Origin of the sequence: Pauljensenia sp. 20925_1_27, assembly GCF_041432835.1 — a bacterium.
GTDB lineage: Bacteria > Actinomycetota > Actinomycetes > Actinomycetales > Actinomycetaceae > Pauljensenia.
On sequence record NZ_JAPWAH010000001.1, the window covers coordinates 56,697 to 114,367 of the forward strand.

43 protein-coding genes and 3 tRNA genes (2 of these 46 cut by a window edge) are annotated in these 57,671 nt (G+C 65.6%); 21 read left to right on the top strand and 25 right to left on the bottom strand.

The annotated features are described in order from the left end of the window. The 5 genes from O3684_RS00295 to glf form a co-directional block, all read right to left on the bottom strand. Positions 1-446 carry the 5' portion of an HAD-IIB family hydrolase gene (locus O3684_RS00295; protein ID WP_500064259.1) on the bottom strand. It extends 301 nt beyond the left edge of the window, so the window shows 446 of its 747 coding nt (coding positions 1-446); it begins with the start codon at positions 444-446; its stop codon lies beyond the left edge, outside the window. Between the two features lie 9 nt (positions 447-455). Continuing rightward, positions 456-617, bottom strand: coding sequence for a methionine/alanine import family NSS transporter small subunit (locus tag O3684_RS00300; protein ID WP_016461098.1), 162 nt, complete (start codon positions 615-617; stop codon positions 456-458). Beyond that, complete coding sequence (locus O3684_RS00305; RefSeq protein ID WP_500064260.1) at positions 614-2,200, bottom strand: sodium-dependent transporter; 1,587 nt, start codon at positions 2,198-2,200, stop codon at positions 614-616. Before O3684_RS00305 ends, O3684_RS00300 begins: the two co-directional genes overlap by 4 nt. A 183-nt stretch (positions 2,201-2,383) precedes the next feature. Next, positions 2,384-3,322, bottom strand: a complete 939-nt coding sequence (locus O3684_RS00310) for an AEC family transporter (protein WP_500064262.1) — start codon at positions 3,320-3,322, stop codon at positions 2,384-2,386. Between the two features lie 16 nt (positions 3,323-3,338). After that, positions 3,339-4,481, bottom strand: a complete 1,143-nt coding sequence (gene glf / locus O3684_RS00315; RefSeq protein ID WP_500064263.1) for a UDP-galactopyranose mutase — start codon at positions 4,479-4,481, stop codon at positions 3,339-3,341. Positions 4,482-4,642: 161 nt separating this feature from the next. Here glf and O3684_RS00320 point away from each other — a divergent pair, with 161 nt between their 5' ends. The 3 genes from O3684_RS00320 to O3684_RS00330 are packed head-to-tail and all read left to right on the top strand — an operon-like array spanning position 4,643 to position 7,231. Next, complete coding sequence (locus O3684_RS00320; RefSeq protein ID WP_500064265.1) at positions 4,643-5,353, top strand: LytR/AlgR family response regulator transcription factor; 711 nt, start codon at positions 4,643-4,645, stop codon at positions 5,351-5,353. Between the two features lies 1 nt (position 5,354). Further along, the gene (locus O3684_RS00325; RefSeq protein ID WP_500064267.1) at positions 5,355-6,713 is read left to right on the top strand and encodes a GHKL domain-containing protein; all 1,359 of its coding nucleotides are present in this window, start codon (positions 5,355-5,357) and stop codon (positions 6,711-6,713) included. Next, positions 6,710-7,231: a GNAT family N-acetyltransferase gene (locus O3684_RS00330; RefSeq protein ID WP_500064269.1), complete on the top strand. Its 522-nt coding sequence runs from the start codon at positions 6,710-6,712 to the stop codon at positions 7,229-7,231. Before O3684_RS00325 ends, O3684_RS00330 begins: the two co-directional genes overlap by 4 nt. A 9-nt stretch (positions 7,232-7,240) precedes the next feature. On the opposite strand, the gene O3684_RS00335 is transcribed toward O3684_RS00330, so the two are convergent. Genes O3684_RS00335 through O3684_RS00345 form a run of 3 tightly spaced genes read right to left on the bottom strand, consistent with a single transcriptional unit; the run spans position 7,241 to position 11,398 of the window. Beyond that, positions 7,241-8,251: a glycosyltransferase family 2 protein gene (locus O3684_RS00335; RefSeq protein ID WP_500064271.1), complete on the bottom strand. Its 1,011-nt coding sequence runs from the start codon at positions 8,249-8,251 to the stop codon at positions 7,241-7,243. A 31-nt stretch (positions 8,252-8,282) separates the two neighbouring features. Then, positions 8,283-8,894 (bottom strand): hypothetical protein, encoded by a 612-nt coding sequence (locus tag O3684_RS00340; RefSeq protein ID WP_500064272.1) that lies wholly within the window; start codon positions 8,892-8,894, stop codon positions 8,283-8,285. A 44-nt stretch (positions 8,895-8,938) separates the two neighbouring features. Beyond that, positions 8,939-11,398, bottom strand: a complete 2,460-nt coding sequence (locus O3684_RS00345; RefSeq protein WP_500064273.1) for a glycoside hydrolase family 3 C-terminal domain-containing protein — start codon at positions 11,396-11,398, stop codon at positions 8,939-8,941. Positions 11,399-11,529: 131 nt separating this feature from the next. On the opposite strand from O3684_RS00345, the gene O3684_RS00350 reads away from it, so the two are divergent. From O3684_RS00350 to O3684_RS00365, 4 genes are all read left to right on the top strand, one after another. Further along, positions 11,530-12,429 (top strand): HAD hydrolase family protein, encoded by a 900-nt coding sequence (locus O3684_RS00350; RefSeq protein WP_500064275.1) that lies wholly within the window; start codon positions 11,530-11,532, stop codon positions 12,427-12,429. Next, the gene (locus O3684_RS00355; RefSeq protein ID WP_500064276.1) at positions 12,426-13,688 is read left to right on the top strand and encodes an MFS transporter; all 1,263 of its coding nucleotides are present in this window, start codon (positions 12,426-12,428) and stop codon (positions 13,686-13,688) included. The genes O3684_RS00350 and O3684_RS00355 overlap by 4 nt, the downstream gene beginning before the upstream one ends. Positions 13,689-13,794: 106 nt before the next feature. Further along, positions 13,795-14,025, top strand: a complete 231-nt coding sequence (locus O3684_RS00360) for a PTS sugar transporter subunit IIB (RefSeq protein ID WP_034467839.1) — start codon at positions 13,795-13,797, stop codon at positions 14,023-14,025. Continuing rightward, on the top strand, positions 14,022-14,495 hold the full coding sequence (locus tag O3684_RS00365) for a PTS sugar transporter subunit IIA (protein WP_500064278.1): 474 nt from the start codon (positions 14,022-14,024) through the stop codon (positions 14,493-14,495). The genes O3684_RS00360 and O3684_RS00365 overlap by 4 nt, the downstream gene beginning before the upstream one ends. A gap of 73 nt (positions 14,496-14,568) precedes the next feature. Here the strand turns inward: O3684_RS00365 and malQ are convergent, their stop codons facing one another. The 3 genes from malQ to ettA form a co-directional block, all read right to left on the bottom strand. Beyond that, positions 14,569-16,719 carry a 4-alpha-glucanotransferase gene (gene malQ / locus O3684_RS00370; RefSeq protein ID WP_500064280.1) on the bottom strand — a complete coding sequence of 717 codons (2,151 nt, stop codon included), beginning with the start codon at positions 16,717-16,719 and terminating at the stop codon, positions 14,569-14,571. Between the two features lie 40 nt (positions 16,720-16,759). After that, entirely contained in the window at positions 16,760-17,044 is a 285-nt protein-coding gene (locus O3684_RS00375; protein WP_500064281.1) for a PTS sugar transporter subunit IIB, read from the bottom strand. Positions 17,045-17,311: 267 nt separating this feature from the next. Then, positions 17,312-18,994: an energy-dependent translational throttle protein EttA gene (ettA, locus tag O3684_RS00380; protein WP_500064283.1), complete on the bottom strand. Its 1,683-nt coding sequence runs from the start codon at positions 18,992-18,994 to the stop codon at positions 17,312-17,314. 319 nt (positions 18,995-19,313) lie between these two features. On the opposite strand from ettA, the gene O3684_RS00385 reads away from it, so the two are divergent. From O3684_RS00385 to O3684_RS00405, 5 genes are read left to right on the top strand one after another with little or no spacing between them, the layout of a single operon-like run. Continuing rightward, complete coding sequence (locus tag O3684_RS00385) at positions 19,314-20,198, top strand: biotin--[acetyl-CoA-carboxylase] ligase (RefSeq protein WP_500064284.1); 885 nt, start codon at positions 19,314-19,316, stop codon at positions 20,196-20,198. Continuing rightward, positions 20,185-21,978: an acetyl/propionyl/methylcrotonyl-CoA carboxylase subunit alpha gene (locus O3684_RS00390; RefSeq protein WP_500064285.1), complete on the top strand. Its 1,794-nt coding sequence runs from the start codon at positions 20,185-20,187 to the stop codon at positions 21,976-21,978. The genes O3684_RS00385 and O3684_RS00390 overlap by 14 nt, the downstream gene beginning before the upstream one ends. Next, entirely contained in the window at positions 21,975-23,531 is a 1,557-nt protein-coding gene (locus tag O3684_RS00395) for an acyl-CoA carboxylase subunit beta (protein WP_500064287.1), read from the top strand. The genes O3684_RS00390 and O3684_RS00395 overlap by 4 nt, the downstream gene beginning before the upstream one ends. Positions 23,532-23,575: 44 nt before the next feature. Then, positions 23,576-32,803, top strand: coding sequence for a fatty acid synthase subunit beta domain-containing protein (locus O3684_RS00400; RefSeq protein ID WP_500064289.1), 9,228 nt, complete (start codon positions 23,576-23,578; stop codon positions 32,801-32,803). A gap of 3 nt (positions 32,804-32,806) precedes the next feature. Next, a complete protein-coding gene (locus tag O3684_RS00405) occupies positions 32,807-33,271 on the top strand; it encodes a holo-ACP synthase (protein WP_500064290.1) in 465 nt (154 codons plus the stop codon). Here O3684_RS00405 and O3684_RS00410 read toward each other — a convergent pair. Together O3684_RS00410 and orn are read right to left on the bottom strand one after the other, a co-directional pair. Further along, complete coding sequence (locus O3684_RS00410; RefSeq protein WP_500064292.1) at positions 33,268-34,050, bottom strand: single-stranded DNA-binding protein; 783 nt, start codon at positions 34,048-34,050, stop codon at positions 33,268-33,270. The genes O3684_RS00405 and O3684_RS00410 overlap by 4 nt on opposite strands. A gap of 244 nt (positions 34,051-34,294) precedes the next feature. Further along, complete coding sequence (gene orn / locus O3684_RS00415) at positions 34,295-34,942, bottom strand: oligoribonuclease (protein WP_500064559.1); 648 nt, start codon at positions 34,940-34,942, stop codon at positions 34,295-34,297. An 85-nt stretch (positions 34,943-35,027) separates the two neighbouring features. On the opposite strand from orn, the gene ilvA reads away from it, so the two are divergent. After that, complete coding sequence (gene ilvA / locus O3684_RS00420) at positions 35,028-36,314, top strand: threonine ammonia-lyase IlvA (RefSeq protein WP_048674552.1); 1,287 nt, start codon at positions 35,028-35,030, stop codon at positions 36,312-36,314. A gap of 175 nt (positions 36,315-36,489) precedes the next feature. On the opposite strand, the gene O3684_RS00425 is transcribed toward ilvA, so the two are convergent. The 8 genes from O3684_RS00425 to rpmF form a co-directional block, all read right to left on the bottom strand. Then, entirely contained in the window at positions 36,490-36,921 is a 432-nt protein-coding gene (locus tag O3684_RS00425; protein WP_500064293.1) for a winged helix-turn-helix domain-containing protein, read from the bottom strand. A gap of 297 nt (positions 36,922-37,218) precedes the next feature. Then, a complete protein-coding gene (gene metE / locus O3684_RS00430; RefSeq protein ID WP_500064295.1) occupies positions 37,219-39,540 on the bottom strand; it encodes a 5-methyltetrahydropteroyltriglutamate--homocysteine S-methyltransferase in 2,322 nt (773 codons plus the stop codon). An 80-nt stretch (positions 39,541-39,620) separates the two neighbouring features. Then, positions 39,621-40,604 (bottom strand): methylenetetrahydrofolate reductase, encoded by a 984-nt coding sequence (locus tag O3684_RS00435; RefSeq protein WP_500064296.1) that lies wholly within the window; start codon positions 40,602-40,604, stop codon positions 39,621-39,623. Between the two features lie 729 nt (positions 40,605-41,333). Then, the gene (locus O3684_RS00440; RefSeq protein WP_500064298.1) at positions 41,334-41,639 is read right to left on the bottom strand and encodes a hypothetical protein; all 306 of its coding nucleotides are present in this window, start codon (positions 41,637-41,639) and stop codon (positions 41,334-41,336) included. A 59-nt stretch (positions 41,640-41,698) separates the two neighbouring features. After that, on the bottom strand, positions 41,699-42,934 hold the full coding sequence (locus tag O3684_RS00445; RefSeq protein WP_500064299.1) for an IS256 family transposase: 1,236 nt from the start codon (positions 42,932-42,934) through the stop codon (positions 41,699-41,701). A 522-nt stretch (positions 42,935-43,456) separates the two neighbouring features. Continuing rightward, a tRNA-Arg gene (locus O3684_RS00450) sits at positions 43,457-43,532 on the bottom strand. Between the two features lie 35 nt (positions 43,533-43,567). Further along, positions 43,568-44,839, bottom strand: a complete 1,272-nt coding sequence (locus O3684_RS00455) for a cation:proton antiporter (RefSeq protein WP_500064301.1) — start codon at positions 44,837-44,839, stop codon at positions 43,568-43,570. Positions 44,840-44,971: 132 nt separating this feature from the next. Further along, complete coding sequence (rpmF, locus tag O3684_RS00460) at positions 44,972-45,142, bottom strand: 50S ribosomal protein L32 (RefSeq protein WP_003792889.1); 171 nt, start codon at positions 45,140-45,142, stop codon at positions 44,972-44,974. Positions 45,143-45,317: 175 nt separating this feature from the next. Between rpmF and O3684_RS00465 the strand changes: the two genes are divergently transcribed. The 4 genes from O3684_RS00465 to O3684_RS00480 all read left to right on the top strand — a co-directional run bounded on the left by O3684_RS00465 (position 45,318) and on the right by O3684_RS00480 (position 48,260). Next, a complete protein-coding gene (locus O3684_RS00465; RefSeq protein ID WP_500064302.1) occupies positions 45,318-45,974 on the top strand; it encodes a YigZ family protein in 657 nt (218 codons plus the stop codon). Positions 45,975-46,012: 38 nt separating this feature from the next. Next, a complete protein-coding gene (gene cysK / locus O3684_RS00470; protein ID WP_500062134.1) occupies positions 46,013-46,945 on the top strand; it encodes a cysteine synthase A in 933 nt (310 codons plus the stop codon). A 93-nt stretch (positions 46,946-47,038) separates the two neighbouring features. Further along, on the top strand, positions 47,039-47,683 hold the full coding sequence (gene cysE, locus O3684_RS00475; protein WP_500062135.1) for a serine O-acetyltransferase: 645 nt from the start codon (positions 47,039-47,041) through the stop codon (positions 47,681-47,683). A gap of 85 nt (positions 47,684-47,768) precedes the next feature. Continuing rightward, the gene (locus O3684_RS00480) at positions 47,769-48,260 is read left to right on the top strand and encodes a GNAT family N-acetyltransferase (protein WP_500062136.1); all 492 of its coding nucleotides are present in this window, start codon (positions 47,769-47,771) and stop codon (positions 48,258-48,260) included. 58 nt (positions 48,261-48,318) lie between these two features. Here the strand turns inward: O3684_RS00480 and O3684_RS00485 are convergent, their stop codons facing one another. Both O3684_RS00485 and O3684_RS00490 read right to left on the bottom strand, forming a co-directional pair. Continuing rightward, complete coding sequence (locus O3684_RS00485; protein ID WP_500064304.1) at positions 48,319-49,356, bottom strand: Fpg/Nei family DNA glycosylase; 1,038 nt, start codon at positions 49,354-49,356, stop codon at positions 48,319-48,321. Positions 49,357-49,362: 6 nt separating this feature from the next. Further along, complete coding sequence (locus tag O3684_RS00490; RefSeq protein WP_500064306.1) at positions 49,363-52,293, bottom strand: leucine--tRNA ligase; 2,931 nt, start codon at positions 52,291-52,293, stop codon at positions 49,363-49,365. Between the two features lie 124 nt (positions 52,294-52,417). On the opposite strand from O3684_RS00490, the gene O3684_RS00495 reads away from it, so the two are divergent. Beyond that, positions 52,418-52,864, top strand: coding sequence for an HIT family protein (locus tag O3684_RS00495; protein WP_500064307.1), 447 nt, complete (start codon positions 52,418-52,420; stop codon positions 52,862-52,864). A 151-nt stretch (positions 52,865-53,015) separates the two neighbouring features. On the opposite strand, the gene O3684_RS00500 is transcribed toward O3684_RS00495, so the two are convergent. Further along, positions 53,016-53,684 carry a metal-dependent transcriptional regulator gene (locus tag O3684_RS00500; RefSeq protein WP_500064308.1) on the bottom strand — a complete coding sequence of 223 codons (669 nt, stop codon included), beginning with the start codon at positions 53,682-53,684 and terminating at the stop codon, positions 53,016-53,018. Between the two features lie 181 nt (positions 53,685-53,865). Between O3684_RS00500 and O3684_RS00505 the strand changes: the two genes are divergently transcribed. The 3 genes from O3684_RS00505 to O3684_RS00515 all read left to right on the top strand — a co-directional run bounded on the left by O3684_RS00505 (position 53,866) and on the right by O3684_RS00515 (position 56,174). Continuing rightward, a tRNA-Lys gene (locus O3684_RS00505) sits at positions 53,866-53,938 on the top strand. A 34-nt stretch (positions 53,939-53,972) separates the two neighbouring features. Beyond that, positions 53,973-54,045: transfer RNA gene (locus O3684_RS00510), tRNA-Lys, on the top strand. Between the two features lie 431 nt (positions 54,046-54,476). Then, positions 54,477-56,174 (top strand): cell wall protein, encoded by a 1,698-nt coding sequence (locus O3684_RS00515; protein ID WP_500064310.1) that lies wholly within the window; start codon positions 54,477-54,479, stop codon positions 56,172-56,174. Between the two features lie 778 nt (positions 56,175-56,952). On the opposite strand, the gene O3684_RS00520 is transcribed toward O3684_RS00515, so the two are convergent. Further along, on the bottom strand, positions 56,953-57,671 hold the 3' portion of the coding sequence (locus tag O3684_RS00520) for a hypothetical protein (RefSeq protein WP_500064312.1). Its footprint extends 133 nt past the window's final position; 719 of the gene's 852 nt are visible here — the last part of the coding sequence; the start codon falls outside the window, past its right edge; the stop codon is at positions 56,953-56,955.

Consider the following 57,671-nt stretch of genomic DNA (forward strand, 5'->3'; position numbering starts at 1 on the left):
TCCGGGTCCCAGGCGCGCTTCGCATCGAGCGGAGCTTCCTGGCCGAGCGCCGAGAAGGTGATCTGTGAGCCGCGGTCTTCGATGATGTTGCCCCACGGGTTGGACTCCCACAGGCCGAGCTCACGCGCGTGACGCTCGAGCGAGGCAATCGCGCGGGCTGCCACCTCGGGATCCAGGTCGTGAGCATAGCGCTCAACCCAGGCACCATCCTCGTAGCGGTAGTAGCGCGTGCCGCACGTGGGCATCAGGTGCAGGCGCGAGAGCTCCTCATCGGTGGCGTACAGGTTATCCAGCACCTGGGTGCGGAACTGACCCATCTGGCCACCGGAGATGATGCACACCTCCACGTGATCCAGCAGGGCACGCAGGGCCACGTCCATGCGGGCGGGCAACGGCGACTTCGAGGGCGCCAGGGTGTCATCGAGATCAAAGGCAACGAGCTTCACGATGCCACCCTACTGCTTCGCGGCTTCAGCGGCTTCGATAGCGCGCTGCGCGGCCTCGGTCTCCTCGTCCGACGGGACCGAGAGAACCTGCAGCATGACGACGGACGCGACGAGGCCACCCCAGACGAGCAGGATCGTCAGGATCATGAGGGCGATAGCGGGAGCGGTCACTTGGCGCCTCCTTCGATCGAAGCGGTTTCGTCAGTGTCATCAGCGAGGATCTGAGCGACCGTCGCGTGAGTGTCCACCGGGCGATGCTTCCACGGGATGAACGTGAGGATCAGGGCGGCGACCACTGCGACCGCGACGGAACCCCAGCCGAAGATCAGCACGTAGCTCGTCGGGTACTTGCCGTATCCGTGCGTCAGCAGGTCAACGATGGACATCGCCATCATGATGAACAGAACGAGCGGAATGATGATGCCGACGAGGGGCTCCCACACCTTGGGGACCTTCACGCTGGACACCGAGTTGAGGTGGGCGCGCAGCACCCCGAGGCGGGGGCCGGCGACCGCGCACAGGACGGCGAACATGATCGCCGAGGACACAACACCGATCGAGTTGATGAAGTTGTCGACGATGTCGAGGTTATTCAGGCCCGAGCGGGTGCCAAAGAGCGCCAGGGAAATGACGGTCGCGGGAACGCCGAGAACCAGCGCCGAGCGGGCGGGCGACCAGCCGAACTTGTCCTGCAGGCCACCGGAGACGACCTGGAGGAGAGAAAGCAGCGAGGTCACGCCGGCCAGAACCAACGACGAGAAGAAGAGGACGCCGAAAATCGGGCCGCCGGGCATCATCGAGATGATCTTCGGGAAGGTCACGAAGGAGAGGATCGGGCCGGTCAGGCCCTCGACCTCGGAGACGCTCACGCCGCCCTGGTGCGCCATGAAGCCAACGGCGCTGAAGACGCCAATGCCCGCGAGGATCTCGAAGGACGAGTTCGCGAAGCCGGCCACGAGCGCGGTGCCGGTCAGGTTCGACTTGCGCTTCAGGTAGGAGGCGTAGGTCAGCATGATGCCGAAGCCCACGGACAGCGAGTAGAAGATCTGCGCGAAGGCGGCCAGCCAGACCTTGGGATCAGCGAGCGCGGCCCAGTTCGGGGTGAAGAAGGCGTTGAGGCCCTCGACGGCGCCGGGCAGGAAGAGCGCACGAACGACGAGCGCGAGGAAGAGGATGACAAGGAGCGGGAGGAAGACCTTGTTGGCCGCCTCGACGCCCTTGGACAGGCCGCGTCCGATCACGAAGAGGACGAGAACCCAGACGAGCGCGAGGGGAATCATCACCGACCAGGCGGGCGCCCAGGAGAACGTGTCACCCGGGACAACCTGCAGGAACGTATCAGTGAAGAACGTCGTCGGGTCGTCGCCCCAGGCCGCGTTCACCGAGTAGATCGTGTACTGCACGCCCCAGGCGAGGACCGCGCCATAGTAGACCATGATGACGAAGCACACGAAGGTCTGGAACCAGCCGATGAACTCGCCGCCGCCGATAATCTTGCGCAGCGCCCACGGCGGTGAACCGCGGAACTTGTGGCCGACCGCGTAGTCGAGCCAGAGCATGGGGATGCCGACGAAAATCAGCGCGACGAGGTACGGGACCAGGAAGGCGCCGCCGCCGTTGGAGTAGGAGACGCCGGGGAAACGCCAGATGTTGCCCAGGCCGATGGCCGAGCCGATGGCTGCCAGGAGGAAGCCTGTCTGGCCGCTCCACGAGTCGCGCGCGCGAGGCGCGAATTTGGATGCGGAGGATGACATGAAGTGAATTCCTTGCATTCGTGTATATACGGGATAATTCCCAGCCAGACTAGGTCTGATATCCGCGGAAGTCAGCCAGAGTCCACGATACAGAACGTGTTTTTGCACTCTTTTTTACGTATTCTTGGCACACAGCAGCCACGGACAGGCCATATTCAAAGCGCCTCATAAGAGACGAACGCGTTAATCCACGAGACCCAAGGCGTGGAAAAGCGCTGCAATACCAACGACGACGGGCAGCGACGCGAAGGTCGTCACGAGGACCGTTCCCTGCGCGATCCGCTCCCCCGCCTTCGCACGAGTAGCCGCGATGTAGGCGTTCTGGGCGGAGGGAAGCGCCGCCATGATGGTCACGGACATGAGGGCGGGGCCGGTCAGCCCGAGCAGGATTCCGACGCCGCAGGCGATCGCAGGCTGAAGGGCGAGCTTGCCAACGATGGCGCAAACGGTCGCCGCAATACCGGAATCCCCGGACGCAGAACGTCGATCCACAAGGGAGGCCCCGAAGGACAGGAGAATCATCGGGGGCGCGGCGGCCCCCAGCATGGACGTGGAGACGTCGAGGAGGGTCGGCATCGGCCACCCCACAGCGGAAAACAGGAAACCGCACACCGCCGCAATGACCATGGGATTGCGCGCGACGACCCGTGCGATACCGACAATCGATGGGCGCTGCCCTGACCCCACCAGGTCGGCCAGGACGAAGAACATCGGGGTAAAGAAACCCAGCTGGAACACCAGGATGGGAACGACCGCCGACGCGTCGTTCAGGACGTAGACGGCGATCGGGATGCCGATATACGCGCCGTTGTTCAGGGACGAGGCCATGGCCCCCAAGGCGATTTCGCCGCGCGTCAGGCGCAGGAAAAGCCCCGCGACCAGCGCGAAGATGAGCGCGGTCCCGACGCCCGACGCGGCGGCCACTGCGAGCGGGGCACCGAAGACTCCCGACGTTCCAGTGGAGACAATGGCGTGGAAGAGCATCGCGGGGCTCGCCACCCAATACGTTGCCGACGCGAGTGTCCCTGCAGCCTCCGGGCCGAGCGCACCCCCACGGCGAGCAACCCAGCCGACGCCGATGATGAGAGCGATCGACAGGACCGACCAGACGATCGATACCACGGGAGTAGGAAATCCGTCAGCGCCAGGAGGCCACGGCCTCGTCGACCTTGGTCAAGGCCGAGGCGATCGCCATGTGCATGTCCAGGTACTGGTAGGAACCCAGGCGACCACCGAAGAGGACACCCTGCTCCCCCGCTGCCATCTTGCGATATGCCGCGAGCGTCGAGCGGTCAGACGGCGAGGCGATCGGATAGTAGGGTTCGTCGCCGGGGCGCGCGAATCGCGAGTACTCGCGCTGGATGATCGTGTTGGTCGCACCGCTACGATCCCGCTCGGGGTGCAGGTGGGCGAACTCGTGGATGCGCGTGAAGGGCACGTCGCGATCCGAGTAGTTCATGACCGAGCAGCCCTGGTAGTCGGGCACGTCGACAACCTCGGTCTCGAAATCGAGGGTGCGCCAACCAAGCTCACCCGCGTCGTAATCGAAGTAGCGGTCAATCGCGCCCGTGTAGACGACCGGCACCTGCCCAACCGTCGCTGCCTTCGAGAACTGCGAGGACTCATCGAAGAAGTCCACGCCCGTGTGCACGGTGATACGCGGATGGTCGACCATGTTCGCGATCCATGCGCCGTAGCCGTTCAGGGGCAGGCCCTCGTAGCGGTCCTGGAAGTAGCGGTTCTCGTAGGTGAAGCGCACGGGCAGACGCGTGATGATGGACGCGGCCAGCTCACGCGGGTCGGTCTGCCACTGCTTGGCCGTGTAGCCCGCGATGAAGGCGTCGTAGAGGGGGCGGCCAATCAGGCTGATGGCCTTTTCTTCGAGGTTGCCGGGTTCTCCCGTGATCTCGGCGGCCTGCTGCTCGATAAGCGCACGGGCCTCAGTCGGCGAATAGGCGGCCCCGAAGAACTGGTTGATCGTGCCCAGGTTGATGGGCAGGGGGTAAACGACGCCTCGGTAGTTGGCGTAGACGCGGTGACGGTAGTCGTTGAAGGCGGTGAAACGATTGACGTACGACCAGACGCGCTCGTTCGATGTGTGGAACAGGTGCGTGCCGTAGCGGTGCACCTCAACGCCGGTGGCCTCGTCGATCGACGAGTAGGCGTTTCCACCGATGTGATCGCGACGCTCGATGATGGTCACGTTCATACCGAATCGCTCCGCAGCCTCGCGGGCGAACGTCAGGCCAAAGAAGCCCGATCCAACAACGAGCAGATCCACTCCACTCCCCTTTCACGGTAGTCAGGATAATGGTAGCGGTCACCACTGCCGGGCGCGCCGTCATGTGATCGACGAGGCCGGGGCGTGGACGCGCCCAAACAGCGCCGTCACGCTCACTTATCCTTGTCTCTATTAGCTGATCGATAAGGGAGGGTCGGACCATGGTGCGCATCGCCGTCGTCGAGGACGAGGCACTCTCGCGCCAACTTCTCGCCGACTACCTTGCCCGCTACAGCGAGGAAAACGGCGTCACTTTTGACATCACCTACTTCGAGGACGGCGGAGCCATCATCGGCGACTACAGGCCCGTCTACGACATCATCCTCATGGACATTCAGATGACGCACGTGGATGGTATGACCGCTGCCCGGGCAATTCGCGAGGTCGACCAGGAGGTCGTCCTCGTCTTCATCACATCCGCTGCGCAGTTCGCGATTCATGGCTACCAGGTGGGGGCACTGTCCTACCTCATGAAGCCCCTGCCCTGGTTCGCCTTCTCACAGGAGCTGTCACGGTGCCTTGAGGCCGTCGCCAAGCGGCGCGGAGCCTCGATCCTCCTCCAATCGGGAACGTCAACGCACCGCATCGACGTCGCAGACATCGTCTACGTCGAATCGGTCAAGCACCGCCTCGATGTCCACACGATCTCGGGCACCTACTCCATCTCCTCCTCGCTCAAAGCGATGGAGGAGCAGCTCGACGGACATGATTTTTTCCGGTCGAACTCCTGCTACCTCGTGAACCTCGCCCACGTGCGCGGCGTGGCCGACCAGGAGTGTCTCATGACCGGCGGGGAGCATCTGCGCATCTCACGGCCCCGCAAGAAGGCCTTCATGAGCGCGCTGGCAAGTTTCGCGGGCGGGATCCGCTAACGTGTTTGAGTCCCTGCCCGACATCCCGCGTCTCTTCACTGCCCTCGCGGAGTGGGGGGCTGCCCTCGTGTACGTTGTCGTCGTTGCGCGATCGGCGTCCTCCAACGCGCTGAACCCACACACTGCCGTGCCCCGCTGGCGTCTCGCCGCCGCCGCATGTGGAGGCCTCGCGGTGCTCGTCGGCGCCCAGGAACTGCTCGGCCACGCTCCCCTGTCCCTGTGGGTGCCGGGCATGATGACGGCGTACGCACTCATGTGGGGTGTCATCCGCGTGGGAACCGCGCTGGACTGGCGCTGGGTGACACACATGAGTGCACGCGCCTTCATCGTCGCAGAACTCGCCGCCTCCCTCGCTTGGCAGGTCGTCGTCTACTCCCATGCCGACAAACCCTTCTGGCACCCGGTCTCAGTCGCCAAATACGCGGCGATTTCGGCGACGTGCCTGGCCGTCGTGTACGTCTGTGAACGTCGCGTTGTGCGCCAGGGGGCACTTCCCGTCTTACGCCTGCCTGACCTGGCCTCGGCAGTAATCATCGGCATCACCATCTTTGCCCTGTCCAACCTCAGCTTCGTCTCGACGGCGACGCCCTTCTCTGGGCGCGCAGGCTGGGAGGTCTTCTACATCCGCACGCTCGTGGACCTAGCGGGCTACGCGATCCTTTTCGCCCAGTTCGAGCGCATCCAGCAGAGTGCGACCGAGCGCGAGCTGGCGTCCATCCAGGCCTCCCTGGATGCCCAGCACCATCAGTACCTGGCCGCCAAAGAGGACATGGAACAGGTGGCCCGCGCCCACCACGACCTCAAGCACCAGGTCGAGGCAATTCGCGCGGAGCTGGACCCGGGACGCGCCGCCGCATCGTTTGCCGAGCTCGAGTCTTCGATCGAGCAGATCGGTCAGCAGTACCACAGTGGCAACGCTGTTCTCGACGTTATCCTCACCACGAAGGGGCGCGCGTGCGCAGCCGCCGACATCAATTTCACGGCGGTTGCTGACGGCGCGCTCCTGGGCACCATGTCGTCGATGGATATCGCCACGCTCTTCGGCAATGCGCTTGATAACGCAATCGAGGCCTCGCGCCGCGTCGACGCCCCGGCCAAGCGCCTCATTAAACTGGCACTGTTTCGTCAGGGACAGATGGTCGTCATCCGGGTCGACAATTGGTTCGACGGTCGCCTCAACACGGACGCAGGCGGACGCCTGACGACGATCAAGCCCGACACCGTCCGACACGGGTGGGGCGTCAAATCCATCCAGTGGACGGCCCGCAAATACGGCGGGCAAGCGGTCACGGACGTGGCCGACCACTGGTTCACGTTGACGGTCCTGCTTCCGTCAACACACCCCCAGGAGGACGAATGACGATCATAGACACCCCCCGCCTGCACTTACGTCCCTGGAGCGGCGCTGACGCTCCCGCGCTCTTTGAGCTCGCCCGTCACCCCCGCATCGGGATGCTGTGCGGATGGAAGCCTTTCGAGCGCATCGACGACGCCCGCCAGGCACTGTCCACCGTCCTGGCGGCACCCGACAGCTACGCGGTGACGCTCACGTCGACCGGTGAGATCGTGGGCTCGATCGCGCTGCGCATTGACGCAGACTCACCCGGGGCGACCGTCGCTGACATCGGATACTGGGTCGGCGCGCCCTACTGGGGCAACGGATACGCGACGGAGGCGGGGCACGCCATCATCGAGCGCGCGCGTGAGCTGGGAGTCGAGACGATCATCTTGAAATACTTCGACGGAAACGACGCCTCACGAAGGGTCTCAGAAAAACTCGGCTTTGCATGGCGCAAGCGCGAGGAAGACGTAGAATACCCGCTCATCGGCAAGCGCCTGACCGTCCATTGGACGGAGCTGGTGCTCGCCGGGCGCTGATGGCGTCCCTTAGTTGAAGCCGAGGACAGCCGCCGCGACCTTGTAGCCGCCGCGAACGACCTTCGGGGAGGCGTGGCGCACGAGGCCAGCGAGCAGGTCCTGACGCAGGCGATCCGTGGCCTCGGGGTTGATCTGGTCCATGGTCTCCCAGATCTGCTCCTTCAAGGCCAGGTGCTCGGGCGTGCCCGACAGCTGGGCCATGACCGAGCAGACGACGGCGTTGATACGCAGGTAGTGGACCATGTAGCGCCAGAGTTTGTCCTCAACCTCGGCGCGCGGAGGCAGCGCACGGGTCATCGCCTCGTTCACCCGCGCGAGCTGATCCAGGCGCGTGATCATGACCTTCTCGTTGACGGACTGGTCGTCGCGGCCGATGAAGTAGTGGTACAGGTCCACGTCCAGGTAGCGGATCGTGGAAATGAAGGGCAGCGGCACGAACGAGTAGAGGTAGTCCACGTAGAACGTGTGCTCGGGCATCACCAGGCCGGAGGCCCGCACGACCTCGGTGCGCATCGTCAGGGCGTGCATCATGAGGTACTGGTCGTAGCGGCATCGGCGCAGGTCGGCCCAACCGAAGGTACGTCCGCGAGGCAGAACGTTACGGTAGCGGATGACGGCCTTGACCGACTTTCCCTGCTTGTCGTAGACGTAGTTGGTGACGAGCAGGTCCAGGTCGCGCCCGGCCTCGCGTTCCTCACGCAACAAGTCGAGGACAGCGTTCGTGGCGCGCCGGTCCAGCCAGTCGTCGGAGTCGACGACGCGCACGTGCGTGCCGGTGGCGGCGGCGAGGCCGGCATTGACGGCGCCGCCGTGGCCCTTGTTCTCTTGATGAATGACCTTCACGGAGGGGTAGCGGGCGGCCCACTCGTCGGCAATTTCCGCGGTGGCGTCCTTCGAACCGTCATTGACGATGATCGCCTCGAGTTCGTCGCCGTAGCCGACGAGCGTCGTGAGCGCCCGATCAAGGTAATCTTCGGAATTGTAGGCGGGCACGATCACCGTTAGCAGCGGCGCGCTCATGGCGTCTCCTCTCGTGAAGTCTGCCAGTAGTCTACTGTGCGTCGCTGGCCTGCGCGTCCTCCTCCGAGGGTTCCTGTTTAAAAATCACCTTAAAGATGGGGAAGAACACCCAGAAGGAGATCGCCGCGTTGATGATCATCGTGATGACATCGGCGAAGGTCTCACCGCCCGCTCCCATCGCCGAAATCGCCCACGCGTAGATCGGGTCTTTGTAGAGAACTTGAAGGGCGGCGGCTGCGATCGTGATAACGACGTAGGCGACTGCGTACCAGAAGGCAGCCTTGCCCACGGACGAGTTGGATTTGAAGGTGACGTTGCGCTGCGCAAAGAAGTTGATGACCTGCGCGATCAGCAGGGTGATCTCCACGGCGAGGAAATACGCGAGGCCGCCGCCGCCCCCGACCGACATTGATCCTGCCGGGTAGTCGAAGAGGAAGACCGTGTGTCCGTGCGAGACGCCGACGGGCAGGAATTGGAACGCCGTGTCGACGAGATTCGTGTGTGCAAACAACGCCTTAAAGGCAGGCATGAGGATCAGCTGGAGGACCGTAATGCCGTTGGACAGGACGAAGAAGACGATGAACTGGGCAACCGTCGTGTGTTTGGTTTCGAAGTTCTTCCACCACCGGGAAAGAGCCTGCATGAGTGTTCCTTTACGTCAGTTGGGGTAACGAGGCCGGGGCCGCATCATCGGGTCTGGTCAAGTTCGCGCTGGGTCGCCTTGTTGGCGCGCGCGTTAGACATGAAGCCGAGGGCGGCGCGGGTGAGGCCTCGCAGCGGTCGTCCGTTCACGGCAAGAAGGATCGCGTCCACCATGTCGGGGCTTGCCGCGCCGTTCGTCATCTTGGCGAAGGCTCGGAAAGGCATATTGAGGATAAATAGGATGTTGAGATCCGGGGCCCCCTTCGCGTCGGCCTTGGCTTTCATGGCGTGGAGCCCCCGTCCGGCGACGCGGGCGAGCCAGGTCTTGGCGCGTGTCAGTTCGGACAGCGGGTCGGCTGCGCCCAGGTCGTCCGCGGGGTGAGCGGTAGGAATGGTGCGGCCCAGTAGGACGGCGAATTCTCCGTTGGTGACGCCCGCGACGTCGGCGTTCAGGTAGTGACCGAGTGCCGGATCGATTGACGAGGGGGTGGTTCCTTCCACCTCGAGGGTGGCGCTCAGCGGCGTGTCCTCCACGTTGTGCCCCACGTAGATCGTCCAGGTTCCGGCCTCGGTCTCCCATGCACCGCGCGAGGTCTCCCAGTGGCGGAAGGTGTAGCGATCGAAGGGGATGGTAACGCGCACCGACCCGCCGGCGGGAACCTCCACCTTGGCGAATCCTTTGAGCTCGCGAGCTGGGCCGAATACGCCGCCGGGGGCACTCACGTAGAGCTGGACGACGTCAGCGCCGTCTCGCTTGGACGTATTGGTGACCGTGAGGGTCGCACCGTCCTGGTTCACCTGGAGGTCGGAGTACTCGAAGCGCGAGTATGACAGTCCGTAGCCGAAGGGGAAGGCAACGTCGATGCCTGCGCTCGTGAAGTATCGGTAGCCGACGAAGGGGCCCTCGCGGTAGTAGGATAGCGGTCCGGTCGCCGGGTACCAGGCGGCGGTCGGATGGTCCTCGTGGGAACTCGCGTAGGTCTCAGCGAGTCGTCCCGAGGGGTTCACGGCGCCGGTGAGGACGTCCAGCATCGCTGCCGCCCCACCCTGACCACCCAGGTATCCGTTGACCAGCGCAGGCACCGATTCCGCCCAGGGCATCTCGACGCTGGCACCACCGGTCAGGACGACGACGGTGCGCGGATTGGCTGCGACGACGGCCTCAATGAGACGATCCTGTCCCTCGGGCAGGCGCATGTGGGGGCGGTCCAGCCCCTCAGACTCGGCGAGTTCGTCAAGCCCGACGTAGACGAGCGCGACGTCAGCGCTCGCGGCGAGGGCCACGGCCTCGGCGATGAGGGCATCACTCGTGCCGCCATGACGGTCATAACCGCGGGCGTATCCTGTCAGAACGAGGCCGCGGGCATCCTCTCCCCCGGTCTCAAGCAGCTCGCGCGGAGCCTCGACGCGTGTGGGGTTGACCTGGGAGGAACCCGATCCCTGGAAGCGCGGTGTGTCGGCGAGGTCGCCGATGAGGGCGACGCTCGTACCAGCGTGCAGAGGCAAAAGATCGTCGTCGTTACGCAGGAGCGTGATCGCCTCGGAGGCAATACGCGTAGCCAGCTGGTGATGCTCGTCGAGGTCGTAGGGCCTGGGCGCAGGCAAGCCGGCGCTCGCGCTCGCAACGTTGAGGACTTCCTGGGCGCGCGCGTAGACGTCAGCCGCGTCCAATTCCCCGGCCTTGACGGCCGCGACGATCTGACGCGCACCAGCAAGGCCGGGAGCGGGCATCTCGAGGCTACCACCGGCGCGCACCGCTGCGACGGCGCTGTTCGAACCACCCCAATCGGAGACGACCATGCCGTCAAAACCCCACTCGGTGCGCAGGATGTCGGTGAGCAGGTGCTTGTTCTCGTGGGCATAGGTACCGTTGAGGAGGTTGTAGGAGCTCATGATCACCCGTGGCTTCGCACTTCGGCACACGATCTCAAAGCCGGTCAGGTAGATCTCACGCATTGTGCGCTCGTCCACGATGGAATCCGACGCCATGCGACGCAGCTCCTGGGAGTTCACGGCGAAGTGCTTGGGGCAGGCGGCGGTTCCCGTGGATTGAATTCCCTGGACAAGGCCCGCTGCCATACGGCCCGCAAGGATCGGGTCCTCGGAAAAGTACTCGAAGTTACGTCCGCACAGGGGCGAACGCTTGATGTTGAGGCCCGGGCCGAGCAGAACGTCGACGCCGAGGCCTCGGGCCTCCGCACCCAGAGCCTCGCCCATCTCACGCGCCAGGTCGGGATTCCAGGTCGCCGCAACAGCGGACGCCGTCGGGAAGCAGGTCGCCTTCTCGGCCTGGGCGATGCCCAGGTGGTCGGCGTCGCCAAGCTGGCGGCGCACGCCGTGCGGGCCATCGCTCATGACAAAGGAAGGGACATTCGCAGCGGGGATCGCGCGCGAGTCCCAGGCACTCGATCCCGACAGGAGCGCCGCGGCTTGCAGAAGAGTGAGATCGTTGGCGTCCGTCAGTGCTGCGTGTTCCATCGTCGTGAACTGCCTTTCGTGCTCCATCGCGGGGATCGTCGATGGTTCCAGTGTGGCCCACGGGCGCTCCTTTCAATCGACCGTGCGCATGATTTGTCGTTTGCGCGGCGTATTTTGCACGTGCGAGGGCCTTTTCGCCCTGGGATAAGATGGATCCCATGACTGACACCGAGGTCCCCACACGCGTCGAGAACGAGTCCGCATCTCCCCATGCCGTCTTTGTCGACATCGACGGGACGCTGTGCGATTCTCGCCAGCGGATCCCCCAATCCGCGCTTGAGGGCCTGGCGCAGGTCAGGGAGGAAGGACACCGGCTCTTTGCATGCACGGGCCGCTCCGCGCCCGAGGTGTACCCGCGCTTTTGGGATGTCGGCTTCGAGGGTCTCGTCGGTGGCGCGGGAGGATACGCCGCCATCGGGAACCAGGTGCTCCTGGACCAGCGCATGCCCCGCGAGCACGTCGATGTCTTGACCGCCCTGTGGGAAGAACTCGACGCCTTCTATATCTGGCAGGGCCCCGACCAGATGGGGCCCAGCGAGGGATACCTCGACTTCTTCGTTCCCCGGGCGGGCAAACACCCTGAGGACTGGATCGAATACGCCCAGTCCATCACCCCCTTTATCGTGGACATCGACGGCGGTTCCTTTACCAAGGTCACAGCATATGTCCCGCCCGAGAAAGCATCGATGGAACGGGTGACAGCAGCCCTACCGGACGGCTATCGCGCGATCATCGGCTCCGTTGGTGCCGCAGGCTACGTCCCCTTCGAGGTCGTTCCGGCGCATCTGTCGAAAGCAGTCGGCATCCGCGCGATCTGCGAGCACGTGGGAATTCCGCTGACCCACACCGTCGCGCTTGGCGACTCCAACAACGACGTCGAGGCCGTAGCAACAGCAGCGGTCGGCATCAGCATCGGGGACGACTGCGAGACCCTCGTAGACGTCGCGGATATCGTCGCACCCTCCGTATCCGAAGACGGCCTGGCATGGGCTCTGCGCGCCGCCGGCCTGACGACAGTCGAGCGCACTGGGGGCCAAGGCCTCGGTGATGCACGGTGAACGGGTCACTGCAGCGCTGGCTGCACCATCCCCTCACACGTAACTCCGCCTTCATGCACCTGTGGGCGGGTCAAACCGCCGCAGAGATCGGCTTCCAGGTGGGAGCCCTGGCGACCTCGGCGATCGCGATCAGCCTCCTGCACGCCAGCGAAACCCAGATCGGACTGCTTTCCGCCCTGCAGACCCTCGCATTTTTGCTTGTCGGCTTGCCCGCCGGCGCCTGGGTGGACCGGTGGCGCAAGCGCCGCGTCATGATCGCCGCGAACCTCACGCGCATCACGGCCCTGACGTCTATCCCCCTGGCCTACATCCTCTCGTCACTGACCCTCGTACACCTCATGGTCGTCGCAACCATCCTCGGCCTATCCACCGTCTTCTTCGACGTGGCCTACCAGTCCTACGTTCCCATGATCGCCTCGAAGCGCTACATCGGCGCGGCCAACGGGCGCCTCGAGGCCTCGTACCAGGTCGGCCTTGCCGGGGGTCCGGGGCTGGGCGGCTGGCTCCTCGGCATCGTGGCTGCTCCCTTGGTCTACCTGCTGACCGCCGCCACCTACGTTGCGTCCACGTGGGCGATCTGGCGCATTCGCACGCCCGAGCCCACTCCTGTGCGCAGCGATGCCACCCTCGGCGCCCAGATACGCGAGGGCCTCGCCTTCGTGCGCGGCCAACGCATTCTCTACCCGCTCTTTTCCTGCATTGCCGCCGCGGCCTTTGCAAACGCGGGCATCCGGGTGCTGCTGCCCCTCCTCGTGCTGCGCACCCTGAGCATGAGCGCCACGCAGCTCGGCTTGTTGCTCAGCGCCGGGGCGATCGGCGGCATCCTTGGCGCTCTCACGAGGCCGGCGTGGATCACGCGCCTGGGAATCGGGCGCACCCTCGTCATCACCAATATCATCGGCATTCTCGTGATTGTCGCCCAGCCGGCCTCCATTCACACCCCGGGCATGGCCGCGTGGATCATTGCCGTGAGCGGCGTCGCGTCCTCCTACTTCCTCACCGTCTACAACGTCACCCAGATGAGCTTGCGCCAGGAAATCTGCCCGCCCGACATGCTCGGTCGCATGAACGCAATCTTCCGCTTCGCGGTCTGGGGAGTCATGCCCCTCGGATCCTTCGTCGCGGGCATCATCGCGTCATGGGTGGGCGTCGAAGCAACCATGTACATCTTCACAGCAGCGTCGATCGCGGCGGGCATCGCCATGGGCTTCACACCTGCAGCACGCATTCGAGGAACGAGCGCCGCCGACGTCTCATAATGTGACGTGCTCGGTAGGCACAAGAGTGTCTATTCACGCGCCGTCGCGATACCATAAGTGTGAGGCAAACCGCAACGGTTTCGGTGACTGAGCCAAGGAGGACACCATGGACACCGCAACGACCCTCGTCGAGGCCCTGGGCGGCTGGGACAACATCTCCAATCTCGAGGCGTGCATTACGCGCATCCGCTTGGACGCTGCCAACACGGACCTCATCGACGAGGCCAAGCTGCGCGAAGCCGGAGCCTTCGACGTCGTCATCGTTGGTGACGCCGTGCAGGTCGTCATGGGCCCCGACTCCGAGGACCTCGTCGAGCAGATGAACGCGAGCCGGTGAGCTTTCTCGTCCGTGCGCCTTTCGCTGCGCACGTCCTGCCCCTGTCCGAGGTACCGGATCCCGTCTTCGCCAGTGGCGTCGTCGGAGATGGCCGCGCGCTCCTACCGGAAGCCGATGTCACGTGCGTGACCGTTCACTCCCCCATCAACGGAGTGGTCACCAAGCTCAAATCGCACGCGGCAATTATCACCTCCACGCGCGGGCCCTCGATCCTGATTCATCTGGGCATCGACACCGTCGGCCTACGTGGCCGAGGCTTTGCTCCCCTCGTCGAGGAGGGCGACATCGTCGACGCGGGCGCTCCCCTCATCCACTGGGATCTCGGCCCCGTCCGCGCGGCAGGTCTGTCCCCCTTCGTACCGGTCATCGTCGTCAGCCCTTCCGGAGAGGCGGTTTCTCCCGAGTTCGATGAAGCTCTGCCAACGGTGGGGATTCTCAATCCGCTGTTTTCTCTTTCCGATGGTGACTGAACCCCGATCGTATGCATGAACCCCGCGGCCCTTTCGGGTCGCGGGGTTCACTTGTTCAGCGTATCGGAGTCCGTCAGCGGACGGTCCCGCGCAGCAGCGCGAACAGAGAGGTCAGGCGCTCATCCGTGGGCAGGTCCTCGATCGCGACTTCTTCCCCATCGGAATCGCACAGCGGCACGCACCAGTTCGGGTACTGGTCAGCACCCGTGCCCGGCATATTCTGCGGGCGCACATCCCCGACCGCGTCCACGAGGGAGGCGACGACCAGCTTCGACGGGGTCTTCGCAACGTAGCGGTACAGGCCCTCGACGGTCTCGCGCTCGCTGGGCTCCGCGCCGTCGATACAGCCGTACTCGTGGAGTCGCGCGCCCATCTGTTCGAGCTCAAGGCGATCGCCCGCACGCACCGTCTCGATGTCGTCCGTCAGCAGGCCAAGCTCGGAACGCAGCGTCGTCTGAATGCCGCGGATGTAGCCGAGCGTCGGCGGCAGGTCATGGATGTTGACTGCGGCCAGAGCGCGATCGCGGTAGTGCTCGGGACGCAGCGGCCAGCCGCCGCCCTCCTTTTCGAACCACACAACGGAGGTGCCGAGGACGCCACGCTCGCGCAGGTAATCGCGCACCCACGGCTCCACGACGCCGAGGTCCTCGCCGATGACGACGGCACCCGCGCGCTGGGCCTCCAGCAGGATGACGCCCATCATGGCCTCGTGATCGTAGTACACGTACGTACCTTCGGTGGCAGCGCACCCGTCCGGAATCCACCAGAGGCGGAACATACCCAGGATGTGATCGATGCGCACCGCACCGGCGTTAGCCAGCGCAGCGCGGACCATGTCACGCAGCGGCAGGTAGCCCGACTCCGCGAGGCTGCGCGGCGACCACGGCGGCTGCGACCAATTCTGTCCCTGCTGGGAGTAGACGTCCGGTGGAGCGCCCACGCTCATGCCGCTGGCAAAGAGCTCGGGACGGCTCCACTTTTCGGAACCGTAGGGATGCACGCCGACTGCCAGGTCGGCCATGACGCCAATCTCCATACCGACCTCACGCGCCACATGCTGGGCATGCTCAAGCTGTTCAGCGGCGACCCACTGGCACCACTGGTAGAAGTCGACGCGATCAGCGAGCTCGAGGCGCTCAAGCTCGACGCGAGGCGCAGAGGAACGAGCCAGATCCTCGGGCAGTTCGATCGTGCCCTCGCGCTCAACGAGGGCGCACCACAGCGCATAGTTGGACAGCTCCGAACCGCCACGCTCGATAAAGCGATCCAGCTGGCTCTGGCGGTGGTAGGAACGCGGAGCGGCGAAGATAACCTCAAGGGCCTCGCGCTTGGCCTCCCACGAGCGATCACGGTCGATCAGGTCCTCGCGGGTGGCAAACTGGCGGGTCTCGTCGCGCAGCTGCTCGATGGCTTCGCGCGAGGCCTGGGGCAGCGAGGCGTACTCCTCGATGCTCTCGGGGCGAATGTAGATCGGGTTGAGCCACCGACGCGACACCGGCAGGTAGGGGGAGGTCTCCAGCGGGGACACCGGCTGCGATGCATGGACCGGATTAACGAGCAGGAAATCGGCCCCCTTATCCGCGCACACGGCAGCCAGGTCAGCCAGATCGGCGGCATCACCGATGCCCCACGAGGAGGCTGAGCGCGTCGAGTACAGCTGAGCGTTGACACCCCAGACGCGGCGCGAGGACTCCAAGAGGGGCAGCGACAGCGTGTTCGGCACGATAATGAGGGTCGCGGATTCCACATGTCCGCCCTCGACAGTCGCCACGAGGCGATGCCAGCCGAGCGGCAGCCAATGCGGCACGTCGAAGGTCGCGCGACCGACGAGCTCGCCGTCGATCATGCGCGGCGGAACGTAGCGGTCCACCTGATCACACGCGCCCTTACGACCGTCCTCCAGCACCCACTGGACGTTCACCCACGAACCATCCGGCACATGCACCGGGAACATGTAGCCGCCACCCTGGCGGGCGACGATCGTCGGAGGAAGGGTACGACGCCATTCGCGTTCCTCGGTCAGGCGCTGAGCCTCGTGCACATCGCCCACGGTGGAAGATTCGTCGAGGGGCAGACCGAGGGCACCAAGAACCTTCAGAAGAGTGGACGCACTCACGCCCACCCAATCCCCGTACCAATTCCAGAATCCGGTGGCTATGCCATTAGCGTCAGCGATACGGCGCAGCTCATCAATGTTGTCAGATGCGGGTGCGTGAATATCCACGAAAAAGCCTTCTACGTTGCGGGCTGATAATACCTTTATATTAAGCGTGGACGCGCTGCGACAAAGACTCCGCAGGCGTGTCATGGGCCACGCTCTCAAGGATTGAGATCATCGCAGCAGCCACGTCGTCGGACTGGGCTCCGCACACGATCTGAACAACATTGCCGGAGCGCACGACGGCTAATACGCCATCCACGCGCAGCGCCGCCTCATCGACGTCCCGCTGAGATTTCACCTGAATACGGATACGCATCGTGCAGGGTTCGACCTCGACGATATTGAGGTGTCCACCCAGCGCGTCGATGAGCGTTTGTTCAATCGCCATCGGAGCCCCTTTCGCACCGTCGGAAGTTTGCGATTCGTGTCACATACTAAATGTGACCTGCGCAAAAGGCAAGTGGGATCCATAACATGAGCGATTCACGAACAAACAACCGCTGACAGGAGCGCCCCCCACAACGCAGGGCTACAATCCAACGCTCTGTCAAACTTCTCAGCCCCCAACACCCGCGACGTAGCACCGCGCACCGCACCCATCGCCAGACAGCGTGAGGGGGAGGACCACCAGGCCCTCCCCCTCATACGCCGCACATCAGTCGCGCGTCAGCTTGCGGTGCGTCACGCGATGCGGGTTCGCGGCGGCCTCGCCCAGGCGGGCCACCTTGTTCTTTGCGTACGCCTCGAAGTTGCCTTCGAACCAGTACCACTTGTCGGGCTCCTCCTCAGTCCCCTCCCACGCAAGAATGTGGGTGGCGACGCGGTCAAGGAACCAACGGTCGTGGGTGACGACGACGGCACAGCCGGGGAATGCCAGGAGGGCATTTTCCAGCGAGCCGAGAGTCTCGACGTCAAGGTCGTTGGTCGGCTCATCCAGCAGGAGGAGGTTTCCGCCCTGCTTAAGGGTGAGAGCCAGGTTCAGACGGTTACGCTCACCGCCGGACAGGACGCCGGCCGGCTTCTGCTGGTCCGGGCCCTTGAAGCCAAAGGCGGAGACATAGGCGCGCGAGGGCATTTCGACATTGCCAACCTGGATGAAGTCCAGGCCGTCCGAGACGACCTCCCACAGCGTCTTGTCCGGGTCGATACCGGCACGCGTCTGGTCGACATAGCTGATCTTGACGGTCTCGCCAATCGTCAGCTCGCCACCGTCGAGAGGCTCAAGGCCGACGATCGTCTTAAACAGGGTGGTCTTACCGACGCCGTTGGGGCCAATGACGCCGACGATGCCGTTGCGCGGCAGCGAGAAGGATAGACCGTTGATGAGCGAGCGATCACCAAAGCCCTTCTGAAGATCCTTCGCCTCGATGACGACGCTGCCCAGGCGCGGACCCGGCGGAATCTGGATTTCTTCGAAGTCGAGCTTGCGGGTGCGCTCAGCCTCAGCGGCCATCTCCTCGTAGCGAGCCAGGCGGGCCTTCGACTTGGCCTGACGACCCTTCGCGTTAGAGCGAACCCACTCGAGTTCTTCCTTCAGGCGCTTGGCCAGCTTGGCGTCCTTCTGCCCCTGAACCTCGAGGCGCTTTTCCTTCGTCTCCAGGTAGGTGGAGTAATTGCCCTCGTAGGGGTAGAGGTGACCGCGGTCGACCTCGGCAATCCAGCCGGCGACATGGTCGAGGAAGTAACGGTCGTGGGTGACAGCAATGACCGCGCCCGGGTAGGAAGCGAGGTGCTTCTCGAGCCAGAGCACGCTCTCGGCGTCGAGGTGGTTCGTGGGCTCGTCGAGCAGCAGCAGGTCGGGCGCTTCAATGAGGAGCTTGCACAGCGCCACACGGCGGCGCTCACCACCGGACAGAACGGACACGGGCTGGTCCGGCGGCGGGCAGCGCAGCGCGTCCATCGCCTGGTCAAGCTGGGAGTCGATATCCCAGGCGTTGGCGGCGTCGATCTCGGTCTGCAGCTTGCCCATTTCCTCCATGAGAGCGTCGAAGTCCGCGTCGGGATTCGCCATCTCTTCGGAGATCTCGTTGAAACGGGCAAGCTTGCCGAAGATGTCGGCGGCGCCCAGGCGGACATTCTCGATGACGGTCTTGGTCTCGTCGAGGACCGGCTCCTGCATCAGAATGCCGACCGTATAGCCGGGGGTCAGGCGAGCCTCGCCATTGCTGGGCTCATCCAGGCCAGCCATGATCTTCAGGATCGAAGACTTACCGGCACCATTGGGGCCGACCATACCGATCTTGGCGCCCGGGAAGAAGCTCATGGTGACATCGTCGAGGATGACCTTGTCACCGATGGCCTTGCGAGCCTTGATCATCTGATAAATAAACTCCGCCACGTTACTCCGTTCGGGTGGTTCGAGGCGCGCCCTCGCGCGCGTGTTCACCCCTATGGTACCGAGCCTGCACGTACCAGCGAGCCGCCCAACGGGACGCGAGGGGCGGTGATCCTTATCTCAGCGCACTATTTCGGGGATTTCCCGCCTTCCGCTTTCCGCAAGGGTTACGCGATGGTTACGGATCCGTAGTGATTTGTCGAAAACTATTCCAATTTTTTAAAAAACGCATGCGTAGGTTTGATTTTTAAGACAAACTTTTAAGTATCGGGGGACGAGTGCCTCCACTGTCAAACAGCATCAGCCGGAGGGAGGAAAGTCATTGGATACACCCGAACGCATCGCCGTCGACGGAACCAGTGCGCCGATCTATCACGTCCACTGCACCCCCTCGACAAACGACCTCGCGGCCAGTCTCCTCACCGATACCACGACACCCACCCCGCATCTCACAACAATCATCGCCGATTGCCAAAGCGCCGGGCGTGGCCGCCTCGGACGGACGTGGATAGCCCCCGAGGGGGAGGCCATCCTCGCGTCCACCGTCGTTTCCCTGCCTACCTCGATTCCCACCGATCAACTCGGATGGCTCGTGTACGCCTGCGGCCTGGCTGTTCGCGATGCGCTCGCGCGCCGACTCGAACCTCTCGGCCACAGTGTCTGCCTGAAATGGCCCAACGACGTCCTCGTCGACGGTGAGCGCAAGATCTGTGGAATCCTCGCCCAGCTCGCCCCGGCCTCGTCCCCGTTCACGACCGCGATCATCCTCGGCTACGGCATCAACGTTGCCCAACGCCCCGATAACCTCGCCACCGAGCAAGCCACCTCTCTGTACGCCGAAGGTGACGACGAGGCAGCCCAGGCAACTGACGCTGTCATACATGCCGTCCTTGCCGACGTGCTCTCCGGACTAGAGAAGCGGATCCGTGCACTTATTGCCCGCGGAAACGCCCACGACAGCGGACTCGCCAAGGAAGCCGCAAGCGCCCTACCGCTCCTCGGCCGCCGTATTGCGCTCGCGGAGCCGACGGACCCCAGCGGCCACGTGGCACTCGAAGGAGAGGCGGTGTCGCTATCGTCGACCGGTTCCCTCCTCGTGCGCACGGATGACGGTCACACTCACGACATCAACGCCGGCGACGTCCTGGCTACCGGAATACCTCTGACAATCGCTCACGACACCAAGGAGAAGCGTGCGAACAATTAATCGAATCCTCGTCGCCAACCGTGGAGAAATCGCTCTGCGCGTGTGCCGCACGGCCACGGATATGGGCATCTCCACGATCGCCGTCTACGCTGATCAGGACATGGCCGCACCCCACACGCGCGAGGCCGACGAGGCGCTGTCCCTGGGCGGTGACGATGCTGCGTCGACGTACCTGAACGGTGAGAAGATCCTGGCGATTGCGCTAGAGACTGGCGCGGATGCGATTCACCCGGGCTACGGATTCCTGTCGGAGAACTCCGAATTCGCGCGCGCCGTCGAGGACGCCGGTATCGCGTGGCTCGGCCCCGCCTCCGACGTCATTGATGCGCTGGGTGACAAGATCAAGGCGCGTCGCGTCGCCGAGGAGTGCGGCGTTGCGCCGGTTCCCGGCGTATCCGAACCCGTGACCTCGCGCGAGGAGGTCGAGGCATTCATCACCTCCGCCGGTTACCCCGTGGTGCTCAAGCGAGCCGACGGCGGCGGCGGCCGAGGCATCAGCATCATCCGCTCGCAGGCTGACTTGGACCTGTTCTTTGCTCGTCACACGGACGCGGCCGACCTGGGTGCTCACTTCGTCGAGCGCTTCGTCGAGGTCGCCCGTCACGTGGAGACGCAGTCGGCTCGCGACTCGCTGGGAAACTTCCACGTCATCTCCACCCGTGACTGCTCGGTCCAGCGTCGCAACCAGAAGCTGGTCGAGGAGGCGCCGGCGCCGTTCCTGCCCGAGGGAGCGCACGAGACTCTCGTGAACGCGTCGCGCGCGCTCTTCGAGCACGTGAACTACGTCGGCGTGGGCACGGTCGAGTTCCTCCTGGAGCCCGACGGCAGCATCTGGTTCCTCGAGGTCAACCCGCGCCTGCAGGTCGAACACCCCGTCTCCGAAGAAGTCACGGGCATCGACCTGGTGCGCGAGCAGATTCGTATCGCGCAAGGACTGCCGCTGACGACTCCCCCGGAGCCCCGCGGCCATTCCTTCGAGTTCCGCGTGACCTCGGAGGATCCGTCGAAGGACCTCACCCCCACCGCCGGTCGCCTTGACGAGGTGCACTGGCCCCTGGGCCCGGGCATCCGCCTGGAGCTGGGTATCGATGAGGGCGATTCGGTCCAGACGGCCTTCGACTCGATGATCGCCAAGATCATCGTGACGGGTGCGGACCGCGAGCAGGCTCTCGCTCGCTCGCGCCGCGCGCTGGCCGAGTTCTCGGTGCAGGGCGTAGCCACCCCGGTGCCCGTCTACCAGGACATCATCAACGATCCCGACTTCTGCGGCGTGGGCGGATTCAACGTCTCGACGCGGTGGTTCGAGACGACGTTCATGCCCCAGCACGATTACTCGGATCTGGCGGTGCCGGCCGAGGCCTCGGCGACGGCCGACCTGCCCCGTCAGACCTACATCATCGAGCTGGACGGACGCCGCGTGTCCCTGACTCTGCCGGCGGGCATGTTTAACGCCCCGGCGGCTCGTGCCCCGCGCCCACCCCAGCCGCTGCGCTCAGCCCCGCGCCGCGCAGGCGCATCCGCCGTGCAGGCCGGGCCTCACCAGGGTGCCCCCGGCGACATCGTCGCCCCCATGCAGGCCATCGTCGTTGCCCTGGCCGTCTCCGAGGGCGACCAGGTCGAGGAAGGCCAGCTCGTGGCCGTCCTCGAGGCCATGAAGATGGAAAAGCCGCTTCTCGCTCCCCGCGCGGGAACCGTGACCTCCCTGTCGATCAAGCAGGGTGACACCGTGACCGCGGGAAGTCGCATCGCCCACATCGCTACCGAAGAGGAGGCACGATGAGTACGCCCAGTCCGCTCACGCGCGACGGGTTCATTCAGGCCCAGGACGCAATCGCGCAGGCCGCCGAAGAGAAAGCCGCGCAGCGCCAGCACGCCAAGAAGAAGCTGACGGCCCGCGAGCGTCTGTCTCTGTTCTTTGACGATGGCGTGTGGCACGAGGTCGGCCAGTTCATCGGTGGTTCGGTGCGTGATGGTCGTATAGGCTCTGCGGTCGCGGCTGGTTACGGTCGCGTCCAGGGTCGTATGGTCGCTGCCTACGCTCAGGATTTCTCGGTTCTCGGTGGCACGCTGGGTAAGGTCGAGGGCGATAAGATCGTCGATCTGATTGACCGGGGTATTCGGATGCGCATTCCGATCGTCGGTATTCAGGATTCGGGTGGCGCCCGCATTCAGGAGGGCGTCGTCGCGCTGGCGCAGTACGGCCGTATTTTCAAGAAGACGTGCGAGGCCTCGGGTCTGGTTCCCCAGATTTCGATCATTCTGGGTCCGTGCGCCGGTGGTGCCGTGTATCAGCCTGCCCTCACCGACTTCATCGTGATGACGCGCGAAAACTCGCACATGTTTGTGACGGGTCCGGATGTCGTCGCGGCGACGACCGGCGAGAAGGTCACGCTCGATGAGCTGGGAGGCGCGGCGATTCACAACTTCCAGTCGGGCGTCGCGCACCACATGGCAGATACGGAGGAAGAGGCGATCGACTACGTGCGTTCGCTCCTCGACTACCTGCCGTCCTCGTGCGAGGTGGCGCCTCCCAAGTACGAGTACATTCCCAATCCAGAGGACGAGGCGGCGGCCCGCGCGGTTGCAGAGCTGGTTCCGACCTCGGCGCGTCAGCCCTACGACGTGCGCGACGTGGTGCGTTCCCTTGTGGATCACGGCGAGTACGTGGAGATTCAGGACCTGTTCGCTCCCAACGTGACGATCGGTTTCGCGTGCGTCGATGGCCAGTCGGTGGGCATCGTGGCCAACCAGCCGATGAATGATGCGGGCACGCTCGACGTGGACGCTTCTGAGAAGGCAGCTCGTTTCGTTCGTTTCTGTGACGCCTTCGGTCTGCCGATCGTTACTTTTGTGGACGTTCCCGGCTACCGCCCGGGTACCGAGCAGGAGCAGGCGGGCATCATCCGCCGCGGCGCGAAGGTGATTGTTGCCTATGCGAACGCGACCGTCCCGATGGTCACCGTCATCCTGCGCAAGGCCTACGGCGGTGCCTACATCGTCATGGGTTCGAAGTCGATCGGCGCGGACCTGGCGTACGCATGGCCGGACGCGCAGATCGCGGTCATGGGTGCCGAGGGCGCGGCGTCGATCATGTACCGTCGCGAACTCGCTGCCGCCCGCGAGAACGGGACCTTCGAAGAGACGAAGGCCGAGCTGGTTACCCGCTACGAGGAGGAAACCGTCAACCCCGAGGTTTCCGTGTCCTCCGGTCAGCTCGACGGAATCATTGCCCCCGCCGATACCCGACAGACCATCATCGATTCCCTGCACCTGCTGGTCTCCAAAGACCAGCGTGCACCCCACGTCAAGCGTCACGACAACGGTCCTCTGTGACCGGAGCCGTTTGAGAAGAATTGTCCCCGAAGGAAAGTAAGAACATGTCGTTTGTGACCTCCCTGAATGAGACCCCCTACGCGCTGACCTTTGCCGGTCAGGCCACCCCGTGGCGTGCCGCGCTCGACGAGATCGCCCACGATCCTGAGATCGCCGCGATCGTTGACGGCGTCATCAAGGCCTCGGATCAGGTGCTCTCCCCGGTGCGCCGCTCGCTGGCCACCCAGTCGGTTGCGTCCCTGCCCTTCGCTATCCCGGCCGAGGCTGGCGAGGAGGCTGTGACCCGCGACGTTGCAGGCCCGGACGAGGCCGCCCTGTCGGTTCCGGGTATCGTTGCCGCCCAGCTGGGTGCACTCATCGACCTGACGCGCGCAGGCCTGAACATCGTGGCGAACCAGCCCACCGCGTTTGAGGGACACTCTCAGGGCGTGCTCGGCGTGGAGATTGCTCGTGCGTGGATCGCCGGGGACGAGGCCCGCGCCGCTTCCGTGTTCGCGCTGGCCCGCCTGATCGGTGCGGCCGCGGCCCGTATCACGCGTCGTGCCCGCGCTCCGCACGCCGGCGACGCCACCTACATGGTGTCCGTACGAGGCGTGTCCGACGCTCTCCTCGAGCGCATCATCTCCTCCCTGCCCTCGACCTCGCATCCGCTGTCGATCGCGCTGCGTAACGACACCGACACTCACGTCGTCTCGGGTGCGCCCAACGACCTGGCGTCCCTGGTCGCCGCCATCGAGCGCGCCGCCGCCAAGGACAAGGCCGCGCACGACGCGCACGAGCGCGGCGGTCGCCCGCTGACCCCCGTGTGCGAATACCTGCCGGTCTACGTGCCTTTCCACTCCCCCATGCTCGCCGACGCCCTCGCCCTCGTGGACGAGTGGGCCGCCCAGTGCGGTATTGACGCCGACCTCGCCCACTCCCTGGCCGCCGCCGTTCTCACGACCCCCGTGGACTGGCCGGCTCAGATCCGCGCTGCCGCAGAATCCGGTGCCACGTGGATCGTTGACATGGGCCCCGGCGCCACGACCGTGCGCATGACCCGCGCGCTCGTCGAAGGCACCGGCGTCGGCGTTGTCGCCGCCGGAACCGCCTTCGACCGTGACAAGGCCGCGACCCCCGGCTGGTCCCCCGAGCCCGGCACCGACTGGACGCACCTGCGCCCCGGCCTCGTGACCCTGCCCGACGGCAAGACCGTCGTCGACACCGCCTTCTCGCGCCTGACCGGCCGCTCCCCCGTCCTCCTGGCCGGCATGACCCCCACGACCGTTGACCCCGAGATCGTCGCCGCTGCCGCCAACGCCGGTTTCTGGGCCGAAATGGCCGGTGGTGGTCAGGTCACCGAAGAGGTCTACAACGAGAACCTGGCGGGCTTGCGCGCCCAGCTGCGTCCCGGTCACACCGCCGAGTTCAACTCCATGTTCCTGGACCGCTACCTGTGGAACCTGCAGTTCGGCCAGGCCCGCATCGTGTCGCGTTCGCGCGCGTCAGGCGCCCCCATCGATGGCGTCGTTGTCTCTGCGGGTATCCCCGAGAAGGACGAGGCCCTCGCCCTCATTGAGCAGCTGCGCGCCGACGGCTTCCCCTACGTGGCCTTCAAGCCCGGCACGGTCGACCAGATCCGCAAGGTCATCGCGATCGCCCACGAGGCCGATCCGATCAAGGTGATCGTCCAGGTCGAGGACGGCCACTCCGGCGGCCACCACTCCTGGGAGGACCTGTCCGACCTGCTGTTGGCCACCTACGCGCAGCTGCGCGCCCAGTCCAACATCGTCCTGACCGTGGGTGGCGGCATCGGCACGCCCGAGCGCGCGGCCGACTTCCTGACCGGCGAGTGGTCGGCACGCTACGGCCGCCCGCCCATGCCCGTCGACGGCGTCCTCGTGGGTACCGCCGCGATGACCACGAAGGAAGCGCACACGACGAAGGCCGTCAAGGAGCTCCTCGTGGCCACCCCCGGTGTGCCCGACAACGACGAGCTTGGCGGCTGGGTCGGCGAGGGCGTGACCCGCGGCGGCATGACGTCCGGCCTGTCCCACCTGCGCGCCGACATGCACGAGGTATCCAACGCGGCCGCCGCTGCCGCTCGCATCATCGCCGAAATCGGCTCCGACGGCGCCCAGGTGCGCGCCCGCAAAGACGAGATCGTCGAAATCCTCTCCCACACGGCCAAGCCCTACTTCGGCGACCTCGAAGAGATGACCTACGAAGCCTGGGTGCGCCGCTTCGCTGACCTGTCCTACCCGTGGGTTGATCCCACCTGGCAGATCCGCTACCACGACCTGCTCCAGCGCGTCGAGGCGCGTCTGGTGCCCGTGGACCACGGCGAGGTCGAAACCCTCTTCCCGACCGTCGAGGACGTCGCAGACGCGCACGCCGCCGCCGACCGTCTGATGGCCGCCTACCCGAACGCCGCAACCACGCACGTCACCCCGATCGACGCCGCCTGGTTCCCGGCTCTGTGCCGCTCCTACCCCAAGCCGATGCCCTTCGTCCCGGTCCTGGACGACGACCTCATCCGCTGGTGGGGCCAGGACTGCCTGTGGCAGGCGCAGGACGAGCGCTACAGTGCCGACCAGGTCCGTATCATCCCCGGCCCCGTCTCCGTGGCTGGCATCGACCGCGTCGACGAGCCCGTCGCCTCCCTGCTGGGCCGCTTCGAGGCCGCCGCAGCCTCGCGTCTGGCCGACTCCGGCGTCGTGGCGACCCCGGTCGCCTCCCGCCTGGGCAACGGCAAGCCCGCTGCCACCCGTGAGGAATGGCTGCGCAAGGTCCCCTTCATCTCGTGGACCGGCCACCTCATGACGAACCCCGCCGCCATCCTCGATGAGGAGCGCGTCTCCCTGAATCCGACTGACACCGGCGTGGACATGGTCATCCACCTGGACACCGCGTGGGACAATGATCCGCGCGGCGCCGACAAGCACGCCGTGCGCGAGCTGGTCTTCCCGCTGATTATCTCCGGTGAAGACGGCGCCGTCCCCGTCATTGACGAGGCCAAGCTGCCCCAGCACATGTACGCGATGCTCGCGGCCACCGCCGGCGTGACCTCCGTGTCCGTCGCGGGTGACACCGTGGACGCGCTGCCCGTCATGGTTCCCTCCACCAAGTCCGTCTTCGGCGAGGCCCACTACTCCTTCACGCTGGCCCCCACGCTGGGCTTCGACCACGCCGAGGCCACGGGTGCCGCCCTGCCCGCCAACTACGAGCTCGCGGCTTGGGCGCCCGACGCCCTGCTCGGCCCGGCCTGGCCGGCGATCTACGCGGCCCTGGGTTCGGCTATCCACAACGACTACCCGGTCATCGAGGGCCTGCTCAACGCCGTCCACCTCGATCACTCGATCACCCTGACGTACACGCCCGAGCAGATGCTCGCGCGCGGCATGTCGACGATCGACGTAACCAGCCACGTGGCCGCCGTCGATGAGTCTTCCTCCGGCCGTATCGTGACGGTCGCCCTGGAGCTGACTTCCAACGGTGAGTACGTGGGCTCCACGCAGGAGCGCTTCGCTATCCGCGGCCGTGCCACCGGCAACCGCGCTCCCTCCGAGGCCGCGCCCTTCGGCGGCGCGACCATCGAGGTCGTGGACACGCCCCGCTCGGTCCTGCGTCGCGTGAGCGTCAAGGCCCCCGACGACATGACGCCGTTTGCGATCGTGTCGGGCGACTACAACCCGATCCACACCTCCTACGCGGCCGCCAAGGTCGCGGGCATGGACGCCCCCCTCGTGCACGGCATGTGGCTGTCGGCCACCGCTCAGCACGCAGCAGAGGCGGTTGTCGCCGACCAGGGCGGCGCCCAGATCGCCGGCTGGACGTACTACATGTACGGCACCGTCGACCTGAACGACGAGGTCGAGATCACCGTCGAGCGCGTCGGTCGCGTCGTCGGCGGCGGCCTGTCCCTCGAGGTCACCTGCCGCATCAACAAGCAGGTCGTGTCTCGCGCCTCCGCCTACACCTTCGCGCCGAAGGTCGCCTACGTCTACCCCGGCCAGGGCATCCAGAGAGCCGGCATGGGCCTCGACGAGCGCACCAAGTCCAAGGCTGTCGACGAGGTCTGGCGCCGCGCGGATGCACACACCCGCTCGGCGATGGGCTTCTCCATCCTGTCGATCGTGCGCGATAACCCGACCGAGATCGTGGCGCGCGGCGTGACCTACCGTCACCCCGAGGGCGTCCTGAACCTCACCCAGTTCACCCAGGTCGCGCTCGCGACGCTGGCAATCGGCCAGACGGCGCGCATGCGCGAAGAGGGTGTCCTGGTTCCCGGCGCTGCCTTCGCCGGCCACTCGCTGGGCGAGTACGACGCGCTGGCAGCCTACGCGGAGGTATTCCCCCTCGAAACCGTCCTCGACCTGGTCTTCCAGCGCGGTTCCACGATGCACTCGCTCGTGCCCCGCGACGAGAACGGCCGTTCGAACTACCGCATGGGTGCCCTGCGTCCGAACCAGTTCGGCGTCGACGATGCCCACGTCGTGGAGTACGTCGACTCGATCGCTCAGGCCTCGGGTGAGTTCCTCCAGATCGTGAACTTCAACCTGGCGGGTCAGCAGTACGCGGTCGCCGGCACGGTCGCGGGCCTGAAGGCCCTCGAGGAGGACGCCTCCAAGCGCGCCGCCGAGCGTGGCGGCAAGCGCCCCTTCATGTACGTTCCCGGCATCGACGTGCCCTTCCACTCCACCGTCCTGCGCAGCGGTGTGGCGGACTTCCGCACGAAGCTCGACGAACGTATTCCCGCGCAGATCGATCCCGCGAAGCTCGTGGGCCGCTACATCCCCAACCTGGTGGCGCGTCCCTTCGAGCTCACCCGCGAGTTCGCCCAGTCCATCCTCGACGTGGTTCCCTCCGATACGGTGCGCGAGCTGCTCGAGACGGAAGGCGCATGGGACGGCGCCCTGGCCACCCCGGGTGTCCTGACCCGCACGCTGCTCATCGAGCTGCTGTGCTGGCAGTTCGCCTCCCCGGTGCGCTGGATCGAGACGCAGCGCGTGCTGCTCTCGACCGAAGAGGCCGCCCCCGGCGTTGCTGGCCTGGGCGTCGATGAGGTCATCGAGGTCGGCCTGGGTGCCGCCCCGACGCTGGCCAACCTGGCAGCGCGTACCCTGCTCGCACCCGAGTTCGCGCTCTCGCGCGTGGATGTCTTCAACGTCCAGCGCGACGAGTCCCGCGTCTACGCGACCGATGTCGCCGTGATCGAGGACGATGAGGACGATGAAATTACCCCGGAGGCTCCCGCCGCCGAGGCAGCTCCCACGCCCGCACCGGCCGCCCCCGCGGCCGAGGCTACTCCGGCACCTGCCCCCGCGGCTCCGACCGGCGGCCCCTCGGGCGCCGACGTCGCGGACCTGCCCTTCACGGCGTCCTCCGCGATTCACGCCCTGCTGGCGCTGTCCGCGAAGATCCGCATCGACGAGGTCGGTGCCACCGACACGACCGAGTCGCTCACCAACGGCGTCTCCTCGCGTCGCAACCAGCTGCTCATGGACATGTCCTCCGAGCTGGGCCTGAACTCGATCGATGGCGCCGGCGAGGCCGATGTGGCCACGCTGTCCGCGACGGTCGACAAGGCTGCCAAGGGTTACAAGCCCTTCGGCCCGGTTCTGGCCGAGGCCGTCAAGGAGCGCACGCGCAAGCTGTTCGGTGCTGCTGGCGTCAAGGCGGGCCGTATCACGGAGCGTGTCACCGGAACGTGGCAGCTGGGCACCGGCTGGGCGCATCACGTCACCGCCGAGATCGTCCTGGGTACCCGTGAGGGTGCCTCGACCCGCGACGGTGATCTGGCGACCCTGCCGCTGGATGCTCCGACGAACGCCGCCGGTGTCGATGCCCTCATCGATGCAGCCGTGGCTGCCGTTGCCGCCCGCGAAGGCATCGCCGTGTCCCTGCCCAGCGCTGTCGGTTCTGCCGGTGGCGGTGTCGTCGACTCCGCTGCTCTCGACGCCTACGCCGCATCCGTGACGGGTGAGGACGGCGTCCTGGCCAAGACGGCTCGCACGATCCTGTCCGAACTGGGACTGAACGCCCCCGCCCCCACCGGCGAGGATTCCTCCGACGACGCTCGCGTCATCGACGCGGTTGCCGCCGAACTGGGTTCGGGCTGGGTCGACCTGGTCGAGCCTCGCTTCGATGCCGCGCGCGCAGTCCTTCTGGACGACCGCTGGGCCTCCGCCCGTGAGGATGTCGCCCGCTACGTCGCCGAAGGCACCCTCGCCGAGGGCGCGTCCTTCGTGGGCACCGGTCGCGCAGTGGCCGAACAGGCCTCGTACTGGGCGAACCGCCTGCGCGGCGAAGGCGATCACGAGCGCGCGACTCGCCTGGAGCAGATCGCGGCCGACGCGCTCTCCTCCTCGGACGAGCTGCCCTACGCCAGCGACGTCGCGGTGGTCACCGGCATGACCCCCGCCTCCATCGGCGGCGCGGTCGTGGGTGGCCTGCTCGCCGGCGGCGCAACCGTCATCGCAACCTCCTCGTCGATCTCGGCCGCGCGCCTGGCCTTCGCCAAGGAGCTCTACCGCACGCACGCCGCAGGCGGCGCGAAGCTGTGGCTGGTTCCCGCTAACCTGGCCTCCTACCGCGACGTCGACGCGCTCGTGGAGTGGATCGGCACCGAGCAGACCAAGTCCGTGGGCGCCGACATTAAGGTGACCAAGGAAGCCCTGGTCCCGACGCTGTTCTACCCCTTCGCAGCCCCGCGCGTCTCCGGCACGCTGGCCGACGCGGGTCCTGCCTCCGAGAACCAGATGCGACTGCTGCTGTGGAGCGTCGAGCGCTCCATTGCCGGTCTGTGCGCAATCGGTTCCGACACGCACGCCGACCACCGTCTGCACGTCGTGCTGCCCGGTTCCCCCAACCGCGGTATCTTCGGCGGCGACGGCGCGTACGCTGAGGCGAAGGCCTCCTTCGACGCGATCGCGACCCGCTGGGCGGCAGAGCCGATCTGGGGTTCGCGCGTGTCGATCGCTCACCCGCGTATCGGTTGGGTGCGTGGCACCGGCCTCATGGGCGGCAACGACCCGATGGTCGCCGCCGTCGAGTCTGCGGGCGTTCGCACCTGGTCGACCGAGGAAATGGCGCAGCAGCTGCTCGCGCTCTCGAGCACCGAGGTCCGCGCCCAGGCTGCCTCCGCTCCGGTGGATGCCGACCTGACCGGCGGTCTGGACTCCTCCATCGACCTGCGCGCCCTGCGCGCCCAGGCAGAGGCCGCAGCCCCCGAGGCCCCCGCATCGGAACCGGTTGCGACCGTGTCCGCGCTGCCCTCGCCCTCGCAGGTCACCGTGCCGCACGTCGAGCCGTCACAGTGGGGTCACACCACCGCGTCGCTAGCCGACACGGTCGTCATCGTCGGTCACGGCGAGGTCGGCCCGTGGGGCAGTGCTCGTACCCGCGTGCAGGCCGAGCTCGGCATCCACACCGACGGCACCGTCGAGCTCACCCCTGCGGGCGTGCTTGAACTCGCCTGGATGACCGGCCTGCTGACCTGGTCGGACACCCCCGTGGGCGGCTGGTACGACAAGGACGACCAGCTGGTCCCCGAGTCGGAGATCTTCGATCGCTACCGCGACGAGGTCGTGGCCCGCTCCGGCGTGCGCTTCTTCCACGATGACGGCCCGCTGCACGACGGCTACACGCCCGAGTCCGCGATGGTCTTCCTGGACCGCGACATCACGTTCACCGTCGAGGACGAGGCCGAGGCTCGCTCCTACGCCGAGGCTGACCCGCAGTTCACCGTGGTCGAGCAGACCGCGTTCGGTGAGTGGCAGGTGACCCGCAAGTCCGGTGCCCAGGTGCGCGTGCCTCGTCGCGCGACCCTCAACCGCCGCATCGGTGGTCTGTTCCCCACCGACTTTGATCCGGCTCGCTGGGGTATCCCGGCCTCGATGCTGGACTCGATCGACCCGATCGCCGTGTGGAACCTGGTCTCCGCCGTCGACGCGTTCGTGTCCGCTGGCTTCAGCCCCGCCGAGCTGCTGCGCGTCGTCCACCCGGCGACCGTTGCCTCCACGCAGGGCACCGGCTTCGGTGGCATGCGTTCGATGCACAAGCTGTTCGTCGACCGCTTCCTGGGCGAGGAATACCCGCAGGATATCCTGCAGGAGACCCTGCCTAACGTCGTGGCTGCACACACGATGCAGTCCTACGTGGGCGGCTACGGCTCGATGATCAACCCGGTCGGAGCCTGCGCGACCGCCGCGGTCTCCATCGAAGAGGGCGTCGACAAGATCAAGGCTGGCAAGGCTGACTTCGTCGTGGCCGGCGCGATTGACGACATCCAGGTCGAGTCGATCGTGGGCTTCGGCGCCATGAACGCGACGGCGAACTCGAACGAGCTGCTCGCTCGTGGCATCTCCTCGCGCTTCGTCTCACGCGCTAACGACCGCCGTCGCGGCGGCTTCGTCGAGGCGCAGGGCGGTGGCACCGTGCTGCTGACCCGCGCGTCGGTGGCGCTCGACATGAACCTGCCGGTCCTGGCAGTCGTCGGACACGCGCAGACCTTCAGCGATGGTGCGCACACCTCGATTCCGGCGCCCGGCCTGGGTGCCCTCGCGGTGGCGCGCGGCGGACGCGACTCGGTCATCGCCCGCAACCTCGGCGAGCTCGGCGTGGGTATCGACGACGTGGCCTTCGTGTCCAAGCACGACACGTCCACGAACGCCAACGACCCCAACGAGTCGGATCTGCACACCCGCGTCGGCATGGCGCTGGGCCGTACCCCCGGCAACCCGCTGCTGGTCATCTCGCAGAAGACCCTGACGGGTCACGCGAAGGGCGGCGCGTGCGTGTTCCAGGTGGGCGGCATTATCGACGTGTTCCGCACGGGTCTGATCCCCGCGAACGTCGCGCTGGATTGCGTCGACGATGCGATGGAGCAGTACAGCCCGCTCGTGTGGCTGCGTTCCCCGCTCAACCTGTCCTCGCGCGGACCGGTGCGTGCGGCGTTCGCAACCTCGCTCGGTTTCGGTCACGTCTCCGGCTTCCTGGCGCTGGTTAACCCGGCCGCCTTCGAGGCCATCGTGGAGCGCGAGGCCGGACGCGAGCGCCTCGAGGCGTGGCGCACCGCGTCGGATCGCCGCCTGCGCAGCGGCCAGCGTCACATCGAGATGGGCATGCTGGGCCACGCCCCGCTGTTCACCTCGGTCGAGGGTCGCCGCCTGCCCGACGACCCGGCTGCCGGCATCGCGGGTGACGCGCACGAGGTTGAGGCCGCGATCCTGCTGGATCCGTCGGCACGCCTCGGCGAAGACGGCTTCTACCACCTGCCGGAAGGCAAGTGAGCGATGCGCGGACTCGGCGTTGACCTGGTCTCCCTCCCTGAGTTTGCCGCTCAGGTGAGGGAGCCGGGGTCGGCCTTCCTGGACGGCGTTCTGACGCCCAGGGAGGCCCGCCGGGTCCGCGCCCGCGCTGCCGCCACCTCTGGCGCTCAGCCCGGTTCCGCCCGCTATGACGAGGCCGTGGCCCGTCACGCGGGCGGCCTGTGGGCCGCGAAAGAGGCCTTCGTGAAGGCCTGGTCGTGTGCCCTCTTCGGTACTCCACCCCTCATCGGCGAGACCGACATGGATTGGCGCGAGGTTGAGGTGATCCACGACGAGTGGAACCGCCCCGCGATCGTGCTGCACGGACGAGTCGCCGCCGCGTGTGACGTCTCGCTCGGGGCGCGCTCCACGTGGAGTGTGCTCGTCTCTATCAGCCACGACGGGACGTGCGCCATCGCGCAGGTCGCGATCGTGGATGCGCCCGCCTAAGCGGCGTCGGACGGTTCGAGCGCATCATCGTCATGAGGCTCGAACGACGCGTTTTTCGTCGCATCGGCACCGGCGTGGTCCACCGCCGAATAGTCGAAGCATGACGCAGTGTTTCCGCTCGGGGTCGAGGATTCAGCCTCAGCACCAACGCACCCCTCCAATGTGCCCACAGGCGTCAGGTCGCCTCCCGCTGCCGGAGCGTGAAGCGTCGGCTCTGCATCCTGTGTGCCTGCCTCATCGGGTAGCATCTCCGTTCCTCCATCCGGGGCAACAGCTTCAGTGTGCGGCTGGTTCGTGAGCTCGGCCTCCGCTCCCGACCCCTGCGATATCACCGCAGAACCCGGCCCCGACCTCGTCGAATAGGGATCACCCTCCGTGCCTCCCGCGGCTTCGTCGGTCGAGTGCGCGCCATTCTTTCTGAACTGGGAGGTCCCCCGCGCCAGATCATGGCCGACCGAGGAGGCCCGGTAGACGATCGATGATCTAATCTGTCCCGCCCCGTCGACCCACCCGTTGGGAACGGGCCGGGCAACCACCACGACGGGGTCGCCTTTGCGGCAGCTGCGGAACACGTTGGAGGCGAGCGTGTCCCAGGTTTCCACGGTGTACCAGTAGGCACCGTCCTCCACGTAGGAGGCGTTGCCAGTGCGTACATCCGTCGTGAAGCGCCATCGCGTGATCGCGAGCCGGAAGGTCGTCACGCAGATGTCGCCCTTGACGTGCTTCATAGAGGGTTCTGACCCGATGCGGCCCCTCAGGGTCGTCGAAATATCCTGCATCGTTGCATCCTTTGTCTGGTCTGGCCGGCGCTGGCCGGATACGTCCAGGAAAGCCCCGCGAGGTATGTCCTTTCAAGCGCTCGCACTCCCCCTGTGGATAACGCACATGCCGCTCGGGCCCCTGTGGATAACGCAACGCTGCGCATGTCCCCTGTGCACAGCGCACCGCAAGGCGGGCAACGCCAGACATGGCAAAGCGGCGGCACCCCGCAGGGATACCGCCGCTCAAGCCTCAGAACCGATATCAGGCCTCGGCACCCTCGCCCATGGAAGGGATGCCCAGGGCAACAACCTCGCGAGCCACCTCGCGGGCACGCTCAGTGGTCACCGGCCCGGCAGGGAAGAGAACGCGACGGTAGTACTCGAGCTCCTGGATGGACTCCAGGATGTCGGCGAGCGCACGGTGGCCGCCGTGCTTCTCGGGCGACTCCGCGAAAGCGGCGCGGTACCAGCGCTTAGCCAGCTCCTTGATCGAAGACACGTCCACCAGGCGGTAGTGCAGGTGGTCGATGACGGAGGGCATGTTGGCCTCAAGGAACATCTTGTCGGTGCCCACCGAGTTACCCGCGAGGAGAGCCTTGCCCTGCTGGGGCACGAAGCGCTTGATGTAGGACAGGACCTGCTCGGTCGCCTCCTCCATCGACACGGCGCTCGTCTTCAGATCATCGAGCAGCCCAGAGGACGTGTGCATGTTGCGCACAAAGTCATTCATGTTGTCGAGAGCCTCGGCGGGCGGCGTAATGAGCACGTCCATGCCGGGGTCGACAATTCGCAGGTCGCCGTCGGTGATGACGACTGCCACCTCGATGAGGGCGTCACGCTGGACGTCCAGGCCGGTCATTTCGCAGTCAATCCAGACCAGGGGGTCTTTCAGAGTTTTCACGCCTTCTATGTTAGTGCGCTCTGGGTCATACGGTTGGGTGGGTCGCACTCACGGTGGCCACTACTACACTAGGAGGGTATTGGAAGGAGTTCTCATGACCGCTAGTTCTCACGTGACGACACCGAAGGACATCCGCCAGGCTGCAACCGCCCTCGAGGGGGTGGCCGTCCGCACGAACCTGGATCGTTCGGAGCGCCTGTCCACCGAGGCCGGCGTCGATATTTTGCTCAAGCGTGAGGACCAGCAGAAGTGCCGTTCCTTCAAGGTGCGCGGCGCGTACGCGCGGATGTCACTGCTGTCCCCCGCCGAGCGCGAGCGCGGCGTCGTGTGCGCGTCGGCGGGCAACCACGCGCAGGGTCTGGCCTATGCCTGCGCTCACCTGGGCGTGCGCGGCACCATCTACCTGCCGTCGAATACTCCCCGCCAGAAGCGCCGCCGCATCGCGACGATTGGTGGGCAGTGGGTCGAGCAGGTCATCGTGGATGGCACGTTCGACCGCGCGAACGCGCTCGCTCAGGAGGCGGCGCGCGCCACGGGCCGCACCTACGTCCACCCTTACGACGATCCGTTCACGATCGCCGGTCAGGGCACGATCGGCGTCGAGCTTGAGGAGCAGATGCCCGAGGATACGGCGGCGGTCCTCGTTCCTGTGGGCGGTGGCGGCCTCATCGCGGGGATTGCGACGTGGCTGCGCGCGAACCGCCCCGAGGTGAAGATCATCGGCGTGGAGCCCGCGGGCGCTGCGTCGATGCACGCGGCTCTTGAGGCGGGTCAGCCGATGTCTCTGGCGAAGGTTGATCCCTTCGTGGATGGTACGGCGGTGGGTCGCGCGGGCTCGCTCCCCTTCCACATCGCGTCGCAGTTTGTTGACTCCGTGCTGGTCGTACCGGAGGGCGCGGTGTGCACGGAGATGCTGGAGCTCTACCAGTCCGACGGCGTCATCGCCGAGCCCGCGGGCGCGCTCGCATCCACGGCCGCGCACGTGTACCTGACGGATCCGGCGGATCGCAAGGCCCTGCTCGGCCGCTCCGACGGCGCGATTGTCTGCGTCGTGTCGGGCGGTAACAACGACCTGACGCGCTACGCCGAGGTCATGGAGCGTTCGCTGCGCCACGAGGGGCTGCGTCATTACTTCCTCGTGACCTTCCCGCAGCAGCCGGGCATGCTGCGCGTCTTCCTGTCGGATGTGCTGGGTCCCGCGGACGATATCGTGCACTTCGAGTACACGAAGAAGAACAACCGCGAGCTCGGACCTGCGCTGGTGGGTATCGACCTGTCGAACCCGGATGACATCGATGGACTGCGACACCGCATGGAGGCTTCTCCCCTGCACGTCGAGGAGCTGCCGCTGGATTCGGAGATCACGCGACTCGTGATCTAAGGGAGTCAGTACATACGCCTGAGAGGGGCGCGGTTTCGGGAACGAGGCCGTGGCCCCTCTCCCCTTTTATCCGGCCCGTGTGGGTGGCTGGGCTGGGAGCCGCCAGGGGTGGCCGCTGGGCCGATGCGCGCGGTGGCGCGGCGCGTTGTGGCGGCGGGGTCCGCCGCGAGGGGTGTCAGGCGGCGAGGGTGACGGGGCGGGTGACGCGCACGCGCACCGAGGGGGTGGAGTTGAAGCGATAGCCTTCGCCGCGGACCGTGGAGATGAGGTCGGGCAGGATGGAGAGCTTCTTGCGCAGGCGGCGGATGTGAGCGTCCACGGTGCGGGAGTCGGAGCCGAGTTCAGAGTCGGCCCACACGGAGGCGAAGAGCTCGTAGCGGGTGACGGAGCGGTCGGCGTTGGCGGCGAGGTGGGCCAGGAGGTCGTGTTCCTTGGCAGACAGGCCGGCGTCGCGTCCGTCGAGGGTGACCTGGCCGCGGTCGATATCAATGTCGATGCGGGAGGAGCTCAGTCGCAGGCCGGCGAGAACGTCGAGGAATTCCTCGTAGGAGGTGGGGGTGTCGTTGGCGGCGTGGACGGAGGCGGCAGGGGTGTTGACGAGGGTCATGGGTGTATCCGATTCTTCGGGGCCGCACTCCCACTATCGGCGTGGGTATATCACTGCGGCGGTGATTGACAGGGGTATCTGGGGCGTCAATCACATACACATTCGCGACATCATGCCACCGCAGGGGCAGCACATGGGGTTCGCGAAGGTCGTCATGGCTTTAAGTTTGTCGGACGTTTTCCGTCCGAGCAACACGATGCTCACAGAGTGAGATTATGTAACAGCAGGTGTTCACGGGAAAGACGGAAAGGGGCGGGCCCAACGGGCCCGCCCCTCACCTATCGCCTAGAAGAACGTTCAGTTTTCCAGGCCGCGCTGGGCACGCACTTGCCGAGTAGCAGAGACAAGGTTGTCCAGCGACGCCTTTGTTTCCTCGTAGCCGCGGGTCTTGAGGCCGCAGTCGGGGTTGACCCACAGGCGCGAGACCGGCACGGCGTCGGCGGCCAGGCCAATGAGCTCGGCGAGTTCCTCGGTGCTGGGGACGCGGGGGGCGTGGATGTCCCACACGCCGGGGCCGATGCCGTGGTCGAAGCCGGCCTCGGCGAGTTCGGGGACGACCTCCATCTTGGATCGCGCGGCCTCGATGGACGTCACGTCGGCGTCCAGGCCCTTGATAGCATCGATGATCTGGCCGAACTCGGAGTAGCACAGGTGCGTGTGGATCTGGGTATCGGGTCGCACGCTGGAGGTGGCCAGGCGGAAGGAGCCCACGGACCAGTTCAGGTAGTCGGCGTGACGGTCAGCGTCCAGAGGCAGGAGCTCGCGCAGGGCGGGCTCGTCGACCTGGATGGCGGCGATGCCGGCGGCCTCAAGATCGGAGACCTCGTCACGCAGGGCCAGGCCGATCTGGTCGGCGATCTCGCGAAGCGGCAGGTCGTTGCGGGGGAAGGACCACGCGATGATCGTGACGGGGCCGGTGAGCATGCCCTTGACGGGCTTGTCGGTGAGCGACTGGGCGTAGGTGGTCCAGCCCACGGTCATGGGCGCGGGACGCGAGACGTCGCCCCACAGGATCGACGGGCGCGTGCAGCGCGAGCCGTAGGACTGCACCCAGCCGTTGCGCGTGGCCGCGAAACCGTCGAGCAGCTCGGCGAAGTACTGGACCATGTCGTTGCGCTCAGCCTCGCCGTGGACGAGGACATCCAGGCCCAGCTCCTCCTGGAGAGCGATGACCGAGGCGATCTCCTCGCGCATGCGCGCCTCGTAGTCCGCGTCGGAGAGCTCGCCGCGGGCGTTGGCGGCGCGGGCCTTGCGAATCTCTGTGGTCTGAGGGAACGAGCCGATGGTGGTCGTGGGCAGCGGGGGCAGGTGGAGGCGCTCGGTCTGGGCGGCTTCGCGCTCCAGGTAGGGCTCGCGGGCGCGGTCGGCGTCGGTCAGAGCGGCCGTGCGGGCGCGGACCTCGGGGCGCACGACGCCGGGAGCGGCGGCACGCTGTTCGAGGACGCGGGTGGCCTCGGCGACCTCGGCGTCGATGGCGTCCCAACCTTCATCCAGGCCGCGGGCCAGGGTGACGACCTCAACGACCTTCTGGTCGGCGAAGGCCAGCCAGGCATGCAGGTTCTCGTTGAGGGTCTCGTCGTCCCAGGTCTCGAGCGCGGTGTCGTGGGGCACGTGCTGCAGGGAGTTGGAGGTGGCGACGGTGACGCGTGCAGCACCCAGGGCCTGCGCGGCCTTGAGGGTCTCGCGCAGCTGGGCCAGGTCGGCGCGCCAGATGTAGCGGCCGTCGACGGCGCCGACGACGAGGGTCACGCCAGACAGGTCGGCGTCCTTCGGCAGCGAGCCGCGCAGCGTGTCGACGTGGAGGGCCTCGACCCCCGTCTTGGCCAGGGCCGCCGCCGCGTGCGAGGCGTCGCCGTAGGGGGTGGTGAGCAGGATCTGCGGACGGTTCTGCGAGGCGGCCAGGCGCTCGTAGACACGGGCAGCCAGCTCACCCAGTTCGGTGCGGCTGCGCGAGAGGTTGTCGGAGGTGAGGGCCGGCTCGTCGAGCTGGACCCACGGGGCGCCCGCTGCGTGCAGGGAGGCCAGCGCCTCCTCGTAGGCGGCCACTGCCTCGTCGATGCGGGTGAGCGGGTCGAAGTCCGGGGTGGCCGGGTCGGCCTTGGCCAGGGCCAGGTAGGTGACGGGGCCGACCAGGACGGGACGGGTCACGTAGCCCCACTCGCGGGCGTCGGTGAAGCGACGGGTGATCGTGTCGTCGGCGAAGCGCAGGGGCGTATCGGGGCCAATCTCGGGAACGAGGTAGTGGTAGTTCGTGTCGAACCACTTCGTCATTTCTTCGGGGCCGACCTTGTCGTCACCGCGGGCGAGCGCGAAGTAGAGGTCGAGGCCCTCGCGGCCGGCGAAGCGCGGCGGGATGGCACCCAGGAGGATGGTCGCGTCCAGGACGTGGTCGTACAGGGAGGGCGCGTCGGCCAGGGACGCGTCGGAGGGGTTCAGGCCCAGCTCGACGAGGCGCGCGAGGTTCTCCTTGCGCAGATCGTTGGCGGCCTGGATCAGCTCGGCGTCGGTGATACGGCCGGCCCAGCGGGCCTCGAGGGCACGCTTGAGCTCACGGCCGCGTCCGATGCGCGGATAGGCCAGGATCGTCGCGGTGGGGAACTGCGTGGTCGCAGCAGACATGGTGTTCTCCTTGGGTGTGCTACTCGTTCGGCGTGCGCGGGTCAGGCCCGCACCCTGCCGCAGGGTGGATGGTGGTGCGCTTAGGCGCGGGGGTCGGGGGCCGAGGCGCCGGACCTCTCCGGCTCGGGCGTGACTCCCAGCAGGGCCAGGATGTCCAGGACGGGCTTGGCCTTGTTAAAGGTGTAGAGGTGGATACCGGGCGCGCCTGCATCCAGGACAGAGTGGATGAGACGAGACCCGAAGACTGCGCCAAACTCGTCGCGCGCCTCCTGGTGCGGGTAGTCCGACAGTGTCGTCAGCAGGTATTCGGGGACCTCGATGCCGGTGAGGTCCTGGACGCGGCGCAGGCGAGCCGGGTCGGTGGCCGGCAGCAGGCCGGGCACGATCGGGATGGTGACGCCGGCGCGGCGGGCGCGTTCGACGAAGGAGGCGTAGACATCGGCATCCCAGAAGAGCTGGGTGATCGCGAAGGAAGCACCGGCAGCCTGCTTGACGAGGAGGCGCTCAACTTCCTGCGCGGGCGTGGTTCCGGCGGCGGGATTACCCGCCGGGAAAGTGGCCACCGCAATGGTCAGCGGCTTGAACGCGGAGCGTAGGGCCTCGCCCGGGTGAGCGTCACAGCGCCGCTTTTCGACGGTTCGGATGAGGTGGATGAGCTCGGTGGCGCTGCCAACGCCGCCTGGCCCAGGCTCCCAGTCCTCCTGCCCCACCGGCGGGTCACCGCGCAGAGCCAGGAAGGTACGAACGCCCGAATCGAGGTAGTCGTAGACGGTGGAAACAACCTCTTCGGTCGAGTTACCCACGCAGGTCAGGTGCGCGATCGGCTGAATCGGGGTGTCACGCACGAGGCGATGGACCGTCGAGCGGGCGTTGGAACGGTCCTTGCCACCGGCACCGTAGGTGACCGACATGAAGTCGGGGCGCACGCGCAGCAGTTGATCAACCGTGTTCCAGAAGGACTCTTCCAAGGAGGGCTTGCGCGGGGGCATGACCTCGAAGGACAGGAGCGTGGGCTCGTGGTCGTGGGTGCAGGGACAGGCGTATTCGTCGTCGGAGAAGGGCACGATGTAACTCTCGTGTTGCGGCTAGCCCTCACGTGGGTGCGCATCGGCGCGGGTTTTGGTAGTGGGGTCGAGCCTAAGGAATGGCGGACGTCGGCGTCAGCTGCACATTCGGGCACGAATCGACCCGCACATGCGACGGGTAATGTTCGTTCGTGCGTTCATGACCCCAGTATGTCCGCCTTCGCGTGGGTGACGCAGAAGGGGTCCACGGAACGGGAGTTTGTGACAGCGCCCGTCTCAGATCGGTGCAGGAGATGAGGATCATGGGGCACTTCGTGTCGGCGACGCTCCGCAGGACTTCACATCGCTACTTGGCCTGTCCGCTTTCTGGTGTCCATACGGCAAGCTGGGCTCAGCGCGGCAGTCTCGCCCCCTATCCGTACCTCGCGGGTCGCGTTTCATTCCCCACGCGCAGATCTGCGCGGGTTCCAGCCCTGAGTTCTCGCCTGCGCCCCGCCGAACGCTTCGTCCAGCACATTCGCGGATAGGTTATGCGCATCCGGATAGGTTATGAGCATCCGGATAGCTTATTAACCTATCCACATCGTCGTAACCTATCCACATCGTCGTAACCTATCCGCATCGTCGTAACCTATCCGCATGCGCAAGTCAGCCCCGCCAGGCACACCCGTCACAACGGCGACACTCTGCCTCTGTAACACGATGCGCCCTCATGCTCTCGGACAGCGTCGATTGGGGGTTATAGGACAAAACGTGTTGGTTGAGGGGTTAGTCCCAGGTGTTGTGGTAGGGGGTGGTGTGGTGGAGTTCGTTGAAGCAGATTGCGTCACCCCAGCCGGGGATGATGGCGGTGGCTTGGTGGTTTTGCGCGGCTTGTTGCCAGGCGTTTTCGAGGGCTGCGTCGGTGGGCATGGTGGCCAGGATTGTCGCTGCTGGCTGTGGGTGCGCAGAGTGGGTGTAGCACCACCAAAACACGGCTTTGATGCGTCGGGTCAGGCGCATGCCACGGTGGTCGCGCAGCATCTGGCGTAGGCGCGCGTTCGTGCTTTCGATCTGGTTGGTTGTTGCGGGCATCGGCTGGTCCGGTCAAGTCCTGTGGAGTGGTGTAATCGTTTTGTGTCCTTCGGGTTGGGTTATGCGCTGAGTTGGAGTGGGGTGTCCTCCTGTTGGGTGGGTTGGGGTGTGAGTCGTGATTTGGTGAGGATGTCGAGGCTGAGGTAGCGTCGGCCTTCGGCCCATTCGTCGTTTTGTTCGGCTAGGACGGCTCCGACCAGGCGGATGATGGCCTGGCGGTTGGGGAAGATTCCCACGGTGTCGGTGCGTCGGCGGATTTCGCGGTTGAGGCGCTCATTGGGGTTGTTGGACCAGATCTGGGTCCATACCCCGGTGGGGAAGGACGCGAACGCGAGGACGTCTGCCCTGGCTTGATCGAGGTGGTCACACACGGCGGGGAGCTTGTCGTGCACGTAGTCCAAGAGCCGGTCGTATTGAGCGTTGACCGAAGCGGCGTCGGGTTGGTCGTACACCGAGTGCAGCATCGCTTTGACAGCGGGCCATAGCGCTTTGGGGGTGACCGACATGAGATTCGCGGCGTAGTGGGTGCGGCACCGTTGCCAGGTGGCTCCGGGCAGGTTCGCTGCGATGGCCTCAACTAGGCCCAGATGGGCGTCGCTGGTCACCAGGCGCACGCCGGTCAGGCCCCGGGCAACCAGGTCAGCGAAGAACTCATTCCAGGCTGGACCGGTCTCGCTGGTGGACACGCGCACCCCCAGTACTTCGCGGTGTCCGTCATTGTTGACTCCGGTGGCAACCAGGACCGCGCACGAGACGACGCGCCCTCCTTCACGCACCTTCATGGTCAGCGCGTCAGCGGCGACGAACGTGAAAGGCCCAGCGTCATCGAGGGGGCGATGACGGAACTCGTCCACGTGTTCATCTAGGTCGGCCGCCATACGTGAGACCTGGGACTTCGACAGTCCTGTGATCCCCAGGGTTTTGACGAGCTTGTCCATACGGCGCGTAGACACTCCTGCCAGGTAGCAGTCAGCGACCACTGTGATCAAGGCGCTTTCGGAGCGCTTACGGCGCTGAAGCAACCACTCTGGAAAGTAGGTTCCTGAGCGCAGCTTGGGGATCGCCACGTCAATGGTGCCGACCCTGGTGTCCAGGGGCCGGTAGCGATACCCATTGCGCCTGGTCTGACGCTGCGGGTCTTGTTGGCCCCACTGGGCCCCGCACACGGTGTCAGCGTCCGCTGATAACAACGCGTTAATGACGTGCTGGAGCAGGGAACGCATCAAATCCGGGGACGCCTGGGATAACGCCTCGCCAAGCAGGCCAGCAGGGTCGATAATATGAGGAGCGGTCATCGTTGTGCCTCCAAATCGTTTCGAGTCAGAAGTAGAGAGCTTTCTCGAAGGATCACACGGTGACCGCACCCATATCAAACGGGCCGACCACCACACGGTTACACCACTATGCGGGACACTACTCCTCACGCCTCTACCGTAAATGACTGTGCCCAGTGGGACGATAGGGCTGCCTCCACGGTGCCACCCCGGGACACCTGTATTCCTGCCGGGGAGCGGTTCCGTTGAGAGGAGGTGACTGGGCAATGGCTAAAGACCATCGTCAGCCTCGACGGCGGCGAGGCCTTGACAGGAAGCAGAAAGCCCAGATCGCTGTAGCAGTGATCACGACACTGCCGCAGCTGATCTGGGCGATTGCATTCCTGATGAGCACCCTGATGGGTAGCTAAGACCATCCCGGAAACCGGGGAGTCGAACAGCTGCAACTGTTCGGCTCCCCCCCATTATGCCACGCTTCCCCGGTTCGGGCGGCCACATAACGACCAACAACGACGATTCGTGGCGAGCACCCGCATCACAAGCTGGCGCCTCCGACAGGACTCGAACCTGCAACCTCGGGATTAGAAGGCCCTTGCTCTATCCATTGAGCTACGGAGGCGTGGCGCTTCGCGCCGTCTGTAAGACTAGCGGAGGTTAGCGCGCCTTTCCACCAGCGCGCCCAAGCAGGAACGCGAGCAGCGGGAAGAGGAGTACGGACATCGCGCCGGCGACGACGAGCAGGGATGCCAGCCACGAGGGCAGAACACCCGTCGTGACTCCCAGCTCGGTGACAGCGACGATGATGGGCAGGCCCGTCGCGCCGTACAGTCCGATACGTGTCGCGTCCGTCCAACCGACGCGCTCAATCGAACCGTGGAACCGTTCCATCAGGACGATGGGCACGCCGCGCACCACGAGAATCGCGCCGACGAAGGCGACGAGCAGGAACGGATAGCCCGCGACGGCGCTCAGCGAAATGTTCATACCCGAAGTCACGAAGAAGATCGGAATCAGGAACGAGAAGCCGAGGGTGCGCAGCTCTCCCTCGACCATCGTGAAGTTTCCAGGTGCCAGCGCGCGCACGATGATGCCGGCCGCGAATGCGCCAAGCACCATGTCCAACTCCATGACCGCAGACAGGGCCATGAGGCCGGTGAGGACAACCATGACGACGCGCATGAGCGTCTTTTGCGAGGTCTGCGCCCCGTGCAGGATCGTCCGCCCCAACGCGGGATGCTTCAGGATGAAACGCGTCGGAATGGCGACGGCGACAACCGACGCCACCGCGAACACGAGCAGAATAATCGCCGAGGCCCAGGGGCTACGGGCGGAGAGCAGCAGCGACATAGCAATAATGGGGGCGAGCTCGCCGACGGCACCATGAACGAGGACCGCTTTGCCGATCGTGGTGCCCATGACTCCGGCCTCCATGAGGATGGGTAGGAGGGTGCCCAGCGCCGTCGAGGTCAGTGCGATCGCCAGCGCGATGTACGTGGCTGCAGAGACCCCGGTAGTACCCGACGCGGCAACAGCAGCCCAAGACACGGCCAGGCCGATACCGAAGCACACCAGCCAGGTGAGCAGCGAGCGCCGACCGGCTTGCCCGTGGACCTCTTGCACATCGATTTCAGTGCCCGCGATCAGGAAGAGCATGCCCATGCCGACCTCGCGGAACAGCGAGATCGGCTCGGTAACGGATGCCAGTCCGAGAACGCTCGGCCCGATAAACACGCCGAAGATCAGGAGCCAGACGACGTCAGGCACACGCTTGTGGGTGAGCGACGAGAGCAGGGGTGCGAGGGCAGCGGACGCGGCGATCAGGAAGAGAGAGACGATGGCTCCCTCGGTGCCTTCGGTCGTGGATGCAGCGACGAGGCCGTGGCCCACTCCCCCGCTCATAGTAAGGATGGTCGTCGGCAGGCTCATGTACGTTCCTTCTCGGGTTCTCTCATGGGGTGCGCGCCGCCGACCACAGGGGCAGGCGACTCGCTCTCAGCGAATTGCGGGCATGACAAAGGCCCGGGACGACAAGTCCCGGGCCCGTGCGTGGAAGCGAGGTCAGCCCTCGACGTCCAGGAGGCCGTTCTTGTAGGCCTTGGCCAGGCGGCGGGGCACGCGGATCTCACGGCCGGCAACCTTGACGGTGTTCAGCTCGGTAAGATCAGCCTTCCAGGTAGACCGGCGGGTGCGGGTGTTCGCACGGGACATCTTGCGCTTGGGAACTGCCATGTCTTACCGCTCCTCTTCTTTCTCGACGACTATTCTGATCGGTGCGCCACGCGGGCGCACGGCGACAACCCGACAAGACTACCACGAACAGCGCGCTCAAGCACATCGCGATGCCTTCCGAGCCTGCGATCCTGGTTACAGACGGACATGCTCTTGCTCTCGGTAGACTGGGCGCATGTCCGTTCTTCGCACGCTCGCCTCCGGCACGCTCCTCACCCACGAGATCGAGATCAAGCGTTCCCGGTTTATTACGACGCTCGCCAGGACGGATACTCCAGAGGAGGCACGCGAGCTCATCGACGCGGTCAAGTCCGAGCATCCTCAGGCGCGTCACAACTGTTCCGCCTACCTGATTGACCCGCCGGATGCCGCCCCTTTGCAGCATTCATCGGACGACGGCGAGCCCTCGGGGACGGCAGGTACTCCCATGCTCGAAGCCCTGCGCGCCTCCGACACGTGGAACGCCACTGCCGTCGTCACGCGATACTTCGGCGGGATTCTCCTGGGCGGAGGCGGCCTCGTGCGCGCCTACTCCACGTCCGTCTCCGAGGCCGTGGCTCGCGCCCCCATCGCCTACCTCGTCGGGCGCGATGTTCTCGAAACCCAGCTGGATCCCGGGGACGCGGGTCGCATCGAGGCCGAACTGCGAGCCCGCGGGGCCACGATCGTGGACACGATCTGGGGCGCGGACGTCACGCTGCGCATTGCGATCGATCCGAGCGACCGAGACGCCATTGACGCGTGCCTGGCCCAGGCCTCCTCGGGTGTTGCAAAGTTTCGCTACGTGGAAACCCGTCGGATTGAACTAGACGAGGATCCGACCGGGGTATGACAATTCAGGGGTACACCTGCCCTATGGAAGGACCCCTCATGGCTCGTATTGCCTCCACCGTTGCCGATCTGATCGGCGGCACGCCCCTCGTCCGCATCAACCACGTGGCCGGCGACGGCGTTGACGTGGTCGCTAAGGTCGAGGCCTTCAATCCCGCCTCCTCCGTGAAGGATCGCATCGCCCGTTCGATCATCGACGCAGCCGAGGCTGCGGGCGCACTCGCGCCCGGCGGCACCATCGTCGAGGCCACGTCCGGCAACACGGGTATCGCCCTGTCGATGGTGGGCGCTGCCCGCGGCTACAAGGTCGTCATCGTCATGCCCGCATCGATGTCCGTCGAGCGCCGCGCGATCGTGCGCGCCTTCGGTGCCGAGCTGGTTCTCACCGACCCGAAGGGCGGCGTCTCCGCCGCCGTCGCCGAGGCCGAGCGCATCGCATCCGAGCGTCCCGGCGCCATCATCGCTTCCCAGTTCACCAACCCCGCCAACCCGGCGGCCCACGTGGCGCACACGGGCGAAGAAATCTGGGCCGACACCGATGGCCAGGTCGACGTGTTCGTCGCGGGCGTTGGCACGGGCGGAACGATCTCGGGCGTCGCGAAGGTCCTCAAGGAGAAGAACCCGAACGTGCGCATCATCGCCGTTCAGCCCGCCGAGTCTCCCCTGCTGACCGGCGGTACCCCCGGCCCGCATGGCATCCAGGGCCTCATGCCCAACTTCGTGCCCGACACCTACGACGCCTCCCTGATCGACGAGGTCATCTCGGTCGAGACCGCCAAGGCACTCGAGTTCGCTCGCCGCGCCGCCGCCGAAGAGGGCCTGCTCGTGGGCATCTCCTCGGGCGCTGCACTGGCGGGGGCGGCCGCCGTCGCCGCTCGTCCCGAGCTGGCGGGCAAGAAGATCGTCACGCTCCTGCCCGACACGGGTGAGCGTTACCTCTCGACCGCGCTCTTCGCCGGCCTTGAGGACTGATCGCTCACAGTTGACGCGCTAAGGTGGCCTCGGATGGAATATCCGGGGCCACCTGTGCGTTCCCGACCCAGTCGACCATCCAGGAGGACCGAAGTGAAGCTCACCGTACGCGCCCTGTCGAAGACCCTATCGCGCGCCCTGCCCACCAAGGCGCTCGGACTCTTTCGCGAGGACCTCGTGACGGCTCAGCGCCGCGACCCAGCGGCCACCTCCGCCCTGGAGATCGCCCTGACGTACCCGGGCGTACACGCGCTGTGGACTCACCGCGTCTCCCACGCCCTGTGGGCCAACGGTGCCCGCACCCCCGCACGCATCCTGTCCTCCATGGCCCGCGCCGTCACCGGCGTAGACATCCACCCCGAGGCCACCATCGGGCGACGGGTCTTCATCGACCACGCGACGGGTGTGGTCATCGGACAGACGGCCGAGGTCGGCAACGACGTCGTCATCTTCCACGGAGTCACCCTGGGAGGCGTCGCCATGACTCCGGGTAAGCGCCACCCCACCGTCGGAGATCACGTGATGATCGGTGCCGGTGCCAAGGTTCTGGGCCCCATCACCGTGGGCACCGGCGTCAAGATCGGCGCGAACGCCGTCGTCGTCAAGGACGTACCCTGCGGGAACGTCGCGATCGGCGTGCCCGCGCGCCTGCTCCCCAAGCCCGAGAAGGACACGCGCGACCGCGATCTGATCGTCGATCCCAACTACTTCTTCGAGGAGCCCGCCCTCTACATCTGAGAGGTATTCGCCCTCGTCACCGGTAGTCTGTGAGAATCCGTTCAAGAGCCGTGACAAAGTGAGCGCCCTCACCTATAGTTGGTTTATGGAAGCTCGAACTCTACATGCCCCACTGGACGCGTTGTCAGCGGCGAATCGCCCCCAGGGTATTGAGATCGCCACGCTCACGACATTCGACATCCCCGCGCTCGCGGTGCTCACCCTCGAGGCGTACGACGACGACGTCACGCCCGAGGCGCTCATGGAAACCTCCGAGGAACTACGCCTGACGTTCGAGGGCGCATTCGGGGCGACCACGGAAGACTCGTTCATCGGCGCGTGGGACGGGGGAACGCTCATCGGAGCAATCCTCGTCGTGCGCGAATCCCCCTGGGATGACGCTCCCGACGGACCCTTCGTCGTCGACCTGATCGTCGCTCCCGACTACCGCAGGCGCGGCATCGCGACAGCCCTCGTCTCAGAGGTCGCCACGCGCTGCTCGCAGTGGGGATTCGACTCTCTCGCGCTGCGCCTCGACAGGCGTCACGGCGGAGCCCGCGAACTCTACTCGGTGCTCGGATTCGAAGAGATCGCCTGACAGAGGGCGAGGAGTGCGAGCCTGTCGGCCCGCACTCCCCTGACGCATGTTCGCGCACTCAGCGCTGGCAGGACGGACACCAGAACAGACGCCGGTTCTGCATGAGTGCCTCGCGGATCGGCGTCCCACAGCGCAGGCACGGCCGGTCCGTACGGTGATACACGTACCAGCGCGAGGCCTCCTCGTCCCCCTCGATCGGCGGGTTGGGGGCCTCCTCCGGGTCCATCGTGTCCAGGCGACCGGCTGCCAGGCCGCGGTTCATGAGGTCACAGATGAGGACCCACAGCTCGCGCAGGCGCTTGATCGAAATATTCGCGCCCTTGCGATGCGGCGAAATACCCGCAAGGAATAGGGCATCGGCGCGGTAGATGTTGCCCACGCCCGCGATGATCGACTGATCCATGACGATCTCGCCGATCGCGCGCTTCTTCGAATGGGCCACCTGGGCGAAACGCTCCATGGCCTGGGTATCGGAGCGCGCCCCGGCGTCCAGGGGATCCGGCCCCAGCTTCGCTTCCGCCTTGATGCGCTCTTCATCGGTAATGAGGTCGCAGCGATTCGGTCCGATCAGGTCAGCGACCGCGTGGTCGTTGAACACCCGTAGCCGCACGGCACCGACCGGCTCTGGAGGCTCCCATTCACCGACCTTGGCCTCGCCGAAGCCCTCGCCCCAGCGGGTCTCAGAGTGGCCGTTCCACTCCCCCTTTTGGACGTTGGGGATACGGTGAGCAACGCCGTGGCCCTCGTCGACGACGGTCTCATCGCCGTTGAAGCGCCACCAGCCGTACAAGCCCAGGTGGATATGCACCCAGCGGTCCGGCCACGGGGCATCCTCGCCGAGGATGGGTTCCCCACTACCGGCGGCGGCACCCTCGAGGAGGGCCACCCCTGCCTCGTACATCTCACCCGGGGTGGGCGGGACGAAACCAATGAACATGTGCTTACCGTGCACTCGTACCCTCTGCATGACCCAGCCGTCGAGGAGGGCTGCGGAGGACGCGAAGCGCCCCTGCGGGGACGACGCCGAGACGATACCCCCGACGAAAAGCTCGTCGAGGGTACCGGCTAGGCGACGGACTGCATCGCCTTCAGGCATGCGACCTCACTTCTTGACGACGACGTTGACCAGCTTCGGCGCGCGGGCGATCACCTTGAGGGGCTCCGCGCCGCCGAGGGCCTTAACGATCGGTGCCTCGGCCAGGGCAGCAGCGACGAGGTCCTCCTCGGAGATTGAGGGGGCGACCTCGATGCGGGCTTTCACCTTGCCGTTGACCTGGACGACGGCCGTGACAGTGTCCTCGACCAGCAGCGAGGCATCCTCGACGACCGGGAAGGGCTCGCGAGCCAGCGAGGATACGTGACCCAGGCGGCTCCACAGCTCCTCGCACAGGTGCGGGGCGACCGGGGCGAGCATGAGGATCAGAGGCTCGATCGCGTCACGCGGGACGGCATCCAGGCTGGTCAGGTGATTGTTCAGGACGATGAGCTTGGAGATCGCGGTGTTGATGCGCAGGTTCTCGTACTCTTCGGTGACCTCGGCGATCGTGCGGGCCACGAGGCGACGCGTCTTGTCGTCCGAGGGCTCATCGGACACGGTGACCTCGCCGGTCTCCTCGTCGACGGCGTTACGCCACAGGCGCTGGAGGAAACGCTGGGAGCCGACGACCGCACGGGTCTCCCACGGACGCGAGAGGTCGAGGGGACCCATGCTCATCTCGTACACGCGGAAGACGTCGGCACCGTAGGCGTCGTACATCTCGTCGGGAGTGACGATGTTCTTCAGGGACTTGCCCATCTTGCCGTACTCGCGGCCCACGGGCTCGCCCTTGTAGGTGAAGCCGCTGGTCTCGTCGCCCTCGACCTCGTCGGCGGGCACGTACTGGCCGCGCGAGTCCGTGTAGGCGTAGGCCTGAACGTAGCCCTGGTTGAAGAGCGTGTGGTAGGGCTCGGAGTCGGGCACGTGTCCCAGGTCGAAGAGGACCTTCTGCCAGAAGCGCGAGTAGAGCAGGTGCAGAACCGCGTGCTCGACGCCGCCGACGTACATGTCGGTGCCGCCGCTGACCTTGCCCTCACGCGGACCCATCCAGTACGCGAGGTTCTCCTCGCCGGCGAAACGCTTCGCGTTCGTCGGGTCGGTGTAGCGCATCTCGTACCAGCACGAGCCAGCCCACTGCGGCATCGTGTTGGTCTCGCGGCGGTAGCGCTTGGGGCCGTCGCCCAGGTCGAGGGTGACGTTCACCCATTCCTCGGCGCGACCCAGCGGAGCCTCGGGAGACGAATCGGCGTCGTCCGGATCGAAGGTGCGCGGGCTGTAGTCGCTGACCTCGGGCAGCTCGACGGGGAGCATCTCCTCGGGTAGGGCGTGCGCCACGCCGTCCTCGTCCCACACGATCGGGAAAGGCTCGCCCCAGTAGCGCTGACGGCTGAACAGCCAGTCGCGCAGACGGTAGGTGACAGTGGCGTGGCCCAAGCCCTTGGCAACCAGCCACTCGATCATGGCGGCCTTGGCCTCGTCCTTGGCGAGGCCGTTGAGGTCAATCTCGTCGTTCGCGGAGTCCACGGCCACGCCGTCACCCGTGTACGCGCCGGCCTCGAGGTCGGGACCGTAGGGGTCGTCCGCGGGGCCAATCGTGCGCACGATGTCGAGGTCGTAGGCGCGGGCGAACGCCCAGTCACGGTCGTCGTGGGCGGGCACCGCCATGATGGCACCGGTGCCGTAGCCCCACAGGACGTAATCGGCGACGAAGATCGGGATCTCGCGGCCGTTGACGGGGTCGATGCCGAACAGGCCGGTGAACACGCCGGTCTTGGTGCGCTCTTCGTCGGCCCGCTCGGCCTCGGACTTGGCTGCAGCCTGCGCGCGGTAGGCGCTCACAGCCTCCTTTGGGGAAGCGGCACCGCCCGTCCAGGCGTCCTTCGTGCCCTCGGGCCAGGAGGCGGGCAGGGTGAGGGCGGCCTCGTCGCCGGCGTCGCCGCCGACGGTTCCGCCGAGGATCGGGTGCTCGGGAGCCACAACCATGAAGGTCGCGCCGAACAGCGTGTCGGGGCGCGTCGTGTAGACGTCCAGGGAGTCGAGGCAGGCGCCAGCCTCGCGCGCGCCGGGCACGTCGAAGCGCACGGTCGCACCCTCCGAGCGGCCGATCCAGTTGCGCTGCATGGTGCGCACCTTCTCGGGCCAGTTGATCGTGTCGAGATCATCGGCGAGGCGCTTACCGTAGGCGGTAATACGCATCATCCACTGACGCAGGTTGCGCTTGAAGACCGGGTAGTTGCCGCGCTCGGAGCGACCGTCCGCGGTGACCTCTTCGTTGGCCAGGACCGTGCCCAGGCCGGGGCACCAGTTGACGGGTGCTTCGGAAACATAGGCGAGGCGGTAGGAGTCGACGACCTTCGCCTGAGCCGGCCGGTCGAGCGAGTTGTAGTCGGAGCCGTCCTCCGGGCGAATCTCGCCGGACTCAAGCTTGGCGATCAGCTCGGAAATCGGGCGGGCCGCGCCCTGTGAGCCGTCGGGGGCCGCCGCGTCGGGATCGAACCACGAGTTGAAGACCTGCAGGAAGATCCACTGCGTCCAGTGGACGTATTCGATGTCGGTCGTCGCAAAGGAGCGGCGCGAGTCGTGGGACAGGCCCATGCGGCGCAGCTGGCGGCGCATATTCGCGATGTTCTGGTTCGTCGTGATAGCCGGGTGCTGACCGGTCTGGACGGCGTACTGCTCGGCGGGCAGGCCGAACGCATCGTAGCCCATCGTGTACAGGACGTTGTCGCCCTTCATGCGGCGGTAGCGCGCGAGCGTATCGGTCGCGATGTAACCCAGCGGGTGACCCACGTGCAGGCCCTTACCCGAGGGGTAGGGGAACATGTCGAGAATGAAGTAGGGCTTGCGGGAGGCCAGCGGGCCAGCCAGTTCACCCGTGGGGTTGTCCGCATAGAACGTGCCCAGCTCCTCCCAGCGGTCCTGCCACTTCGTCTCGATCTGGCCTGCGAGCTCAGCGGTGTAGCGCTGGGCCGGGGCACTCTGCGGATTTTCGCTCATCTGTGCGTTCCTCGCTTAACGATGGGTCGCGTAACAATACTCCCCACCAGGGTAGTTCACGCCCGCGCGCCCCGCCGGATGCGATGAGCTTCCGAAGCGGGCGCGAATAGGTGACAATAGTCGCATGAGCACTGTCTTTGAAAACATCATCACGGGTGTCTGGCCCGGACGCTTCGTGTGGGCAGACGACCTGTGCGTCGCCTTCGCAACGATCGAGCCGACGTCTCCGGGGCACGTCCTCGTCGTTCCGCGCACCCCCTACGAGGCGTGGACTGACGCCCCTTCCGATGTGGCCGCGCACCTCATGAAGGTGGCGCGCGCAATCGGCCTCGCCCAGAAGGCCGCTTTCGATGTGCCGCGCGCCGGCCTCGTCATCGCCGGCTTCGAGGTCCCCCACACGCACCTGCACGTGATTCCCCTGCGCGATGAGTCCGACGTGCTGCTCTCGAAGGCGGCGCCCGCCACCGATGAGGAGCTCGATAGCGCGATGACGGCGCTGCGTCAGGCTCTCCTGTCTGCAGGTCACGGCGCGCACGTGCCCCCGTCGATGGGATCCGCTGCGCTCGCCTGAGCGCCATCGCTCCCCTCTTCTGTGCGCCCCGCGAGGGCGCTCCCAGCCCGCCCAGCCGCATCGGTCAGGTGAGCTGGGTCGTACCCAGGCCTCGTCAATGAGGACGCGTCAGGACCGAACGATCCCGTTGCCGGAGTGTCGCCCAGGCTCGTCAGTCGCGCACGATGATGCCCGAGGCCTGGGAGGGATCCAGGACAAGCATCTGCCCATCGTCGAGGAGGACCGTCACTCCGTCGGCTCCGGTGGCGACGACAGCGATGTGAGCGCCGGGGACGAGGCCGACCTCTTCCCACGCACGTAGCGCCTCGGGGTCGCGATCGGGCAGCCGGTCGATGATCCCCCCGGCCGCAGCGTCGAGTTCATCGAGAGGATTGCCGGCGAGGCCATCACTGGAGCCATCGGCACGCGGGATCGGATCCCCGTGGGGATCGCGGCTCGGGTACCCCAGCACGCGGTCAAGGCGGTCGAGGAGCCGATCAGAGACCGCGTGTTCGAGGATTTCTGCCTCTTCGTGCACTTCATCCCAGGAGAAACCGAGGGCCTCATGCAGGTAGGTTTCGAGCAGGCGGTGGCGGCGCACCATACCGAGAGCAATCGTCCGTCCCTGCGAAGTCAGGCGCACCCTCCCGTAGCGCTCGTGTGTCACGAGGCCTTGGCGGGCCAGGCGCTGGACGTTCTCGGTCGCGGTTGAGGGAACGACGCCCATGTGTTCGGACACATCCTTGGGCTTGACACCATCACGCCCGGCCTCCTCGGCACTCCACACGAGCTTGAGAATGTCCTCCACGACCGTGGAATATGCGCTCGACGCGTCCGACATGGCGTTCCCCTTTCATCTGAGGCCCCATTGTAGGTGTCCGGATACCACCCGCTCGCTGCGTGCGCCCATCGCACGACCCACCGGCCGCATGCCAAGCGTGCGACATAGGCCACGACACCCCTGATTGACTTGCGCCAAGCGAAGCGCGCCTGTATATTTATCTCTCGGTTGCAAAACCCCCGCGTCATTAGCTCAATTGGCAGAGCAGCTGACTCTTAATCAGCGGGTTGAGGGTTCAAGTCCCCCATGACGCACAGCTTTCCCAGCTTCGGCTGGCGAAGGTACCCCGCGTCATTAGCTCAATTGGCAGAGCAGCTGACTCTTAATCAGCGGGTTGAGGGTTCAAGTCCCCCATGACGCACAGATAACCGGTGGCCTTCGGGCCGCCGGTTTTTGTATCCGTGCCCCCACTCCCCCGTTTTTCCAGTGTTGACCGCAGCCCCGCCGGCTCACCGGCCGCGCCTGAGAGAACACTCAATCCAGAGCTCAGAACGCAAGAGACAATGTACTTTTTCGACCATGTGTATACAACATTTCGACCATGTGTATACAACATTTCGACCATGTGTATACTACATAATCATGAATCATGGCATTTGATTCGCACACCTACGACTGGGGAACATCATGAGGAAAAGCCGGAGAGTTCTGGCGATGGGTGCCGGTTTGGCTCTTGTCGCTGCAGGGACGGTCACGATGTTTGCGCCTCGCAGCGCACAAGCCGACGCCCAACCCTTCCCCCTCTCACAATACGTCTCATCAACAAGCACGACTGTGTGCAACGCCAACCCTGTGATCACGACCTATCACGGTACCGTCGTGCTGGACATTCCGATCACTGCGCTTCTGGCAGGCCACGAGGCCGAAATCCGCGCTGCGGCAGCACAGGGACTCTCCCCTCATGACTCCGGCAGCGACTACAACTCCGATATCGCACTGACCGTGAGTGTCCCTGATGGAGTCATGTTGGGTACGGGTCGCGCGACATCTACCTCGTCAATGCTCACCAACACCTGGTTCTCCCCCAACTCTGACCACACACAGGTCACTGCGAACATCCAATTCAAGGATCTCAGCTGGCAGCAGCTGCTCGATATCTTCGATGCAGAGAAAGCCAACCCCGGTCAGCATACGATCAAGGTCCAGGTCCCCTATGCCGTTGGCACAATTGACCCCGCGGAAGCGACTCAACTGGCCAGCGAACAGGTGACCGTGACGGGTACGTTCAACTTCTTCGCATCATCGACGACCCCCGCTCAGATCTTTAACTTCGATACGAAGACCCTGGCACTCGCGCAGTCACCTACCGACTGCTTCGCGTCCGCACCAACCCGGAAAACGCGCTGGGTTGATGAAGAGGACGGTCACGACTTACAGCCCCCAAAAACCGGGCCAAACTTCTTCCAAGCCGCAGGATTTCCCGACTACGAATTCTCCACTCATGAGTTGTCTGCGGATGGCTTGACCGGTATTTACAAGTACAAGAAGGTATTTGGCTCTCTTCCAGTCAATGGCGATGACCCGACAATCGACACCGACTTTAAGGTCGGACTGGATGGGAACGCTCCGACTCAGGCGGAACAGATCTACGCCGAGAACAAAGATTCTCTCCTGGCCATTGAGAACGTCGTTCACTTGGATGATCTTCGCGGTGGACGCATTGCGAAGCTCCTCGAGAAATACGACAAGACGCCCAACGCTTTCGACGATATTGCACTGAAGAATGCTCACTTGGGCTTCACAACCCAGATCACTCTTCCTGCGCAACTGAAGTTTGCTGATCCCTCGGCCATCTCGGTGACTGGGCTTCCCCAGGGCTTCTCAGCGAAGACAGTGGCAGTCAACGGACAGACCGCAACGGTTACCGTGGACTTCGATAACCCCGATGAGATCACCACCATCGCAGCCCTTAAGGACGCGATGGGTGCGCTTCACGGTGATGCGGTGATCACTATTCAGAAGATTGCCTTCACCGAATCCGCAACTGCCGATACGGATTACCAGATCGATCACCTCACGCAGGGCACTATCTCGGTTGATGTTGAGAAACAACTCGGTGTCATCGTCATGCCCGGGCAGCCTTCACCCGCATGCCCTCCAACTTACGGCGACTACGACGCTGTCAAACCGGCCGAGCCTCGTTCTGTTGTTGGAACAGTATTTGATCCTCCATCGCCCGCATGTCCCCCTACAGACACCCCTTATACCGCCGGATGGAGGCCCCCCATGACTGGCCCTTCTGCCGGATGGGATGAAGCTCCACTCATGAAGCACCCCCTGAAGTTCACGACCAGCGAGGCGCATCCCGACGTGACGCGACTGTCCTTCAAGCCCGGTCCGACGCCTACACCGACGACGGTGACGCCCTCGGCTCCTCCTACGCCTGCAACGCAGCTCGCCAAGACGGGCGCTCTCACCGGCGACGTGCTGGTGCTCGCTGCCGTGACGGGCACTATCGGTGCCGCAGCAATGCGGAGGAAGCGCTCTTAATTCGCGTTTCATAGTCATAGGCGGGGTGCCGGTGATTCACCGGCACCCCGCCTTATTTGGGGGAAGGCCACAACGTGTTGGCTTTGAAGGGACATTTCGGCTTGGTGGTGTGCCACAGCCGGTGTTAAAGGTGGGGTTTCATCGTGGTGGCATGACCACTCCCACGTGCCGTCACTCATATCCGGGAGTCGTGAGACGTTGTGGCTGTTGCACATGTGGCAGCTCGGTCATGGGCGAGCTTCGCAGGCTCGTCGCTGGCGCTCACGAGGCAGCCTGGCGTGCGGCATCCTACCAGCACCTCCGCCAGGACCCCCGTCGTCACAGAGATGGCCCCCAGCAGCACCGCAAGGCCACCGCCGGGCGGTTTATCCAGGAGTTTCGCATGCAATTCCCCTGACACCGTATCGCACCACGCATCCACATCGTTGGAATTGCAACGTTTGTAGAAACTGTTGAAAGTTCACCCAATCGAATTGCATGCGAAACTGCTCCGAGTGTGCGCTACCAACGCGCACGTGGACCCTTTATTGTGCGCCTGTGCGCCCCTGCCATCGGGTTGACGCGCGAGCGCACCGCCAGACCGAGAGATCTTCGCTCGCGGATAGCTCGTTGAGTCACCGGCTCACGTCAACTGCGCGCGATGGTGGGTGCGTCGTAGAAGACGAGGCCGGGGCACCTCGTGGGTAACCCCGGCCTCGGCCTCACGCGATACGCCCGAGCCACGTTCGCATCGCGTCAGGCGAAAACCGATACAAACTGCCTCAACTGGCCTCTGCTATCAGGCGCGGTACCTGCGCAGGGCGATCACCCCAGCGCCGATGAGGCCTAGGAGGGCCGCCGCACCGGCGAAGCCTCCCGCGACCGTGCCCGTGCGTGCGAGCTTCGGAGCAGGCGTCTGCTTCGCAGGCGTCGCGGGCGTGGAAGGCACGGGCGTCGCAGTCACCGAGGGAGTGGGGGCGGGGGTCGCGGGCGTGGAAGGCACGGGCGTCGCAGTCACCGAGGGAGTGGGGGCGGGGGTCGAAGGCACAGGCGTCGAAGGTGTGGAGCTCGGCTCGGGTGTCGGATTGTTCGTCACCTTGCGGATCACGATGTCGGTGTTCGCACCCACGGCGCGCGCGTCGGCGGGGTTATTGGGGTCGACTGTCCCAGCGCCGACATCAAGGCCGAAGACGTTTTGGCCGGGGACAATCTCGTACCCTTCGGGCAATGTCGGGAGCGCAGTGACGGCAGCGCGCGACGGATCGTTCTGATCATTGGCGTAGCGCTGCGTCGCCCGCACGGTGCCGTCGGCATCAACGAGACGCACACTTCCGAGGGGTGAGTAGAAGACCTGGCACGCAAAGTGCAAGTCAGGCTGATCCGGATCGAAGTTCATTGCAGGAGCGCTCACTTCCAGCGTGTACTGGCCGGCGACGACGGGACTGGGAAGCACGGGGAGCCCACCGGCCCCTTCGCGCGGAGTGTACTCCTGGCGGGGTTCGATAATGGTGCCGTTTT

Coding starts and splice junctions, on each gene's coding strand:
- O3684_RS00305 (WP_500064260.1), bottom strand. CDS start 2,200: ATGTCATCCTCCGCATCCAAATTCGCGCCTCGCGCGCGCGACTCGTGG.
- O3684_RS00320 (WP_500064265.1), top strand. CDS start 4,643: ATGGTGCGCATCGCCGTCGTCGAGGACGAGGCACTCTCGCGCCAACTT.
- O3684_RS00330 (WP_500064269.1), top strand. CDS start 6,710: ATGACGATCATAGACACCCCCCGCCTGCACTTACGTCCCTGGAGCGGC.
- O3684_RS00335 (WP_500064271.1), bottom strand. CDS start 8,251: ATGAGCGCGCCGCTGCTAACGGTGATCGTGCCCGCCTACAATTCCGAA.
- O3684_RS00340 (WP_500064272.1), bottom strand. CDS start 8,894: ATGCAGGCTCTTTCCCGGTGGTGGAAGAACTTCGAAACCAAACACACG.
- O3684_RS00345 (WP_500064273.1), bottom strand. CDS start 11,398: ATGGAGCACGAAAGGCAGTTCACGACGATGGAACACGCAGCACTGACG.
- O3684_RS00350 (WP_500064275.1), top strand. CDS start 11,530: ATGACTGACACCGAGGTCCCCACACGCGTCGAGAACGAGTCCGCATCT.
- O3684_RS00360 (WP_034467839.1), top strand. CDS start 13,795: ATGGACACCGCAACGACCCTCGTCGAGGCCCTGGGCGGCTGGGACAAC.
- O3684_RS00375 (WP_500064281.1), bottom strand. CDS start 17,044: ATGGCGATTGAACAAACGCTCATCGACGCGCTGGGTGGACACCTCAAT.
- O3684_RS00395 (WP_500064287.1), top strand. CDS start 21,975: ATGAGTACGCCCAGTCCGCTCACGCGCGACGGGTTCATTCAGGCCCAG.
- O3684_RS00400 (WP_500064289.1), top strand. CDS start 23,576: ATGTCGTTTGTGACCTCCCTGAATGAGACCCCCTACGCGCTGACCTTT.
- O3684_RS00405 (WP_500064290.1), top strand. CDS start 32,807: ATGCGCGGACTCGGCGTTGACCTGGTCTCCCTCCCTGAGTTTGCCGCT.
- O3684_RS00410 (WP_500064292.1), bottom strand. CDS start 34,050: ATGCAGGATATTTCGACGACCCTGAGGGGCCGCATCGGGTCAGAACCC.
- ilvA (WP_048674552.1), top strand. CDS start 35,028: ATGACCGCTAGTTCTCACGTGACGACACCGAAGGACATCCGCCAGGCT.
- O3684_RS00425 (WP_500064293.1), bottom strand. CDS start 36,921: ATGACCCTCGTCAACACCCCTGCCGCCTCCGTCCACGCCGCCAACGAC.
- metE (WP_500064295.1), bottom strand. CDS start 39,540: ATGTCTGCTGCGACCACGCAGTTCCCCACCGCGACGATCCTGGCCTAT.
- O3684_RS00440 (WP_500064298.1), bottom strand. CDS start 41,639: ATGCCCGCAACAACCAACCAGATCGAAAGCACGAACGCGCGCCTACGC.
- O3684_RS00445 (WP_500064299.1), bottom strand. CDS start 42,934: ATGACCGCTCCTCATATTATCGACCCTGCTGGCCTGCTTGGCGAGGCG.
- O3684_RS00455 (WP_500064301.1), bottom strand. CDS start 44,839: ATGAGCCTGCCGACGACCATCCTTACTATGAGCGGGGGAGTGGGCCAC.
- rpmF (WP_003792889.1), bottom strand. CDS start 45,142: ATGGCAGTTCCCAAGCGCAAGATGTCCCGTGCGAACACCCGCACCCGC.
- O3684_RS00465 (WP_500064302.1), top strand. CDS start 45,318: ATGTCCGTTCTTCGCACGCTCGCCTCCGGCACGCTCCTCACCCACGAG.
- cysK (WP_500062134.1), top strand. CDS start 46,013: ATGGCTCGTATTGCCTCCACCGTTGCCGATCTGATCGGCGGCACGCCC.
- O3684_RS00480 (WP_500062136.1), top strand. CDS start 47,769: ATGGAAGCTCGAACTCTACATGCCCCACTGGACGCGTTGTCAGCGGCG.
- O3684_RS00485 (WP_500064304.1), bottom strand. CDS start 49,356: ATGCCTGAAGGCGATGCAGTCCGTCGCCTAGCCGGTACCCTCGACGAG.
- O3684_RS00490 (WP_500064306.1), bottom strand. CDS start 52,293: ATGAGCGAAAATCCGCAGAGTGCCCCGGCCCAGCGCTACACCGCTGAG.
- O3684_RS00495 (WP_500064307.1), top strand. CDS start 52,418: ATGAGCACTGTCTTTGAAAACATCATCACGGGTGTCTGGCCCGGACGC.
- O3684_RS00500 (WP_500064308.1), bottom strand. CDS start 53,684: ATGTCGGACGCGTCGAGCGCATATTCCACGGTCGTGGAGGACATTCTC.